The sequence below is a fragment of the Mesorhizobium calcicola genome, assembly GCF_042682105.1.
Classification (GTDB): Bacteria; Pseudomonadota; Alphaproteobacteria; order Rhizobiales; family Rhizobiaceae; genus Mesorhizobium; species Mesorhizobium calcicola.
On the sequence record NZ_JBHUGY010000014.1, the window covers coordinates 108117 to 165355 of the forward strand.

At 64.0% G+C, this 57239-nt stretch carries 48 protein-coding genes and 2 pseudogenes (1 of these 50 only partly in view); 26 read left to right on the forward strand and 24 right to left on the reverse strand.

Translation table 11 applies throughout. From position 1 onward, the window contains the following. Positions 1–828: the 3' portion of an adenylate/guanylate cyclase domain-containing protein gene (locus tag ACFSQT_RS07270; protein ID WP_379017848.1), read on the forward strand. The gene continues 243 nt to the left of window position 1, outside the view; the window shows 828 of its 1071 coding nt (coding positions 244–1071); its start codon lies beyond the left edge, outside the window; its stop codon occupies positions 826–828. 227 nt (positions 829–1055) lie between these two features. Here the strand turns inward: ACFSQT_RS07270 and ACFSQT_RS07275 are convergent, their stop codons facing one another. Beyond that, positions 1056–2558: a helicase HerA domain-containing protein gene (locus ACFSQT_RS07275; protein ID WP_379017849.1), complete on the reverse strand. Its 1503-nt coding sequence runs from the start codon at positions 2556–2558 to the stop codon at positions 1056–1058. 477 nt (positions 2559–3035) lie between these two features. Between ACFSQT_RS07275 and ACFSQT_RS07280 the strand changes: the two genes are divergently transcribed. Next, positions 3036–3341 carry a hypothetical protein gene (locus ACFSQT_RS07280; protein ID WP_056591812.1) on the forward strand — a complete coding sequence of 102 codons (306 nt, stop codon included), beginning with the start codon at positions 3036–3038 and terminating at the stop codon, positions 3339–3341. An 89-nt stretch (positions 3342–3430) separates the two neighbouring features. On the opposite strand, the gene ACFSQT_RS07285 is transcribed toward ACFSQT_RS07280, so the two are convergent. The 3 genes from ACFSQT_RS07285 to ACFSQT_RS07295 all read right to left on the reverse strand — a co-directional run bounded on the left by ACFSQT_RS07285 (position 3431) and on the right by ACFSQT_RS07295 (position 6376). Then, the gene (locus tag ACFSQT_RS07285) at positions 3431–4261 is read right to left on the reverse strand and encodes an aldo/keto reductase (RefSeq protein WP_379017850.1); all 831 of its coding nucleotides are present in this window, start codon (positions 4259–4261) and stop codon (positions 3431–3433) included. A gap of 169 nt (positions 4262–4430) precedes the next feature. Further along, positions 4431–5063 (reverse strand): Vgb family protein, encoded by a 633-nt coding sequence (locus ACFSQT_RS07290; RefSeq protein WP_379017851.1) that lies wholly within the window; start codon positions 5061–5063, stop codon positions 4431–4433. 92 nt (positions 5064–5155) lie between these two features. After that, positions 5156–6376: a helix-turn-helix domain-containing protein gene (locus ACFSQT_RS07295; RefSeq protein WP_379017852.1), complete on the reverse strand. Its 1221-nt coding sequence runs from the start codon at positions 6374–6376 to the stop codon at positions 5156–5158. Positions 6377–6831: 455 nt separating this feature from the next. Here ACFSQT_RS07295 and ACFSQT_RS07300 point away from each other — a divergent pair, with 455 nt between their 5' ends. From ACFSQT_RS07300 to ACFSQT_RS07315, 4 genes and pseudogenes are all read left to right on the forward strand, one after another. Then, entirely contained in the window at positions 6832–7581 is a 750-nt protein-coding gene (locus tag ACFSQT_RS07300; RefSeq protein WP_379017853.1) for a DUF899 domain-containing protein, read from the forward strand. A 147-nt stretch (positions 7582–7728) separates the two neighbouring features. Then, positions 7729–7997, forward strand: a pseudogene (locus ACFSQT_RS07305) (hypothetical protein). Beyond that, the gene (locus tag ACFSQT_RS07310) at positions 7994–8998 is read left to right on the forward strand and encodes a zinc-dependent alcohol dehydrogenase family protein (protein ID WP_379017854.1); all 1005 of its coding nucleotides are present in this window, start codon (positions 7994–7996) and stop codon (positions 8996–8998) included. The pseudogene ACFSQT_RS07305 and the gene ACFSQT_RS07310 overlap by 4 nt, the downstream one beginning before the upstream one ends. 183 nt (positions 8999–9181) lie before the next feature. After that, complete coding sequence (locus ACFSQT_RS07315; protein ID WP_379017855.1) at positions 9182–9454, forward strand: hypothetical protein; 273 nt, start codon at positions 9182–9184, stop codon at positions 9452–9454. Between the two features lie 185 nt (positions 9455–9639). Here ACFSQT_RS07315 and ACFSQT_RS07320 read toward each other — a convergent pair whose 3' ends face one another. Next, the gene (locus ACFSQT_RS07320; RefSeq protein ID WP_379017856.1) at positions 9640–10497 is read right to left on the reverse strand and encodes a sigma-70 family RNA polymerase sigma factor; all 858 of its coding nucleotides are present in this window, start codon (positions 10495–10497) and stop codon (positions 9640–9642) included. After that, positions 10497–10970: a carboxymuconolactone decarboxylase family protein gene (locus ACFSQT_RS07325; RefSeq protein ID WP_379017857.1), complete on the reverse strand. Its 474-nt coding sequence runs from the start codon at positions 10968–10970 to the stop codon at positions 10497–10499. Before ACFSQT_RS07325 ends, ACFSQT_RS07320 begins: the two co-directional genes overlap by 1 nt. A gap of 345 nt (positions 10971–11315) precedes the next feature. Between ACFSQT_RS07325 and ACFSQT_RS07330 the strand changes: the two genes are divergently transcribed. Further along, entirely contained in the window at positions 11316–11699 is a 384-nt protein-coding gene (locus ACFSQT_RS07330) for a VOC family protein (protein WP_379017858.1), read from the forward strand. A gap of 60 nt (positions 11700–11759) precedes the next feature. Here ACFSQT_RS07330 and ACFSQT_RS07335 read toward each other — a convergent pair whose 3' ends face one another. The 6 genes from ACFSQT_RS07335 to ACFSQT_RS07360 form a co-directional block, all read right to left on the reverse strand. After that, positions 11760–12692 carry a bestrophin family protein gene (locus ACFSQT_RS07335; RefSeq protein ID WP_379017859.1) on the reverse strand — a complete coding sequence of 311 codons (933 nt, stop codon included), beginning with the start codon at positions 12690–12692 and terminating at the stop codon, positions 11760–11762. A gap of 254 nt (positions 12693–12946) precedes the next feature. Then, positions 12947–14098 carry a substrate-binding domain-containing protein gene (locus tag ACFSQT_RS07340; RefSeq protein ID WP_379017860.1) on the reverse strand — a complete coding sequence of 384 codons (1152 nt, stop codon included), beginning with the start codon at positions 14096–14098 and terminating at the stop codon, positions 12947–12949. 79 nt (positions 14099–14177) lie between these two features. Further along, entirely contained in the window at positions 14178–15182 is a 1005-nt protein-coding gene (locus ACFSQT_RS07345; RefSeq protein ID WP_379017861.1) for an ABC transporter permease, read from the reverse strand. Further along, positions 15179–16756 (reverse strand): sugar ABC transporter ATP-binding protein, encoded by a 1578-nt coding sequence (locus tag ACFSQT_RS07350; RefSeq protein ID WP_379017862.1) that lies wholly within the window; start codon positions 16754–16756, stop codon positions 15179–15181. Before ACFSQT_RS07350 ends, ACFSQT_RS07345 begins: the two co-directional genes overlap by 4 nt. Before the next feature lie 116 nt (positions 16757–16872). After that, a complete protein-coding gene (locus tag ACFSQT_RS07355) occupies positions 16873–17616 on the reverse strand; it encodes a DeoR family transcriptional regulator (RefSeq protein WP_379017863.1) in 744 nt (247 codons plus the stop codon). A gap of 151 nt (positions 17617–17767) precedes the next feature. Next, positions 17768–18388 (reverse strand): TetR/AcrR family transcriptional regulator, encoded by a 621-nt coding sequence (locus ACFSQT_RS07360; protein ID WP_379017864.1) that lies wholly within the window; start codon positions 18386–18388, stop codon positions 17768–17770. A 290-nt stretch (positions 18389–18678) separates the two neighbouring features. Here ACFSQT_RS07360 and ACFSQT_RS07365 point away from each other — a divergent pair, with 290 nt between their 5' ends. From ACFSQT_RS07365 to ACFSQT_RS07390, 6 genes are all read left to right on the forward strand, one after another. Next, a complete protein-coding gene (locus tag ACFSQT_RS07365) occupies positions 18679–19176 on the forward strand; it encodes a (2Fe-2S)-binding protein (protein ID WP_379017865.1) in 498 nt (165 codons plus the stop codon). Further along, positions 19173–20231 carry an FAD binding domain-containing protein gene (locus tag ACFSQT_RS07370; RefSeq protein WP_379017866.1) on the forward strand — a complete coding sequence of 353 codons (1059 nt, stop codon included), beginning with the start codon at positions 19173–19175 and terminating at the stop codon, positions 20229–20231. The genes ACFSQT_RS07365 and ACFSQT_RS07370 overlap by 4 nt, the downstream gene beginning before the upstream one ends. Then, on the forward strand, positions 20221–22479 hold the full coding sequence (locus ACFSQT_RS07375) for a xanthine dehydrogenase family protein molybdopterin-binding subunit (protein WP_379017867.1): 2259 nt from the start codon (positions 20221–20223) through the stop codon (positions 22477–22479). Before ACFSQT_RS07370 ends, ACFSQT_RS07375 begins: the two co-directional genes overlap by 11 nt. Before the next feature lie 175 nt (positions 22480–22654). Beyond that, positions 22655–23134, forward strand: coding sequence for a (2Fe-2S)-binding protein (locus ACFSQT_RS07380; protein ID WP_379017868.1), 480 nt, complete (start codon positions 22655–22657; stop codon positions 23132–23134). After that, on the forward strand, positions 23131–24114 hold the full coding sequence (locus tag ACFSQT_RS07385; protein WP_379017869.1) for an FAD binding domain-containing protein: 984 nt from the start codon (positions 23131–23133) through the stop codon (positions 24112–24114). Before ACFSQT_RS07380 ends, ACFSQT_RS07385 begins: the two co-directional genes overlap by 4 nt. Further along, positions 24111–26405, forward strand: coding sequence for a xanthine dehydrogenase family protein molybdopterin-binding subunit (locus tag ACFSQT_RS07390; RefSeq protein ID WP_379017870.1), 2295 nt, complete (start codon positions 24111–24113; stop codon positions 26403–26405). The genes ACFSQT_RS07385 and ACFSQT_RS07390 overlap by 4 nt, the downstream gene beginning before the upstream one ends. Before the next feature lie 60 nt (positions 26406–26465). On the opposite strand, the gene ACFSQT_RS07395 is transcribed toward ACFSQT_RS07390, so the two are convergent. Beyond that, a complete protein-coding gene (locus tag ACFSQT_RS07395) occupies positions 26466–27476 on the reverse strand; it encodes a zinc-dependent alcohol dehydrogenase family protein (RefSeq protein WP_379017871.1) in 1011 nt (336 codons plus the stop codon). A 97-nt stretch (positions 27477–27573) separates the two neighbouring features. Between ACFSQT_RS07395 and ACFSQT_RS07400 the strand changes: the two genes are divergently transcribed. After that, a complete protein-coding gene (locus tag ACFSQT_RS07400; protein WP_379017872.1) occupies positions 27574–28503 on the forward strand; it encodes a LysR family transcriptional regulator in 930 nt (309 codons plus the stop codon). Positions 28504–28549: 46 nt separating this feature from the next. Here the strand turns inward: ACFSQT_RS07400 and ACFSQT_RS07405 are convergent, their stop codons facing one another. From ACFSQT_RS07405 to ACFSQT_RS07415, 3 genes are all read right to left on the reverse strand, one after another. Continuing rightward, on the reverse strand, positions 28550–29308 hold the full coding sequence (locus ACFSQT_RS07405; protein WP_379017873.1) for a slipin family protein: 759 nt from the start codon (positions 29306–29308) through the stop codon (positions 28550–28552). Then, complete coding sequence (locus ACFSQT_RS07410) at positions 29305–30675, reverse strand: NfeD family protein (protein ID WP_379017874.1); 1371 nt, start codon at positions 30673–30675, stop codon at positions 29305–29307. Before ACFSQT_RS07410 ends, ACFSQT_RS07405 begins: the two co-directional genes overlap by 4 nt. Before the next feature lie 113 nt (positions 30676–30788). Beyond that, complete coding sequence (locus tag ACFSQT_RS07415) at positions 30789–31670, reverse strand: EamA family transporter (RefSeq protein ID WP_379017875.1); 882 nt, start codon at positions 31668–31670, stop codon at positions 30789–30791. A 776-nt stretch (positions 31671–32446) separates the two neighbouring features. On the opposite strand from ACFSQT_RS07415, the gene ACFSQT_RS07420 reads away from it, so the two are divergent. From ACFSQT_RS07420 to ACFSQT_RS07435, 4 genes and pseudogenes are all read left to right on the forward strand, one after another. Beyond that, a complete protein-coding gene (locus ACFSQT_RS07420; protein ID WP_379017876.1) occupies positions 32447–33622 on the forward strand; it encodes an acyltransferase family protein in 1176 nt (391 codons plus the stop codon). Continuing rightward, positions 33619–34726: pseudogene (locus ACFSQT_RS07425) on the forward strand (glycosyltransferase family 2 protein). Before ACFSQT_RS07420 ends, ACFSQT_RS07425 begins: the two are co-directional and overlap by 4 nt. 3 nt (positions 34727–34729) lie before the next feature. Continuing rightward, positions 34730–35770 carry a glycosyltransferase family 2 protein gene (locus tag ACFSQT_RS07430; protein ID WP_379017877.1) on the forward strand — a complete coding sequence of 347 codons (1041 nt, stop codon included), beginning with the start codon at positions 34730–34732 and terminating at the stop codon, positions 35768–35770. 9 nt (positions 35771–35779) lie between these two features. Further along, the gene (locus ACFSQT_RS07435; protein ID WP_379017878.1) at positions 35780–37594 is read left to right on the forward strand and encodes an ABC transporter ATP-binding protein; all 1815 of its coding nucleotides are present in this window, start codon (positions 35780–35782) and stop codon (positions 37592–37594) included. Between the two features lie 64 nt (positions 37595–37658). Here ACFSQT_RS07435 and ACFSQT_RS07440 read toward each other — a convergent pair whose 3' ends face one another. The 5 genes from ACFSQT_RS07440 to minC form a co-directional block, all read right to left on the reverse strand. Beyond that, a complete protein-coding gene (locus tag ACFSQT_RS07440; RefSeq protein WP_379017879.1) occupies positions 37659–39110 on the reverse strand; it encodes a coiled-coil domain-containing protein in 1452 nt (483 codons plus the stop codon). A 184-nt stretch (positions 39111–39294) separates the two neighbouring features. Next, positions 39295–41499: a sensor domain-containing diguanylate cyclase gene (locus ACFSQT_RS07445; RefSeq protein ID WP_379017880.1), complete on the reverse strand. Its 2205-nt coding sequence runs from the start codon at positions 41497–41499 to the stop codon at positions 39295–39297. A gap of 399 nt (positions 41500–41898) precedes the next feature. Further along, a complete protein-coding gene (gene minE / locus ACFSQT_RS07450) occupies positions 41899–42168 on the reverse strand; it encodes a cell division topological specificity factor MinE (protein WP_379017881.1) in 270 nt (89 codons plus the stop codon). Beyond that, positions 42165–42980, reverse strand: a complete 816-nt coding sequence (minD, locus tag ACFSQT_RS07455) for a septum site-determining protein MinD (RefSeq protein WP_379017882.1) — start codon at positions 42978–42980, stop codon at positions 42165–42167. Before minD ends, minE begins: the two co-directional genes overlap by 4 nt. Positions 42981–43049: 69 nt before the next feature. After that, positions 43050–43847: a septum site-determining protein MinC gene (gene minC / locus ACFSQT_RS07460; protein ID WP_379017883.1), complete on the reverse strand. Its 798-nt coding sequence runs from the start codon at positions 43845–43847 to the stop codon at positions 43050–43052. Positions 43848–45686: 1839 nt separating this feature from the next. On the opposite strand from minC, the gene ACFSQT_RS07465 reads away from it, so the two are divergent. The 3 genes from ACFSQT_RS07465 (at position 45687) to ACFSQT_RS07475 (ending at position 48892) form a co-directional block, all read left to right on the forward strand. Next, on the forward strand, positions 45687–46217 hold the full coding sequence (locus tag ACFSQT_RS07465) for a FecR domain-containing protein (protein ID WP_379017884.1): 531 nt from the start codon (positions 45687–45689) through the stop codon (positions 46215–46217). A gap of 6 nt (positions 46218–46223) precedes the next feature. Further along, a complete protein-coding gene (locus ACFSQT_RS07470) occupies positions 46224–48092 on the forward strand; it encodes a CHASE2 domain-containing protein (protein WP_379017885.1) in 1869 nt (622 codons plus the stop codon). 83 nt (positions 48093–48175) lie between these two features. Beyond that, the gene (locus ACFSQT_RS07475; protein ID WP_379017886.1) at positions 48176–48892 is read left to right on the forward strand and encodes an SOS response-associated peptidase; all 717 of its coding nucleotides are present in this window, start codon (positions 48176–48178) and stop codon (positions 48890–48892) included. Positions 48893–48958: 66 nt separating this feature from the next. Here the strand turns inward: ACFSQT_RS07475 and ACFSQT_RS07480 are convergent, their stop codons facing one another. Beyond that, entirely contained in the window at positions 48959–49384 is a 426-nt protein-coding gene (locus ACFSQT_RS07480) for a globin family protein (RefSeq protein ID WP_379017887.1), read from the reverse strand. Between the two features lie 55 nt (positions 49385–49439). Between ACFSQT_RS07480 and ACFSQT_RS07485 the strand changes: the two genes are divergently transcribed. From ACFSQT_RS07485 to ACFSQT_RS07495, 3 genes are all read left to right on the forward strand, one after another. Continuing rightward, positions 49440–49919, forward strand: a complete 480-nt coding sequence (locus ACFSQT_RS07485; protein ID WP_379017888.1) for a hypothetical protein — start codon at positions 49440–49442, stop codon at positions 49917–49919. A gap of 89 nt (positions 49920–50008) precedes the next feature. Then, on the forward strand, positions 50009–50188 hold the full coding sequence (locus tag ACFSQT_RS07490) for a hypothetical protein (RefSeq protein WP_379017889.1): 180 nt from the start codon (positions 50009–50011) through the stop codon (positions 50186–50188). 11 nt (positions 50189–50199) lie between these two features. After that, entirely contained in the window at positions 50200–50409 is a 210-nt protein-coding gene (locus tag ACFSQT_RS07495) for a hypothetical protein (protein ID WP_379017890.1), read from the forward strand. Positions 50410–50550: 141 nt separating this feature from the next. Here ACFSQT_RS07495 and ACFSQT_RS07500 read toward each other — a convergent pair whose 3' ends face one another. Together ACFSQT_RS07500 and ACFSQT_RS07505 are read right to left on the reverse strand one after the other, a co-directional pair. Then, a complete protein-coding gene (locus ACFSQT_RS07500) occupies positions 50551–50700 on the reverse strand; it encodes a hypothetical protein (RefSeq protein WP_023677295.1) in 150 nt (49 codons plus the stop codon). A gap of 31 nt (positions 50701–50731) precedes the next feature. Further along, a complete protein-coding gene (locus tag ACFSQT_RS07505) occupies positions 50732–51049 on the reverse strand; it encodes a DUF2934 domain-containing protein (protein WP_379017891.1) in 318 nt (105 codons plus the stop codon). A gap of 559 nt (positions 51050–51608) precedes the next feature. On the opposite strand from ACFSQT_RS07505, the gene ACFSQT_RS07510 reads away from it, so the two are divergent. Next, entirely contained in the window at positions 51609–55721 is a 4113-nt protein-coding gene (locus tag ACFSQT_RS07510) for a Pls/PosA family non-ribosomal peptide synthetase (RefSeq protein ID WP_379017892.1), read from the forward strand. After that, positions 55718–55954: a hypothetical protein gene (locus ACFSQT_RS07515; RefSeq protein ID WP_379017893.1), complete on the forward strand. Its 237-nt coding sequence runs from the start codon at positions 55718–55720 to the stop codon at positions 55952–55954. The genes ACFSQT_RS07510 and ACFSQT_RS07515 overlap by 4 nt, the downstream gene beginning before the upstream one ends. Positions 55955–57239 lie beyond the last annotated feature (1285 nt).

Genomic DNA, 57239 nt, shown 5'->3' on the forward strand with positions numbered 1-57239 from the left:
GGGCGTGTCGCGGACCTTCATCTTTTTGCTGACAATGACTGCGTGTGGCTGCTCTTTCTTGACGCCACCGCCGAACGCGACAACAGGCAGCGGCTGCAACAGAAGGCTTATGAAATGACGCTCCTGCAAGAGAGGGAGCGTCAACTCAACGAGAAATTACGATCGACGAACGAGGCGTTGAGGGAGAGCCAGGAGGGATTGTCGCGTGAATACCAGCGCGCCGAAACCCTGCTCCTCAACATTCTTCCGGCATCGATCGCGGAGCGGCTAAAAGCGCACGAACAGATTGCGGACAACCACGCAGAGGTGAGTGTGCTTTTTGCCGACATCGTCGGTTTTACGGAAAGAGCGCGGAGCGTCGGAGCCGTGACGACGCTCGCTATCTTGAATTACTTCTTCAAGGCGGCGGATCAGCTCTCGGAACGATACGGCTGCGAAAAGATCAAGACAATCGGCGACTGTGTGATGGTGGTAGCCGGCCTGCCCGCCGCGCGATCCGATCATGCGGAAGCCCTTGCGCACTACGCACTTGGACTGCGCAAGGCAGGGAGGCGCGAACGCTTCGCGGGAGAGCCGCTGAGACTGAGAATTGGAATTCACTCAGGACCAATCGTCGCCGGCGTCATAGGCAAAAGGCGGTTTGCCTATGACCTGTGGGGCGACACCGTCAATCTCGCCGCACGGATTCAAACGTCCGCGGAGCCCGATGAAATCCGTATTTCGGATGCAACTCACAAACTGCTTGGACCGAATTTCGCTTGCGACCCACTCGCGGAAACGGAATTGCGCGGTACAGGTCGTGTGCGAATGTGGCGGCTCCGGGCCTGATTTTGCCGCTTGGTTGTGCCGACCCTGAAGCGCAAACATCATGGTTTCGAATGTCCGCCGTCAATTCAGGAAATCGGATCCTGAGATTTAACGTCCGCAACCGTTCTTCCCCGCACCACAAGCGGACCCACTGCGTTCAGCCCATTGCAGTCATCGCACAAGTCGCTCGATTGGCCGCTTCTGGCGCAAAAATTCGCGACAGAGCCGGAAACCTGACGCCGTCCCCCTCACACCGCCAAACGCCCCTGCTCCGCCTCCCCGGCGTTGGGGTCGCCCGGCGCCGTGGCCCAGGCGAGTTCCACTAGCGTCACGGTGCGCCGGCCTGTCCCGTCGAGCTGGCAGACGATCAGGCCCTGCTCCTCGATATAGGTCAAGAGGCGCCGGGCGCGGCGCAGCGAGTGCGAGCCATAGGCGCGGGCGATCGCCGCGTCGCTCGGGCAAGGCCAGCCCTCCTTTGCCGCACGCGCGATCATCATGAACACGCCCTGCATATCGTCGGGCAGCAGCGACGCGCGGACGGAAACGTCCCGCCACGCGTCGTCCTGCGTCGTCTCAGAGCCCAGCCCGGCGCGGGCGCGCGTCAGCATGCGGCGGAACTCCGGCAGGTCCGGCACGACCGAGGCGAGGCCCTCGATCCGGCAGCGCACCACGAACTCCTGATAGAGCACGCCGATGACGCGGAAGCCCGCGTCGGGCTGCGCCAGGATGGCGCGCAGCACACGGTCCACCCGCTCGCGGCGCTCGGCCAAATCCTCGGCGCTGATTTGCGGCTCCGCCGGCTCGGGGCGGATTTCGAGCGCCGCCGATTTCGCCGCCATCAATTGGTCGAGCAGGTCCGGCGACGCCGTCCGGCGCGGCGCACGCACCGTCTCGGGCGGTGGTGCCGCCAGGATGATGGCGCGGGCGTCCTCAAGGGCTGCTTCCGGCAGTGGCATCAGCCGCGGCGTGCCGTTGCGCGGGCTTGTGTCGGTCGGGCCGATGCGCAGGCCGAGCGGACGGCGCGACAGCGCCGGGCCGAGCGCCATGAACTGCCCGCGCTCCAGGTCGCGAAACGCCTCCGCCTGCCGCCGCTCCATGCCCAGAAGGTCGGCGGCGCGCGCCATGTCGATGTCGAGGAAGGTGCGGCCCATGAGGAAATTGGAAGCCTCGGCGGCGACGTTCTTGGCGAGCTTGGCCAGCCGCTGGGTGGCGATGATGCCGGCGAGCCCGCGCTTGCGGCCACGGCACATCAGATTGGTCATGGCGCCGAGCGAGAGTTTGCGCGCCTCGTCGGAAACCTCGCCCGCGACCGCCGGCGCGAACAGCTGCGCCTCGTCCACCACCACCAGCATCGGGTACCAGTGATCGCGGGCAACCTCGAACAGCCCGCCGAGGAAGGCGGCGGCCCGCCGCATCTGGTTTTCGGCGTCGAGCCCTTCGAGATTGAGCACGGTGGAGACGCGATGGATGCGCGCCCGCTCGCCCGCGCTCTGCAGGCCGCGCTCGGTATGCTCCTCGGCATCGATCACGAGATGGCCGAAACGGTCGCCCAGCGACACGAAGTCGCCTTCGGGGTCGATGATGGTCTGCTGCACCCAGGGAGCGCTCTGTTCCAGCAGCCGGCGCAAAAGATGCGACTTGCCGGAGCCCGAATTGCCCTGCACCAAAAGACGGGTCGCCAGCAGCTCCTCGAGATCCAGCGTCGCCGGGGCGCCTGCGGTCGTGTGTCCCATTTCGATCGCAACAGTCATCTCGACTCAGGCGCTCCTTTCGCAGACGGGCTTATCAACCCGATCACAGCCCGTCGAGCGCACATGGCCGGGCGGCCCGTGTTGCGCACAGCTGTCCGAACGTCTCCAGACCATCGAGGACAGGTGAACCCTGTGGATAGTAACCAGCCGTTCACCATGAGCCAGCGTTCCGATTGAAGACGTCCGGCATCCGCGTAGCGTGACCTCGCATCACGTCCCCAACGTGATGCGTCCCAACCCCGCCCCTGGCGACCGACATTTTCAAGTTCCCTCTCCAGAGCATGATCCCGAAAAATGAGAACCGGTTTTCGGAAAAGATCATGCTCAAATAAGTATATGTCGGTCGCCAACTTCGCCTGATCCCGCCAGGTTCTGACATCGTCCAGACTGGCTCACTGCCGCAAACTTTGGGTTGACCGCCTCGAACCGTGAGGCGACACTTCACCTCGACGCCACAGGTGCGAGGAGGAAAAATCGATGGACGAGCCCGAACGATGGCGCCACATGTCGACGGCGCCGAGGGATGGCAGCCGTATCCTTGTCACGGTCCGGCCGTCCGAACAGGGGCCGGCGGAAGTCGACCTTGCCTATTGGTCGCGCGCCGACCAGTTCGCCAGCGAGGGCTGGCGCGCATCGGACTCCTCGCCGGGGCGTGTCGTCGAATACGCCGAACCGGAACTGAAATGCTGGATGCCGCTGCCGACAGCCAATCTCAGCCGCGCCTCCATGCCGGCCCCCTGGGAAGGCGAGGACGCACAGCAACTCGACGGCTCGGGGATTTGAGGGGGCGGAAATTGGCCCCTCTCCCCCCAAGTGCGGGAGATCGGCAGGTTCGCCGGCAGCGCCCTCATCAATCTGAGCGGCAGGCCCCCTCAGAACAAAAACGACGCCGTGGCGGGATTCGGGCCGGTGCGGCCGTCGGGCGAATCCATGCCCCGGATGGTCTCGAGGTCCTGCGCATCCAGCTCGAAATCGAAGACATCGAAATTGGCGGCGATGCGATCCTGGCGGATCGACTTTGGAATGACGATCAGCCCTTCCTGAAGGTGCCAGCGTATGATCGTCTGCGCCGTGGATTTGCCATGCTTCCTGGCGATGCCTGATAGGGTCGGGTCGCTCAGCAGCCGGCCGCTGCCCAGCGGGCTCCAGCTTTCGATGCGGATGTCGTGCCTGGCATGAAAGTCCCTGATGCCGCGTTGCTGGAAATGGGGATGCAGCTCGATCTGGTTGACGACAGGCGTCACGCCGGTCTCGGCGATGATCCGCTCCAGATGGTCCTGGTTGAAATTCGAAACGCCGATCGACTTGATGCGGCCGGCCTGCCTGAGTTCGACCAGCGCCTTCCAGGCCTCGACATATTTGTCCCGGCTGGGCACCGGCCAGTGGATCAGGAACAGGTCGATCTGCTCGATGCCGAGCTTCTCCATCGTGTCGTCGAAGGCCTTGAGGGCCGCATCGCGCTGGTGGGCTCCGTTGCGCAGCTTGGAGGTGATGAACAGCTCGCCTCGCGGCACGCCGGCGCCGCGGATCGCTCGGCCCACGCCCTCCTCGTTCTGGTAGCCTTCGGCCGTGTCGATCAGGCGATAACCGGCCTCGATCCCCCAACCCACCACCTGGGCGGTGATGCCCTTGTCGACCTGCCACACGCCAAGGCCGAGCTGGGGAATGGTGGCGCCGTCGTTCAATGGTATCTGTTCAGTCATGGCAGGTCCTTTGCAAAGTGGTCCAGGCGGTCCGCCCGGCGTGCCTGCCCTATCTAGGTTCGACAGGGGGAAACGACCAGTCGACGGCGGCAGATTGCCGGGTGCGACCTGAAATCGCGATCTTTGCGTAAGGATTTTCGGACGGCCTCGCCGTCAATGGATCGAGGGTTTACCGGGGTCGCCGCACCGCCCGCACCACTCCGGTGGATGTGCTGCCGCAGAAGAGGCGGTCGCCGCCATCGGATTCCAGCCCCGAGACGCCTATGCCGGCCGGCATGTCGAGCTTCTCCAGAACCTTGCCGGTCTGCGGGTCGACGCGGCGCAGGTCGCTCTGCTCGCCTTCCCAGGTGGCGTGCCACAACTCGCCGTCGACCCAGGTCACCCCGGTGACGAAGCGGTTGGATTCGATGGTGCGCAGGATTGCCCCGGTCTCGGGGTCGATCTGGTGGATCTTGCGCTCGCGGTACTGCCCTACCCAGAGCGTGCCTTCGGCCCAGGTCAGCCCTGAGTCGCGGCCGCCGCCGGGTGCCGGAATGGTGGCCAGCACCTGACCGGTGTCGGGATCGATCTTCTGGATACGGTCGTTGGCGAGCTGGAAGAAATGCCGGCCGTCATAGGCCGTGCCGGCGTGTGCCGCGACATCGATCGAGCGCAGCGTCTGGCCGCTTTCCGGATCGAAGGCGTTCAGCTTCTCGCCCGAGGCAAACCAGACATTGTTGCCGTCAAAGCTCACCCCGTGCACGGTGTTCACGCCGGGAAAGGGTCCGTATTCGTGCAGGATTTCGGCCGCTGAATGTTTCATGTCTCATCCTCAACCGTGTTGGCCATGCCTCTATCTGTCTGCTTGAGCATGATCTGGTCCGAAAGCCGGATTCCACTTTTCGGGATCATGTTCTAACCATTCGGCAGCGGTGCCGGGAGTAACAAGGTGGTCGTGAATCCCGCCACCGGCGGCGTCATCCAGCGGCGCGCCCGTCCGTGCCCGAACGACTGCACCTTGCCGGTGTCGCCAAGCTGCTCCAGCGCCCGCTGCACGCTGCGCTGGCCGGTGCCAAGCGCCAGCGCCAGCGCCGAACTCGCCCAGGATTCACCATCGGCAAGCAAGGCCAGCACCGCCGCGTGCCGCTCCTCGATCGGCCGCGCCAGCACCACCACCTCGCCCGCCTGGCGCGGCGCCAGCGCAAAGCCTTGGCTAGTCGCGCCGATGTCGACCAGCGTCCGCAGTTCAGCGCGCAGCCGGCCGATCTCGACCCGCAGCCGCGCCCGATGCGATTCATCGGCGTGCCTGCCGCCAAAAGCCTGTGCGATAAGCGTCGCCCGCGACACATCCGCCGGCCACGCTTCGGCCAGCGTGCGCGCCAGTGCAAACAGCACCGGGCGCGTTGCCAGCGAGACCATGGTTTCTTCCTGGCGCACGACATAGCGCAAGGCATCGACGACCAACGCCGGCGACGCCTGCAGCGCCTCGACCTCCTCGAGCAGCAAGGGGCGCTGCCGACCCTGCGCGATCAGCCGCACCGCCGGCGTGTCCAGCGCCAGGAATGCGCTGTCGACCTCGGCCATCAGCCCCGGAATGCCGGCCCGGCGGGCGGCGTGGCGTGCCCACTCCAGCGCCGTGCGCGCGGCCCTCGTCTTGAGGCGCCGCATCGCGATGCCGGCGACGGCCAGTTCGTGCGCGGCTCGCGAGGCGGGTGGAAGCGGCGCCGGGTCGAGCCCGGCCAGCACGTCTTCAGCCTCGTCGAGGCGCCCTATCAACAGCAGGCGCCGCACCTTGAGGTGGCCGGCATGCGCGGCGTTCAGCCGGTCGCCATGCTTTTCCAGTGTCGCCCGCGCCGCATCCAGCGCCTTGGACGGCCAGCCGAGGTCACGCGAGACCAGCGCGATCTCGGCCTCGGCGACGACACATCTGGCACGCGCCACCGCCTCTTTCGGGCCGAAGGCGCGCGCCGCCCGCCGCAACAGCGCCTTGGCGCGATCGAGATCGCCGAGCTGCGCCATGGCAATGCCGCGCAGCGCCAGCGCCGGCGCATCGTCGCGCAGGGCGACGCGGTCCAGCGCGCCGAGCGGATCGCCCGCCGCCAGCGCCAGCCCTGCCGCGGTGATCAGCGAGTCCATTCAAATCCCGTCACACTTGTAACTCCCACCCTCGGCACTGCACGCCCTAACTTAAGTCATGACCACCGGCCAGCAAGCGTATCGGCTCAGCAAGCGGCACGCCAAGGGAGAACAGCGATAACAATGACGACCTAGCCATAAAGACTGGGGAGAGGCCCGAGACTGCCGTTGACGCCAATATCGCCATTCATTAGCCTGAGCATCTCAGGTATCGATATTAAGCATCTTACAAGGATAACTGACAATGTCTGACTTCGATGACCTGCCTCTCCACGTGACGAACGACACGGTCGAGCGCGCCGGGCGCCACCCCTGCTGCGGCGGGCCAGCCCAATCAAATCCCGTCACACTTGTAACTCCCACCCCCTGCGTTTCACCGCCCTACCCTGCCTCACGATCCGCAGGCACCAATGGGCCGCAACAGCGCAACCACAGACTGACAAAGGAGACGAGCAATGACCAAGCACACCGCAATGAAGACCCCACCAATCGTTTCGCAGCAGGCGTGGAATGCCGCGCGTGAAGAACTGCTGGTGAAGGAGAAGGCGACACTGCGCGCCAAGGACGCTTTGGCCGCCGAGCGCCGGCGCATGCCGTGGATGGAAGTGGACAAGGCCTATGTGTTCGATGGGCCGAATGGCAAGGCGAGCCTGCTCGATCTGTTCGAAGGCCGCCGCCAGCTGATCGTCTACCGTGCCTTCTTCGAGCCCGGTGTTTATGGCTGGCCCGAGCACGCCTGCCGCGGCTGTTCGCTCGGCGCCGACCAGGTCGGTCATCTCGCTCATCTCAACGCCCGCAATACCACGCTTGCCTACGCCTCGCGCGCACCGCAGCCCGACATTGCGCGGCTGAAGAAGAGGATGGGCTGGGAGATGCCCTGGTACACCATCACCGACAGCTTCGACAAAGACTTCGGTGTCGACGAATGGCACGGCCACAACGTCTTCATCCACGATGGCGATCGCATCTTCCGCACCTATTTCATCAACAGCCGCGGTGACGAGGCGATGGGTACCGTCTGGAGCTACCTCGACGCGACGCCACTCGGCCGCCAGGAGATCTGGGAGGACTCGCCCGAAGGCTATCCGCAGACGCCGCTCTACAGCTGGTGGAACTGGCATGACAATTACGACGCCGCGCCCGACCAGAAATGGGCCGAGGTGTCGGCTGCCGGCGAGGCGGCGTTCCGGGACAAGGACCAGTAAGGACCTGGCGGGAACGTCCGGCCCCTATCCAGCCTGGGTCCTCTCCCCCGCTTCTCGGGGGCGAGGAACCCAAGTCCTGGAACGTCGCGCAACCCTTGCCGCACGTATGGCCCTCGGCACCGACCTAACCATCAAGGGATAAACACCATGAGCGATATCCATTCAGGCGCCAGCCAGGCGATCCCTGAAAACACCAATGCCGCCCCACTCGGCATTGCCGACTGGCTGTGTCTCGCCGCGGCGCCGACCTTTGCATTGATGGCACTGTTCACCTGCATTCAGGGCGAGTCCTCCGCGCTGTGCATGGGCGCCAGCGCCTCGCCCCTCACCGGCATGCCGGCGATGTATCTGATGATGAGCGCCTTCCATCTCACACCTGGCTGAGAGTGATGTCCGGCCGGCAGGTCCGGCAATGAGGCTGGTCAGGCTGAGAACGCCGGGTGGCTTGGACAACCTCAAACTGGTCGAGGAAGATCATCGCCAGCCAGGGCCGGGCGAGGTGCTGGTCAGGGTCCGGGCCAGCTCGTTGAACCTGCGCGACGATTTCGTGGTGCAAGGCAAGATGCCGTTCGCCGACGGTCGCGTTCCGCTGTCCGATGGCGCTGGCGAGGTGATTGCCGTCGGCGACGATGTCGATGCGTTCAAGGCCGGCGATGGCGTCGTCAGCACCTTCTACCCCTGGTGGCTGGGCGGCGACATGACGCCCTCCACCAGGCGCGACATACCGGGAGAAAGTTTTGACGGTTTTGCCAGCGAGTATGTGTGCATGCCGGCGCACGCCTTCACCAGGGCCCCGGCGGGCTACACACATATCGAGGCGGCAACGCTCACCTGCACGGGCGTCACCGCCTGGCGGGGACTGGTGGTGTGCGGCAAGGTGAAGCCGGGCGACACGGTGCTGGTCCTCGGCACGGGCAGCGTATCGCTGTTCGCACTGCAATTCGCCAAGGCTGCCGGCGCCCGGGTCATCGCCACGTCTTCCGACGACCAGAAGCTGGAGAAGCTCCGGCTGGTCGGGGCCGACACCGTCATCAACTACAAGGCCGTCCCGGACTGGGGCCGCAACGCCAGGGATTTGACGGACGGACGCGGCGTCGATCACGTGATCGAGGTCGGCGGCCCGGCCACGCTGGCGCAGTCGATTATCGCCTGCCGGACGGGCGGCCACATCGCCCTGATCGGCGTCCTCACCGGCTTTGCGGCGGAAGTGTCGATCCCGGCCCTGTTTTCGAACCAGATCCGCATCAGCGGGATTTCCATCGGCAGCAGGGCGGACCAGGAGGATATGATCCGGGCGATAGAGGTCAACCGTCTGAAGCCCGTCATCGACCGCCGTTTTCCGCTTGAGGACATTGTCGCCGCCTTCACGCACTACGAATCCCAAAAGCATTTCGGCAAGGTCTGCCTTGAGCTTTGAGCGGGCTCGGACGCCAGGACCGGGAGGGCAACCCGCCCTGCCCTACCCACAGCCTTACGCGTCGACCATCCATCAGCAACAGCTAATTGACAGCCCGAAGGAAACGGCGCTCACTGGCTCTAAAGGTGACCGCAGCATCAGGCGGGCGATGTCGACCGCCAGCGTCACCTTGGGGAGGATGCCATGCCGACGGTCATTGGCCATCACAACATCACGAAAGACAGCAAGCACTGGCTCAATTCGCCCAAGCGCAAGGAGCTTTTCGGCCCCCTTGGGATCACCAACATCCGCACTTTCGTCGATCCGCAGAATCCGAAACAAGTGGCTGTGATGATGGACGTTCCGGACATGGATGCCCTGTCGGCGATGATGCAGAGCCAGAAAGCCGCCGACGCGATGGCCTTTGATGGCGTGGTGCCGGAGTCGCTGGTGATCCTGGTCGAAGCGACGGGTTAATGCATTCCAGGAAAAGTGTGAAACGGTTTTCTGGAATGCTCTAAGGTGTGTTGAGATTCAGGTTAGGCCGAGCCGAAAATGATGGATTTCGAGAACCGGAGCGGAGCGGACATTTGCGTCCGTGAGCACCGGAAGCACAGAAAGCTGTCGTTTGCAGGCCGGCATCACCTGAATATCAATACAGCCTAATGCAGGTGCCTGAGCTTGTCGGGGTTGCGCATCACATAGATGGCCGCGATCTTTCCGTCCTCGATGTCGAGTGCGGTCGTCTGCAGTTCGCCATCGGCTTCCAGCGTGACGAAGCCGGGCAATCCGTTGACGAAGCCAACGCGAACAAGTGTCGAGCGGTTCTTCTGAAGCCAGGCCGCCACACGCTCATATTGCTGCATGACGGCATCGAACCCCAGCACCACTTCCGTGGCTGCCGGACGCTTCCCGCCGCCATCGGCATGGGCGCTGACATCGGCTGTCAGCATCGCGCCAAGCGCCTTCATGTCGCCGCTGCGCGAGGCCGCGAAAAAGGCCTCGGCAAGTTCGAGGCCGTGTTGCTTTTCCACCTTGAAACGCGGCCGCGCCTGGCGAACATGGGCGCGCGCGCGGGCGGCGAGCTGACGGCAGGCAGCGGGTTCGCGCTGGATGGCGGCGGCGACCTCCTCGAATCCCAGCCCGAACACATCGTGCAGCAGAAACGCTGCCCGCTCGAGCGGAGAAAGCCGTTCCAGCACGAGCATCATCGGCAAGGTGACGTCTTCCACTTCGTCCTCTTCCACGACGGGATCGGGAAGCCAGGGACCGACATAGGTCTCGCGCTGCCGGCGCGCGGATTTGAGCTGGTCGAGACAAAGCCGCGTGACCGTGCGGCGCAGGAATGCCGCGGGCTCACGCACCTCGCCGCGGTCGGCCCTCATCCAGCGGATGAAGGCCTCTTGAACGACATCCTCGGCGTCCGCCACGGAGCCAAGCATGCGGTAGGCGACGCGCATCAGCGTCGGACGCAGCGGGTCGAAGGCCGCCGCCGCATGCTCGGACCCTGCACCCGTCATCAGGCGGCCGCCGCCTTGGCCGCGGACCTTATCGCCGCCGGATCGGCCCAGCCACCGAACCCGACCGCAAGACGGTTGTAGCCGTTGATGACATTGATCATCAAGGTGAGCTTGACCTGCTCCTCCGGCGTGAACTCGGCCTCCAGGGCCTCATAGGCACTTTCGTGCGTATGGCCTTCGCAAATCCGCGTCAGCGCCTCGGTCCAGCCGAGCGCGGCGCGTTCGCGCTCGGTATAGCAAGGCGCCTCGCGCCAGGCCGACAACAGGTAGATGCGCTGCTCGGTTTCGCCGTCCTCGCGCGCAAACACCGTATGCATGTTGAGGCAGTTGGCGCAGCCGTTGATCTGGGACGCACGGATCTTCACCAGCTCGGCCAGGCTGGGCTCGAGGCTGGAGGAAATAGCAAAGGACGCGCGCTGCCATTCCTTCATCAGCGAAGGGGCGGCGGCGAAGAGATCGAGTTTGGCAGTCATGATTGGCTTCCTTCTGTTGGTGCCGACATCATGACGAGGCAGGATCCGCCAATGTGACATGCGCGCCAAATTTTTCATACCCGTCGCCAGGCGCCATCATACCTGGCGGAATCGTCGAGCCGCTCTAGCTACGAGCGTGACACCCATGGAAAACGCCGGAGTTCAAGCTAAGGTGTGTTGAGATTCAGGTCAGGCTGAGCCGAAAATGATGGCTTTCGAGAACCGGAGCGGAGCGGACATTCGGGTCCGTGAGCACCGGAAGCGCAGAGAGCCGTCGTTTGCAGGCCGGCCTCACCTGAATATCAACACACCTTAGTCCAGCGGCTCCAACGTCGGGAGACAGGAATGTCGGAAGCCACCGTCAATGTGCGTTACATGGTCGATGATGTCGAAGCCGCCATCGAATGGTATGGCGATCACCTGGGCTTTTCGCTTCTCTCCAACCATGCGCCCGCTTTCGCGGACGTCAAGCGCGGATCGTTGCGGCTCCTGCTCAGCGGGCCGTCCAGCTCCGCGGGGCGACCGATGCCCGACGGCGAACAACCGCGGCCCGGTGGCTGGAATCGCATTCACCTTATCGTCGACGACATATCAGGCGAGGTTTCTCGCCTGCGTGCCGCCGGAGTGTCATTCCGCAACGATATCGTGACCGGCCCAGGCGGATCGCAAATCCTGTTGGTCGATCCTTCCGGAAATCTCGTCGAGCTGTTCCAGCCGGCTGGCCGTTGAGAGTCCGGTTCAGTCGGCATGCGCGGTTCCGGATCCAGCCCGGACCTTCGTGGGGCTGCTCTATGTCGCGATATCATTGACCGGCAGCAATGGCTTGGGGAGGTCGACTTCCCCAAGCCCGGTGCGCAGCTCGATCTCGATGTCGCGGCAGATTTGTGAGATCGGAACATCGTTGGCGTTGCCTTCGAAAGGGTTGGCACTGCTCTCGCCGACCTGGTCGAGAGACATGTATGCCCACCCCAGAAGCGTGCTGAACGGGATCGTGAGCCAGATCGCGATCGGGCCGAGCGCGCCGCCCAATTTGCCCATGTCCGCGAAAACTGGAACCACGCCAAATGGCAGCAAGGTGCAAAAGACCATGACGAACATGGAGCTGACGATGGCGTATTGCCGCGGATATGGATTGTTCTTGATGCGATCGCAGCGCGCCTGCTGATCATGGAAATCGCGGATCAGCTTGACGAGTTCGCTATAGACCTGCGGAGGGATTTTGGCGTCCTTGAACAACGCATTGACCTGCACCGATTGCATTTCGAGCAGGGTTATCGCCGGATGAGGCGATTTCAGGACGTCGTCGGCCCGTTCGGCCAACAGCGGACGCAGTTCGTCGGCGATTGAGCTCGCATACTCCTGGATGTGGTAGCGCCGCCGGAATTCGACATTGGCCGCCCGCCCCATCGATTCCCATGGCATCGGCCGCCGCAGCGCGAACCGCAGTGCCGTCAACCAAGCGAGATGGCGGTAAATGAGTTGCCTGGCTGTAGGCACATCGTTGAAGTCCCTGCAGAAATTGGACCACAAGCGGCTGCTGGCTGTAATTTGCGCAAAGGCTTGCAGCGCTTCGCTGCTGCGGGTCAACACCTGCGAATTCTTGAACCCGGCAACGAGTGACACGGTGGTGCCGAGCACGAGCACCACCGACCATGGCACCGAGAACCCGGTGACGCCCGGAAGACGGTGGGCCGCCACAGCCAGTCCGCTCACCACCACCATGTAGATGACACTGCGCCGCGACCAAAGTGCGAAATCTATCACCTTGTAGGAACGGCCTACATACATCGGATGCCCTCGAAAGCGTGGATGACAAGCAAATCAAGCCATCACGCCTAGCATACCGTTTGCTCACCATGAATGGCCGTCCTGGCATGAAGCCGAAGGTTGCCGGCCGATTTCTTGAAGCGCCGCGTCCACATCCAAAAAAACCATGGGCACAGGGTCGCCCCCGTGCCCATGGTTGTCTCATGCCCTCAGTTGCACTTCGGCTTGGCACCGTTGCAGGCGTCGACCAGTTCGGCTGGCGGATCCTTGTGGAAGACGGTCTTGAAGGATTCCAGCACGTTGGACTGCACCACCGGCAGGGATTGCACGCCGACCCAAGCCGGCGGCGTCTGGCCGATCAGCGCCTTCATCATCGCCAGCGCTTCGGCGACGCCCTGATCGTAGGGGCGCTGCGAACCGGTTGCCTTGAGTGGCCCGCCCTTGGCGATCTCGATCGCCGACTGCAGGCCGAGATCCACGGTGGTGATCGGAATGGCGATGCCTTGCGCGCGCATCGATGACAGTGTGTCGAGCGCCGGCTGGTCCCACACCGCATAGAGGCCCTTCACATCCGGATTGCCGGTGAGGAAATCGCCGGCGATCTGCGACACCTTGGAGGGATCGGTGAAATCGACCTGCTTCATGACGATGTCGGGCCGGTTCTTCTTCATCCACTCGCTGACGCCCTTGGTGCGCTCGTTGGTGCTGAAATAGTCGACGCCGAAATTCACCAGGCCGATCGTGCCGCCCTTCGGCATGCAGGACGACAGGATCTGCGCCGCGATCTGGCCGTTGCCCTGGCTGTCGGCCGAAATCATCGAGGCAAAATCCTTCGGATGCTCAAGGCCGACCGGAATGCTGTCCATGAACACCAGCTTGATGCCGGCCTCCGACACCTTCTTGTAGGTCGGCGCCGTCGCGGTGAAATCGACGGGGATGGAAATGATGCCGTCGGGATGCTGCTGGATGGTGTTCTCGATATCGGCGATCTGCTTGTCGACCTGATATTCGGCCGACGCGACGCCGGTGACAGTCACGCCATATTTGGCCAACGTTTCGCTGATGCCTTGCACCTGCAACTGCGACCAGTCGAGGTTCACCGTCTGCATGGAAATGCCGACCTTGAACTTGCCGGCCTTGACCTTGGCGGCTTCGTCATCGCTCAATTTCAGTTCGTCGGGCGAGGCTGCTTTTTCACCGTGCGGGCCCTGGCCGACAATGCCCTTGGGGCCGAGCGTGGCCATATCGACGCCGGTAACGCATGTCTCCGGCGTCTGCGCCAGGCTGATCGACGTCGACAGGGCGAATGCGCTGGTGGCGATGCTCAATGTGCAGAAAAGGATTCGTGCCGAGTGCTTCATGACTTTCCTCCGTTGATCGTTGATGGTTCCGTTGCCGTTTGGAGCCGGCAATTTCTGCTGATAACCGCGGATGCGCGCCTTACCTCCTCGTGAAGGCGACCGCGGCGACGATGATTGCTCCCTTGATGACGAGTTGCAGCGACGAGCTGACGCCGAGCAGCACCAGCCCATTGTTGAGCGTGCCGATGATCAGGCTGCCGAGCAGCGTGCCCAGCACGAAGCCACGGCCGCCGAACAGGCTGCAGCCGCCGAGGATCACCGAGGCGATGACATCGAGCTCCATGCCTTGCACCACATCGGGCCGCGCCGCGTGCGAACGCGCCGACAGGATCAGTGATGCCAGCCCGGCCAGCGTGCCGGTCAGCACGAAGGCCAGCGTGGTGACCTGCTTGATATGGACGCCGGAATAGAGCGCCGCGGTCGGGTTGCCGCCCGCCGCATAAACGCGCCGCCCGTAGACGCTGTAGTGCAGCAGCAGGATGCCGGCGATGGTGACGCCAAGCGTCCACAGGATCGGCGCCGGGATGCCAAGCACGGCGCCCTCGCCGAAGATCGCGAAATAATACTCGTTGGTGATGATCACCGGCTTGGTGTTGGTGACCATCAGCGCCAGGCCGCGCGCGCCGCTCAACGTGCCCAGCGTCACCAGGAAGGACGGGATTTCGAGGCGGGTGGTCAGCACGCCGTTGATCAGCCCGATCAGCGCCCCGGTGCCCAGTCCCGCCAGCGCGCCGACGAACCAGTTGTTGGCCAAGAAAGCCATGGCCAGCGACGCGCTCATGCCCGAAAGCGCCAGCGTCGAGGCGACGGACAGGTCGATCTGCCTGGAGATGATGACGAACGTCATGCCGACGGCAATGATCGAGACCAGCGTCGTCTGACGGCCGATGTTGAGAAAATTATCGATCGACAGGAACCAGGGCGACGCCAGGCTGAAGACGATCAGCATGACGGCGAAGGCGACGTAAAGCATATAGGGGCGCTCGCCCTGAAGCAGATGCTGCAGCGCCGAGCGACCGCCTGGCTGGTTGACGGCAGCCCCGCTTGCCATTGGTGGATTTGCCGGGCTTTGGCTGTCGGTCATGCCGCGTGCTCTTCCGATGGCTGCGAAAGTTGAATGAGGTGATGGAGATCCTCGGCGCTGCCGAAGTCCTGTCTCGAAATCGCCTTCGTGATGTGGCCATCGACGACGATCGAGATGCGGTCGCAGAGCTGAAGCAGTTCGGAAAGATCCGAAGACACCAGCAGCACACCGCTTCCGGCCGCCGCCGCCGCACGAATGACGCCGTAAATCTCCTCGCGCGCACCGACATCGACACCAACCGTCGGCTCGTCGAGCAACAGCACACGTGGCCGCGGCTCGTTCCATTTGCCGAACACGACCTTCTGCTGGTTGCCGCCGGACAGGTTCTTCACCGTGGTCGATGCGCCCGGCGCCTTGACCGCCAGCCTGCGCATCGCGGCATCGGCGTGCCCGCTCGCCGAGCGGCGCTGCAGCCAGCCGAGGCGCGAGAAATAAGGCAACCGTGGCAGGGTCAGGTTGCGCTCGATCGAATGTTCGAGGACCAGGCCCTGGACGTGCCGGTCCTCCGGCACCAGCGCGATGCCTTGCCGTATCGCCGCGGCCGGATCGGTTCTGTTCAGCGAAACGCCGTCGAGGCTGGCGTGGCCGGACTGGACGGGCCGCAGGCCGAAGATCGTCTGCAGGATTTCGGTGCGCCCGCTGCCGATCAGGCCGGCAAGTCCGTGGATTTCGCCGCTGCGCAGCTCGAGACTGGTCCGGTCCAGCCTGTCATTGCTGACGCCCCTCAATTCGAGCACCGGCTTTTCAAGCGAACCGGGGGGAGCCGATGACGGCACGCCTTGCCCGGCTGCCGCGCTGTCCGCCTTCAGAACAGCGTGATCCGGCCCGACGATGGCGCCGACCAATTGCCTCATATTGGTTTGCGACGTGACAAATGTTCCGGCGTTCTGCCCGTCGCGGAACACGGTCACCCGGTTCGAAATCCGGAACACCTCATTGAGGCGATGCGTGACGTAGATCACCCCGACGCCCCGCACCGCGACCGCCCGGATCGCCTCGAACAGGATCTTCTCTTCATCGTCGGTCAGCGCCGAGGTCGGCTCGTCGAGGATGAGAAGGCGAACGTCGCCCATCAGCGCCTTGGCGATCTCGGTCATCTGGCGGTAGGCAAAGGGCAGCGATCCGACCAGAGCGCGGGCATCGAGCGGGATGTTCTGTGACTTGAGGAACGCTTCGGCCTGCATCACCAGCTGGCGTTTTTTCAGGAAGCCGAAGCGGGTCTTCGGCTCTCGCCCCAGCATCAGATTGTCGGCGACCGAGAGCGATTCGACCAGGCTCAGATCCTGGTAGACGACCGCCACGCCGGCATCACGCGACTGGGCGGGCGAAGCGAACGAGACAGGCCTGCCGTCGATCTCGATCGAGCCGCCATCATGCACATGCACGCCGCTCAGAATCTTGATGAGCGTCGATTTGCCGGCACCGTTTTCACCAAGCAAGGCATGCACTTCACCGGACTGGATTTCGAGACTGACGCCGCGCAGCGCATTGACGCCGCCGAACCGCTTCCTGACGCCCTCGACGCGCAGCAAGGGGGCCTCGGACGATGGCGAAATCGAACCCTGTTCGACCATGACGCCTGCATTTCCTTCCCTTGACGCGTCCCCTACCCCGGTCCAGATCGTCTCTTTGAGACTTCTCTCACTTTTTTTGTGACTTTTCCATCAGGTCGGCGAAATGTCAAACGGAGTCAGGCCGGCGGCTGGAATGATTCCGGTCCAACCTCGCCATGTTCGGTGATGACGGCGTCGAAACCGTCCATGGCTGAGAAGAAGGCGCGCTTGAGCTTGCCGATCTTGCTGCTGTCGACGACGAGGTAGTTTTCGCGCGCCAGGCCCATCACCTTTTGTTTCACCACCGCCTCGTGGAAATGCTCGCAGGTGGCGCCGCGTTTGGCATCGACGCCGGCGGCCGACAGGAAGGCGGCATTGATGCCGACGCTCTTCAAAATGTCGAAGTCATGCGTGCCCGAGAAAGACGCCGAAGCGGGATGATAGACCCCCCCCAGCATGATGATCGTTACATTGGCCTTGCGGGTCAGGCGTTCCGCGACATTCATGGCGTAACATATTGCCGTTATTCGATAATCGTCTGGAATGAGGTCGATCAGATGGATCAGCGTCGTGCCGCAATCGATGAAGATCGTCTCGTCGGGCCGGATCTTCCGCACCGCGTGCAGGCAGGCCTCGCGCTTCGCCGCCGCATGGCTGTCGGCCGCGGTCGCCAGTTCGTAGGGAGCGTCGGTATCGATCTCGGCCGCCGCCAGGATGTGCCCACCAAGGAAGGCGATCTGTCCCTGATTGGTGGCGATATCACGCCGCACCGTCATCTCCGAGACGCCGAGCAGCATTGCCGCCTCGCTCAGATGGATAACCCGCCGTTCCGACAGCAGATGGATCAGCCGGGCTGTCCTTTGCGCTTTACGAGCAGTCATACGTTGGGCCTGTCGGTCATCTGAAATGTGAGGAATTTAACAACCGCTCTCGTTCAGTTGCAAGCGCGGTGTGCGGATTCGCCCCGCCATGACCAACGGACTTGCCTGTCCACAAGGCTCTCGCCTTGCCCAGGACCGATCGCGCGGACCATCAGGCCTTCGCGGCCTTCCCCGTCCCGAACCGCAACCCGTCCATCAGCAGCGACACCAGCCGGCGCGAGCGGTCGCGCCATTGCGGGGTGTCGGGTGCCGAGTAGATGCCCGACAGTGCGTGCAGCACATCGGAAGCGTCGACGTCGCCGCGGATGGTGCCTTCGGCCACCGCCGCCTCGACCAGTTGCCGCAAGGCTTGCGACACCCGGCCCGACGTGTCGGAAAACAGCGTCGAATTGGTGGTAAGCAGGATGCGCAGGCTGGTTGCCAGGCCCCGCTTGGTGGCGATGTAGTCGACGAAACGCTGCATCCACTGCTCCAGCGCGACATCGGACGGATGTTTTGCGGCGAGCTCGCCGGCAGCCGCGCACAGTGCCTCCGCCTCGCGCCGGTAGACCACCTCGACCAAATGCTCGCGGGTCGGGAAATGCCGGTAGAGCGTGCCGATGCCGACGCCGGCACGCCGCGCGATCTCTTCCAGCGAGGCGTCGATGCCGCGCTCGGCAAAGACCGCGGCCGCCACCTCCACCAGCCTATCACGGTTGCGCTGCGCATCGGCGCGCAAAGGCTTGGCCTCTGCGGCCTTCTCTTCAGCGATGGCGGACGGCTCGGCGGCCAATTTTTTTCTCCACGGTGTGGCGGGGGCTTGAACCCGGCCGGGTCAGCCCCCACGTAATAAACGGAGGCGCCTCCGTTTTAGTGGAGCACCTTTATCATATAATAAGGGGAACCGGTATGTCACGTGCTGAAAATAGCTTCCCCTGCCCGCTGGGGATCGGTGGAGACCGATGAGTGCTATCTCCCCCATACGGAGAGATCAGCCAACCTGACCACAAGGTCACCTTGCTCTTGCCCAGCAAGGCACCAAATCATTCCCATCCGCGTCAAGCAAACTGGAGCCAGACGCCCATGACCAGCCTTCCCATCACTCTCACCATCAACGGACACCGACACGAACTGGAGGTCGATCCACGCGTCACGCTGCTCGACCTGCTGCGCGAGCGGCTTGAGCTCACCGGCACCAAGAAGGGCTGCGACCGCGGCCAGTGCGGCGCTTGCACGGTGCTGGTCGACGGCAAGCGCATCAATTCCTGCCTGGCGCTTGCTGTCAGCCATGACGGCGCCAGCGTCTTGACCATCGAAGGTGTCTCCCACGGTGACGACCTGCATCCGGTGCAGGCCGCCTTCATCGCCCATGACGGCTTCCAGTGCGGTTTCTGCACGCCGGGTCAGATCATGAGCACGCTCGGCCTGATCGCCGAGGCGCAGGCCGGCGACGATCCCGAGCGCATCCGCGAGGGCATGAGCGGCAATCTCTGCCGTTGCGCTGCCTATGGCGGCATCGTCGAGGCCATCCTGGACGCGCAGGAACAGCTTGCCAAATCCGATCGGAGGACCGCGGCGTGAAGAACTTCGATTATATCAGGCCCACCACCATTCCCGATGCCATTGCGGCGGCGGCCGAGCCGGGTTCGGCCTATCTGGCCGGCGGCACCAACCTGCTCGACCTGATGAAGGGCGGCGTCACCAGCCCCGAGCGTATCGTCGACATCTCGCGCCTGCCGGAGCTCAACCGCATTGAGCGGCTGGCCGATGGCGGCCTGCGCCTCGGCGCGCTGGTGCGCAATGCCGACCTCGCTCATGATCCCGAGTTCGCGAGATCCTATCCGGCGGTGGCGGAGGCGTTGCTGTCGGGCGCCTCGGCTCAGCTTCGCAACGCCGCAACCGTCGGCGGCAATCTGTTGCAGCGCACGCGCTGCAGCTATTTCTACGACACCGCCAGCGCCTGCAACAAGCGCGAGCCCGGCGCAGGCTGCGACGCGCTGGGTGGCGAGAACCGGCTGCACGCCGTGCTCGGCTGGAGCGACGCCTGCATCGCCACTCATCCGTCGGACTTCTGCGTGCCGCTGGTGGCGCTCGACGCCGTGGTCGAGATCGAGGGCAAAAAAGGCCGGCGCCATGTGACGCTGGAGGAATTCCACCGGTTGCCCGGCGAGACGCCGCAGCGGGAGAATGCGCTGGAGCCCGGCGACCTGATCGTTGCGGTGCGCCTGCCGGTGGAGGCTGCCTCCTTCTCCGCCAATGCCCGCTATCTCAAGGTGCGCGAGCGCACCTCCTATGCCTTCGCTGTCGTCTCCGCCGCTGCTGCCCTTGTCGTCGAAGGCGGCAAGATCCGCCAGGCGCGGCTGGCGCTGGGTGGGGTAGCGGCCAAGCCATGGCGGGCGCGTTCGGCGGAAGCGGTCCTGCTTGGCGCTGATGCCGACGAGACGAGCTTCGTCCGTGCGGCGAACGCCGCATTGGCCGATGCCAGTCCCTCCGGCGACAATGCGTTCAAGATCGAGCTCGCCCGCCGCATCGTGGTCAGGGCGCTGATGTCTGCCCTGGCGGGAACGCCCGGACGGGTGCCAGCCCTTCCTGCCTCCCCCTTTTCCTCCATTCCCGGAGTGCGCCATGACGCTTGAACTCAGCCTCAATCAGCAACCCGCCCATGTCCGGCAGGGCTCCAGCATCGGCCAACCGCTGATTCGGCGCGATGGTTTTCTCAAGGTCACCGGTGCCGCCCGCTACGCGGCCGACAATCATCCGCCCGGCATGCTCTACGCCGTACTGGCCGTCAGCAGCATCGCGCGCGGCCGCGTTGCTTGGCTGGATGTCGAGGCGGCCAAGGCGCACGGGGGCGTGGTCGAGGTGATGACGCCCGAGAACCGGCCGCCGCTCGCCACCGATCCGGATGCCAAGAACAATCCCTTCATGTTCCGGCTCGACCTGCTGCAGAACGACCGTATCCGCTACCCGAACCAGACCATCGCCGTGGTGATCGCCGAGACGCTGGAGGCGGCGACCGAGGGGGCGGCGCTGCTGTCGCCGCGCTATGAAGCACAGTCGCCGCGCGTTGGTCTCGACGGCGCCGAGAGCTTTGTGCCGGGTGGTGTCGGCATCGGCAGTCCTGCGGTGCACCACAAAGGCGATGTCGAGGCCGGTCTCAAGTCGGCGGCGACCCGGATCGAGGCGACCTACCAGACGCCGGCCCAATACCACAACGCCATGGAGCCGCATGCGATCGTCGCCGCCTGGAATGGCGACAGCCTGTCGATCGACACGCCGAGCCAGGGTCTAGCCATGGCACAGGGCCGCATCGCTGGCCTGTTCGGCATCGCGCCGCAAGACATCCACATCCGCAGCCCTTTCCTGGGTGGCGGCTTCGGTTCCAAAGGCATGATTTCCGGGCCGCAGGTGCTCGGCATTCTGGCGGCGCGTCTTGTCGGTCGTCCGGTCAAGCTGGTGCTGCGGCGCGAGCAGATGTTTGGACCCGTCGGCCATCGCGCGCCAACGCGCCAGACCTTGCGCATTGGCATGGATGGCGAAGGGCAACTGACGGCGATCGACCACCACGCCAAGACCGCAACGAGCACGTTCGACGATTTCTTCGAACCGGCCGCCGATGCCTCGCACACGCTCTACGCCAGCCCGGCCATCGCCACCTCGCACGAGGCGGTGCGGCTGGACACCGGCACGCCGCTGTTCATGCGCGCGCCGGGCGAAGCCACCGGCTCGATCGCGCTGGAGAGCGCCATCGATGAGGCAGCCACGGCCTGCGGCATGGACCCGTTGGAGTTCCGGCTGCGCAACTATGCCGAGGTCGAGCCGATGACCGGCAAGCCGTTTTCGTCCAAGGCGCTGCGCGAATGCTACGCGCAGGCGTCGGAGCGCTTCGGCTGGCAGCGCCGTCCGCTCAAGCCGCGCCAGATGCGGGATAAGGACGGCTTCCTGACCGGCTGGGGCATCGGCACGGCGACCTTTCCGGCGATCATGTTCCAGGCCGAGGCGCGTGCCGTGCTGAGGGCCGACGGCAGCGGCCTGATGGAGACCGGCGCGCAGGACATGGGGCAAGGCGCCTGGACCGCCTTCGCCCAGATCGCCGCCGACGGGCTGGGGCTCGACATCGACCAGGTCGATTTCAGGGCCGGCAGCTCAGATCTTCCCAACGCAGGCATTGCCGGTGGCTCCGGTCATACGGCGACAGCCGGCATGGCGATCCACAATGCCGGAGCCGCCGTCATCACCAGGCTCGCCGCTCTCGCCACCAGCCATGAAGCCTCGCAGCTGTTCGGCGCCGACAACGAGGGCGTGCTGGCACGCGGCGGCCGCCTCCACCGGCGAGACGATGAAAGCCGCAGCGAAAGCTACGGCGAGATCCTGGCCCGCGCCGGGCTCGCCGAGATCGATGGCCGTGGCACGGGAACCCCGGACCCGGCGTCGCGGGAGGCCTATGCCATGCACGCGCATGGCGCCGTGTTTGCCGAGGTGAAGGTCGATCCCGATTTCGGCCAGATCCGCGTCACCCGCCTGGTCGGTGCCTTTGCCGCCGGGCGGGTCATCAATCCACGGCTAGTGCGCAGCCAGTATTATGGCGGCATGATCTGGGGCGTCTCCTTCGCGCTGCATGAGGAAGCCGTCACCGACCGGCGCTCGGGCCGTATCCAGAATGCCAACCTCGCGGAATACCATATCCCGGTGAATGCCGACGTGCCGTCGGTCGAGGCGCTGCTGGTCCACGAGGACGACCCGTACGTCAACGCGCTCGGCATCAAGGGCGTCGGCGAAATCGGCATCACCGGCACGGCCGGTGCCGTCGCCAATGCGGTCTGGCATGCAACCGGCGTGCGGCCCCGGCGCTTTCCGATCCGGATCGAGGACCTGCTGGGGTGAGAAGTGGTCCGCGAAGCGAACGGAAAGCCAATTGCTTGGCTTTCCGAACGACGAACGCCCGAAGCGACACATACGGGCCGGAGCGAGCATGCGGCACGTTAAGTCTGCCGGCTGTCCCGGCCTGCCCAACATCAGCTCAATCGACCTCGCGTCAAGCAACTGGAGCCAGACGCCCATGACCAAAACGACAATTCCCGTCCATCTCGACATCAATGGCCATCGCCACACCCTGCAACTCGAGCCGCGTGTCATGCTGCTCGATGCCTTGCGCGACCGGCTCGGCCTGACCGGCACCAAGAAAGGCTGCGACCACGGCCAGTGCGGCGCCTGCACCGTTCATGTCGATGGTGAGCGCGTGCTGGCTTGTCTCACGCTGGCAGCGCAAGTCGAGGGCCGCACCGTCACCACCATCGAGGGACTTGCACGGGAGGGCGAACTGCATCCCGTGCAGGCTGCCTTCCTAGAGCAGGATGCCTTCCAATGCGGCTATTGTACGCCCGGTCAGATCATGTCGGCGGTCGCCTGCATCCGCGAAGGCCACGCCGGCTCCGACGACGAAATCCGCGAATACATGGCCGGCAATCTCTGCCGCTGCGGCGCCTATCCGCACATTGTCGCCGCTGTCCGCCAGGCCGCCCTGGAGGTCCAGTCATGAGAGATTTTTCTTACCTGCGCGCCACGTCGCTCGATGCGGCACGCCAGGCCGCCGCCCTGCCCGGCGCCATGCTGCTCGCCGGCGGCACCACGCTGATCGATCTCGCCAAATGCGGCGTCGCCGAACCCGACAGCCTGGTCGACATCACACATCTGAAGGGGCTGGACAAGATCGACGTGAGCGAGCGCGGCGCCACCATCGGCGCACTGGCCAAAATGGGCCATGTCGCCGACCACACCGATATCAAGCGCCGCTTTCCCGCTGTCTCCGAAGCGTTGTGGCAGGCGGCTTCGGCTCAGATCCGCAACATGGCGACCATCGGCGGCAATCTGATGCAGCGCACGCGCTGCCCCTACTTCCGCGATCCCTCGAATTTCCCCGCCTGCAACAAGCGTGAACCCGGCAGCGGCTGTTCGGCCATCGGCGGCGTCACCCGCGGACACGCCGTGCTCGGCACCAGCGACACCTGCATCGCCATGTATCCGGGTGACCTCGCCGTGGCCCTGGTCGCCTTCGACGCGATCGTCCATCTCGGCGAGCGCCGGGTTTTGGTGGACGACTTTTTCCTGCTGCCCGGCACCTCGCCCGACAAGGAACACCCGATCGAACCGGGTGAGATGATCACCGCCATCGAGATCCCCGGTTCCGCCGCTGCGCGGCGTTCGACCTATCTGAAGATCCGCGACCGGCAATCCTATGAATTCGCCGCCGCAAGTGCTGCTGTCGGCATCGAATTCGAGGCTGACGGCCGCACCATCCGGGATTTGCGCGTGGCGCTTGGCGGCGTCGCGACCAAACCGTGGCGGGCGCGGGCCGTGGAAGAGGCGCTGAAAGGCAAGGTGCTGGAGCCGGACGCCGTCCGCGCCGCCAGCCTGCTTGCCGTCGAAGGCGCCGTCGACCATGGCGCCAACCACTACAAGATCGAACTGGCGCCGCGTGTCGTCGCCCGTGCCATCCTCAAAATGGGAGAAACGGCATGACCGTTCACAACATCAGACATGGTGACGCGTCCGACGGCGGCGCCGACTCCGTTGGCGGTCGGCTGTCGCGCGTGGACGGCCCGGCCAAGATAACCGGCGCCGCGAAATACGCCGTCGAGCAGCAGCTCGAAGGGCTCGCCTACGCCGTGCTGGTCGAAAGCACGATTGCATCGGGCAAGGTGCGTTCGATCGACACCGCGGAGGCGCAGGCAGCGCCCGGCGTGCTCAAGGTGTTGACCCCGGACACCATCATCAGCCTCAGGACCGCGGCGGACTGGTTCGGCACGCCGCCGCCCGATCTGCCCTATTGCCCGCTGGCGCGCGACATCACCTTTTCGGGCCAGCATGTCGCGGCGATCGTCGCCGAGACCTTCGAGCAGGCGGTGGCGGCCGCGGCACTGGTCAAGGTCAGCTATGACGAGACCCCTTCCATCGTCGACCTCAACGACGCCAAGGCCGGCGACGGCATTCCGATCGACGCCATGACCAAGGAATGGGGCGACGCCCATGCGGCTTTCGCCTCGGCCCCGGTCAGGATCTGCGCCGCCTACAACACGCCGCGCGAATACCAGGCGCCGATGGAGCCGCATGGCCTGATCGCCCACTGGGAAGGCGACAAGCTCACCGTATGGGAGCCGAGCCAGTGGCTGGACGGCATGGCCCGCACCTATGCCGAATGGTTCGGCGTGCCGTTCGAGAATGTTCGGTTGGTCTCGCCCTATATTGGCGGCGGCTTCGGTTCCAAGGCGCTGGCGCTCACCCATGGCGCGGTGGCGGCAAGTGCCGCCAAAATGCTCGGCCGGCCGGTGAGACTGGTGATGACGCGGCCGCAGACCTTCACCGGCTACGGCGGGCGCGCAGCGACACGCCAGACGGTGACGATCGGCGCCGATGCGGACGGAATAATCCAGTCGATCGTGCATCGCGGCATCAACGAGACGTCGATGGGCGGCATGTGGGTCGAGCCGCTCGGATCGGTCACCTCGATCATGTACGCGACGCCGAATTTCTCCTCGAAGCAGAATGTCGTGCGGGTGAATTCGGTGGTGCCGGGCGCCATGCGCGCGCCGGGCGAAAACCCCTCGGCCTTCGGCATCGAAAGCGCCATCGACGAGCTCGCTTACGAAGTCGGCGTCGATCCGTTGGAAATTCGGCTCAGGAACTATGCCGAGCAGGATCCGGAGGCGAAAAAAGCCTGGTCTACCAGGCAGTTGCGCGAGGCCTTTGCTGCGGGTGCAGAACGCTTCGGCTGGGCCAGGCGCACGCCCGAACCGCGCGCGATGCGCGACGGCAACCAGCTGATCGGCTGGGGTGTCGCCGCCGGCACCTATCCGGTGCGGCGCGCCTATGGCGAGGCGATCGTGCGCATCCTCGCCGACGGCTCGGTCGAGGTCGAAAGCTCATCGATTGACATGGGCCAGGGCACCTACACCATCCTGGCGCAGACCGCCGCCGAGACGGTCGGCGTGCCGGCCGACAATGTCGTGGTGAAGCTCGGCGACTCCCGCTTCCCTCGCGCTGGCGTCGCCGGCGGATCGCGGCTGGCCGGCGTCATGACCGGCGCCGTCCACAAGGCGGCGACCTCGGCGCTCGATCAGCTCGTCGGGCTGGCGATCAGCGATCCGCGCTCGCCCTTCCACACGCTGCAGGCCAACACGCTGGTCGTCGCCAATGGCCGTATTTCATCGCCGCGCGGCGACGGTCCCGATCTCTCGATCGCCGAACTGCTCAGCAGCGTCGGCCGCGACCGCATCGAGGCGACCGGCGACACCATGCCGGCCAATTCGACCGCCGAGGATCGCTACAAGAACTACACCACCATCGCCATGGCGCTGCCGCACACCGAGGGCGACTATTCCCGCCACAGCTGGTGCGCGCATTTCATCGAGGTGCGCGTCGACGAGGATTTCGGCACGGTGCGCGTGTCGCGCGTGGTGTCGGCGCTGGATTCGGGCCGGCTCTACAACCCCAAACTCGCCGAAAGCCAGTGGAAGGGCGGCATCATCATGGGCATCGGCCAGGCGCTGCTGGAGGAAGGCATCGTCGACCGCCGCCACGGCCGCATCGTCAACAACAACCTTGCCGACTATCTGGTGCCGACCAATGCCGACATTCCCGACATCGAGGTGATCTCGGTCGGCATTCCCGATCTGCACGCCTCGGTGCTCGGCGGCAAGGGCGTTGGCGAACTCGGCATTGTCGGCGTCGCGCCGGCAATCGCCAACGCGGTGTTCCACGCGACAGGCAAGCGGATACGGGATTTGCCGATCACGCTGGAGAAGCTGATTTAGGGGGCGACGGCGGGGAGATCGCCGTCCCCCCGCCTCGCCAATCTCCGGCGTCAGCCTTCGCTACCACTCCAACCCGAACACCAGCTTGCCGAAGTGCAGGCCGCCGGCGGCCATGTGGGTGTAGGCTTCGGCCGCTTCGTTCTGTGAAAACACCTTGTCCACGACCGGCTCGATCCCAGCTGCGCCGATGGCGCGGGCGGCGTCGCGAAGGTCGGACACCGATCCGGTGTTGTTGCCGACCACCTTCAGCGCCTTGATGATGATCGGCAGCAGATTGACCGTGGCCTCGGCGCCGGTGACGAAGCCGATGGTGAACAGCGTGCCGCCGGGCGCGGTGGCGTTGACGGCGCGGGCGAAGGTGGCGGTGCCGCCGGTCTCGACGACGAGGTCGGCGCCGAGGCCGCCGGTCAGTTCCAGCACCTTGCCGTCCCAATCGGGCGTCGCGCGGTAGTTGATGAGATGATCGGCGCCGAGTGCCTTCGCCCGTTCCAGCTTCTCGTCCGACGACGAGGTAATGATGACGGTGGCGCCGGCGGCCTTCGCAAGCTGCAGGGTGAAGATCGAGACGCCGCCGGTTCCGAGCAGCACGACGACCGAGCCCGGCCCGACATCGGCGGCGCGGATGGCGTTCCAGGCGGTGGTGCCGGCGATCGGCAGCGTCGACGCCGCCTCGAAGGAGAGATGCGCCGGCACCGGCACGACCGAATTGGCCGGCAGCGCGACATATTCGGCAAGCGAACCCGGCAGCGAGATGCCGCGCATCTGCGTCATCTCGTAAGGCCGCGGCCGGCCACCGATCCAGCGCGGCTTGGCATGGGCGACGACGCGATCGCCGACCACGAATCTCGTAACCCCCTCGCCCAGCGCGACGATCTCGCCGGCGCCGTCGGCGACGGGGATGAGCGGAAAGCTCGGTCCGGGATAATTGCCGCTCGCCACCGCGACATCGACGAAATTGAGGCTCGCCGCACGCTGGCGGATCAGCACCTCACCACGCTGCGGTTCGGGAGTGGCAATGGTGGCGGCACGGAAGGCGTTTAGCCTGGGTTGGCTCAGTTCGATGGCTTTCATGGTTTCACTCCGTTGGGACGATTGATGGGTTGAGTGAATCTAGCTGCTGCGCTATTTCTGGATAATCATTGCCTTTTGCATTTGAGTCCTGCGAATCATGCAGCAATCCAACGAACCAGTGACCCTTGCCGAAATGGCGGCCTTCGCGGCCGTCGCCGAGGCGCGCTCCTTCACCAGGGCGGCGACGCGTGTCGGGCGCGACGCCACCATCCTGTCACGGCGCCTGCAATCGCTGGAGGAGCGGCTGGGCGTCAGGCTGCTCTCCCGCACGACACGCAGCGTGTCGCTGACCGAAGCCGGTGCCGAATTCCTGGTGCGTGTGCGCGCCATCCTCGCCTCCGTCGAAGAGGCCGAGGCCGCCGCGTCGGCACATGCCGGCGGCGGCCCGCGCGGCTTGCTCAGGCTGGCACTGCCCGGCACGTTCGGGCGCATGTGGATCGGCCCGCTGCTGCCTCAATTCCTTGCCGAATTTCCCGATGTCCGCATCGAGGCCGAATTCTCCAACCGCTTCGCCGACCTGGTCGCCGAGAACTTCGACGTCGCCGTGCGGCTCGGCGCGCTGGAGGATTCGCGCCTGGTGGCGCGCAAGGTGGCGACGCGGCGCCGGCTGCTCTGCGCCGCCCCCTCCTATCTCGCCCGAAGCGGCAGGCCGGAGACACCGCAGGCGCTGCTCGAACATTGCTGCCTGGGCTTCAGCGGCTTCCAGACCTTTCCGGCCTGGGAGATGACCGACCGCGAGGGCCGGAGCGTGCGTGTCGAGGTTTCGGGACCGTTGGTCACCGACGATGCCGAGGTGTTGGTCGAGGCCGCCGTGCAAGGCGTCGGCCTTATGATGAGCACCGACTGGCTGGTCGGCCGGGAACTCGCCGACGGACGGCTGGTGCCAATCCTGGAGGACTGGACGCTGGCCGACGAAGGCGCGATCTATGTCGTCACGCCCTCAGCCAAGGGACAAGCCGCCAAGACCCGCGCCTTCGCCGACTGGATCGGCAAGCGCTTCGCGCCGGAGCCGCCCTGGCGGCGGTGAGATTGGCTGTCGCCGCTGCCTTCACCAATCTGCAACGCCTCGAAACTCACTTCCCCTGCTGTTTCAGGAACTGGCTGAGCAGATCCACGGGCAGCGGGAACACCACCGTGGACGAGCGCTCGCCGGCGATGTCGTGCAAAGCCTCGAAATAGCGCAGTTGCATGGCCTGCGGCTCGGCGGCCAGCATCTTGCCGGCCTCAACCAGCTTGGCCGCCGCCTGCTGCTCGCCATCGGCGTTGATCACCTTGGCGCGGCGCAGCCGCTCGGCCTCCGCCTGCTTGGCGATGGCGCGGATCATGCTCTCGTTCAGGTCGACATGCTTGATCTCGACATTGGAGACCTTGATGCCCCAGGCATCGGTGCGCTGGTCGAGGATCTCCTGGATGTCGCTGTTGAGCTTGTCGCGCTCGGCCAGCATCTCGTCCAGCTCGTGCTTGCCGAGCACCGAGCGCAGCGTGGTCTGCGCCAGCTGGTTGGTGGCGGCCATGAAGTCCTCGACCTGGATGATCGCCCGCTCGGCATCGACGATGCGGAAATAGAGCACCGCGTTGACCTTCACCGAGACGTTGTCGCGCGAAATCACGTCCTGGGGCGGCACGTCCTGCACCACCACCCGCAGATCGACCTTCACCATCTGCTGGATGAAGGGGACGAGGATGATGAGACCGGGACCCTTGACCCCGGTGAAGCGGCCGAGCGTGAAGACCACGCCGCGCTGATATTCCCTGAGGATGCGAATGGCCGCGGACAGGAACATGACCACGACCAGCGCAAGCAACAGATAGGCCACGTAACCGATGCTCATTGTCTTGCTCCATTCCTTCCGGCGTCGCGCCGCCGCACGGTCAGTACGAGGTCGCTGACATCGGTGACCTCGACGCTGTCGCCGGGTGCGATGGGTTCGTCGGCCTTCGCTCGCCAGCGCTCGCCCTGGGCCAGCACATGGCCCTCGCCGCCCTGCCAGTCGAGGATCTCGGCCGACAGTCCGCGCATGGCCTCACCGCCGACACGCGGCAGGCTCTTGCGCGCCGTCCACAGGTAGGTGCCGGTCAGCAGCGCCAGCCCAAGCGTCAGCGCGGCGGCGGGACCGATGACGGCCCATGACACGGCGAAGCCCGGACCTTGGGTCTTGAGCAGCACGGTGGCGCCGAGCAGGAAGGCGGCCACGCCGCCGAGTCCAAGCACCACGGTGGGGTTGAAGGTCTCGACGACGAGGAAGGCGACGCCGAGCAGCATCAGGGCGAGGCCGGCATAATTGATCGGCAGGAGATTGAGTGCATAGAGCCCGAGCACGAGGCAGATGGTCCCGATCACGCCGGGCGCCACCGCGCCGGGGCTGGTGAACTCGAAGATGATGGCGTAGACGCCGATCAGCATCAGGATGATGGCGACGTTCGGATCGGTGATGACCGAGAGAAGCCGGATGAACCAGCCGGGCTCCAGCGTCTCGACCGGCAGCCCTTTGGTCGCCAGCACTTGCTTTTTGCCGCCGACATCGACGGTGCGCCCATCGGCCAGCTGCAACAGCTCGGTGGTGTCGTGGGCGACGAAGTCGATCACATGTTCCCGCAGCGCCGCATTGGCTGAAAGGCTCGCCGCTTCGCGCACGGCCTTCTCGCCCCAGTCGCCGTTGCGCCCGCGCAGTTCGGCGAGCGAGCGGATCAGGGCGACGGCGTCATTGGTCACCTTGGTCATCATCGCGTCGCCCTCCGGCCGCCCGGTGGCGTCCTTCTCGTCCTTGTCCTTGTCGCCGCCCGGAAGCGACGGCAGCCCACCCATCTCAACCGGCGTCGCCGCACCCAGATTGGTGCCGGGCGCCATTGCCGCGACATGGGTGGCGTAGAGGATATAGGTGCCGGCGCTGGCCGCATGGCCACCGGCCGGCGCGACATAGCCGATGACGGGCACCGGCGAAGCCAGGATATCGGCGATCATCTCGCGCATCGAGGTGACCAGCCCACCGGGCGTATCGAGCTGAAGGATGAGGACCGCAGCGTCCCGCCGGGCGGCGACATCAAGCGCTTCCTCGAGCTGCCTGGTGCTTGCCGGCCCGATGGCGCCGTCAATGGCGACGCTCAGCGCGACCCTCTCGCTCCCGGCCGAAGAGAAGGGAGAAAAGACAGCAGCGGCGACGAAAGCCGCGGCAAGAAGGGCCACCCGCGCGAAGGTCACGCTCAAAGCTCCATGGATTCAATATGGGTTGTATTTTGGCGAAGTCCATGAGGGGAGCTCGCGCTGGCGATTGGCCGGCCGGGCTCGCCCGGCAACCGTGGTCTCTGGAAAATCTATTCCGGCGACGGCACCGGCGGCCGCGATGTCAATGCGGTGCCGAAGGCGGCGGCAATGACGGCGGCGATCCCGGCGCATTGCGTGGTGGTCAGGCTTTCGTGCAGGAACACGAAGCCGGCCAGCGCGCCCAGCGCCGGCTCCAGACAGGTCAGCGTGCCGTAGATGCGGGCCGGCATCCTGGTCAGCGCCACCATCTCCAGCCAGAACGGCAACGCGCTGGAGAACAGACCGACCAGCAGCGCGCTGGCCAGGATCGACGGCGCGAGCAGCGCGGTTCCCGCCTGCGCCACACCGAAGGGCAGCACCAGGACGGCGGCGATCGCCATGCCGTAGGCGGTGGTGCGCGAGCCGAGTTCGGCGCCCGCCTTCTGGGCGAGCACGATATAGAGCGCCCAGAAACCGCCGGCCGCCAGCGCCAGCATCACTCCGGCCGGATCGAGTGGCTGCAGCGAATGGACGAATGGCGACAACAGCACGATGCCGGCCACGGCAAGCGCGATCCAGGCAAAGTCGCTTGCCCGCCGCGAGGTCAAGGTCGCCACCAGCAGCGGACCGGAAAACTCGAGCGCCACCGCGATGCCAAGCGGGATCCTAGCGAGCGCGGCATAGAACAGCAGGTTCAGCGCACATAACGTCACGCCATAGGCGATCAGCCACGGCAAGGTGGCGCGCGACGGCCGCATTTGCCACGGCCGCAGCACCGCGATCAGCATCAACGCACCGACGACGAGCCTGAGCGTCGTCGTGCCTTGCGCGCCGATCAGCGGGAACAGCCCCTTGGCGAAGGTGGCGCCGATCTGGATCGACACCATGGCGCCCATCAGTGCTGCGATCGGCAAGGGCGCCGCTTCGCGACGGGCAACCGGCATCGATGTCACTTTGGCTCATCCTCCCTGCCGCCGGGCCAAACCCGCCGGGCGGGATAGGAATAGGCCGAACCGGCCGGCCTGTCGTGAGACAGCGGCGGCGGCCTGATGGGGCAAGACCCAGAAGGGATGGCGGGCTTGTACAGAAGGTCGTCTTCGGTGCGACGGACAAGTCGCGGCCAACGCCAGCCGCCGCCAGCTTCACCAGGCCAGCGCGGCGTCGTCGCTGAAATAGCCGGCGACCATGCTGCATTGCGCAAAACCCAATGATTCCATTCCATTCACTGCGGAACCGGGACCGTATCCATACAGTCGAAATATAGATTTCCGAGTTTTGCGCATGATTTAAGAAAAATTCGAGACTTTCTTATTCTCCAAGCCGGCTGCTTTTCCAATCAACCGACGCGGGTAGGTCCATACAGCTTAACGATAGGGTTGAAGTGCTAGGCGAAATCGCCAAAAATGGTGACAATCGGGCGGGTTTTGTCAATCTTTATCGCTCCTTCACACAAGTATTTCGGCTTGGTAAATTTTTTGTGTTGCGCTGCACAATGCGGTAGCCGAACCATCTCCTGGGGGATTTCGTTTTGCGACTGGACATACGCCGTGAAGGATTCCGCCAGCCTGACCAACTTGAGCTGCCCGTCCGTCGATTTCGAGCCCGGCCTGAGCGGACTCGCAAAGCGCGGGTTTGATGGCGCCGTGGCGGGTCTCGTCCGCCTTGGCCTGCCATTCGAAATGGCTGCCTGGCAGCTTCACCGCGGACGTCACACAGGTGGACGCCGCTGATGGGAAACACCCGCGACATCCAGCTGGATGCATTGAGGGCCGTCGCCGTGACGATGGTGCTGTACTCCCATTTCTTCGCGGCGGGAGGATCTTCATTCTGGGGCCATATCGGCGTGCGGCTGTTCTTCGTGCTGAGTGGCTTCCTGATCACGCGCCTGCTGCTGGACGCGCGTTCGGCCGCCGAGTTTGAAACCGGCACCGCGTTGCGATCCTTCTATATCAGGCGGGCGCTGCGGATATTCCCTCCCTATTTTACCGTCTTGGGTTTCGTCTGGCTGTTTGACCTGGAACAGTCCAGGGGATCGCTGGTCTGGCATGCGCTTTATCTGTCGAATTTCTGGTATGCGCTGCGCAACGACTGGACGCCCTGGGTGCTGTGCCATTTCTGGAGCCTGAGCATCGAGGAGCAGTTCTATGTCGCCTGGCCACTGATCGTCCTGCTGGTTCCGCGCCGGCGCTTTGAGTCTGTCTGCATCGGCGTCATCCTGCTCTCGCTGGCTTATCGCTTCTACTGGCCGGTCACCGCCACCCCGGCGCTGGCACGCGACCTGCTGCCGCCGGCATCCATGGATGCGCTGGCGGCGGGCGCGCTGCTTGCCTGCTGGCGGTCCAGAGGCGCCGGCCTGCCGCAATGGATGCGGCTAATCTGGCCTGCCTTCGCGGCCGCGTTCCTGATGATCGAATGGTTTGTCCCGGCGCCTCCCGATCCGATGCTGGAATGGGCCCGCTGGCTGCTGCTGCAAGTGCTGCCCCTGGTGCCGCTGATGATCATCGTCACCGCCTGTTCGAACGGCTTTGGCGGCACCCTTGGCAAGCTTGCCGAACTGCCGCCGCTGCTTGCTTTCGGCCGTATCAGCTACGGCGTATATCTCTATCATCCGATATTGCTGTCGCTCGCCGTCAAGTCGCAGCCCTGGATTCCGCTCAATGTCTCGGAGCAGGGACCAGGGCGGTTCCTGGTTGCGAGCGCCGCGACGATTGTCGCGGCCTCGATTTCCTGGCTGGTTTTCGAAAGGCCGCTCAACAGCCTGAAGCGCCACTTCCCCTATGTCGTGCGCGCCCATGCCGCGCAGGCCGGCCATGCCGGCTGGTTCACGAGGCCGGCGGAAGCCTATCCCGGCGGATCGCCCGACGGCCGCGGACCATCGCTCCAGCGAACGGACGCCAGACGATGACCGCCGCGCCGCTCGTCTCCGTCCTACTGCCGGTCTACAATGCCGGGCCCTATCTCGCCGCCGCGCTGGGAAGCATCCTGCGGCAGGACTACGGCCGCCTGGAGGTCATCGCGATCGATGACGGGTCGACCGACAATTCGCTCGAGATCCTCGAGCGATACCGGAAGGCCGACAGCCGCATCTCGATCATCTCGCGCGAAAACCGTGGCCTCGTCGCGACGCTCAACGAAGGGCTGCGAAAAGCCCAGGGCGAGTTGGTCGCGCGGATGGACGCGGACGACGTCGCCTACCCCTGGCGATTGTCGCGCCAGGTGGCGCTGTTCGAGCGGCGGCCCGAGCTCGGCTTTTGCGGCGCCGGCGTCGACATGCTGATCCGCGGCCGCATCGCCAGGGGCAAGCCCGATCCGGTGTTCCAGTTCGGCCGCATTCCCATATTGGCGATGTTCTTCACGATCTTCATGCACCCGACGGTCGTCTACAACAGGAAGGTCATCGAAGACGACGTTCTCCGCTACGACCAGACCTACAGGCACGCCGAGGATTTCGATCTTTTCAGGCGGCTGGCCGGCCGTTACCCGGCAGCCATGATGCCCGAAACCCTGCTCGTCTACCGAGTCCATCAGGCAAGCGTGACCAGCCGGCACATCAAGGAGATGCGCAGGACCCATTTGCGGATCGTGGCCGAGAACCTCGAGCGCGAGGGCCTGGCGCAAACCACGCGCGACCTGCGCGACATCGGCGATGCGGTCAGCCTCGACACGGTTACCCGTGCAGCCAACTTCATCGCCGCGCTGGAGGAGCGGATTCGCTCGCTGCCGGCCGAGACGCGACCGAGCTTCGAGGCCGGCGCGCTGAACCTGTTCTATTTCCTTTACCAGCTCGTCGCCGACGAAAGGCAGCCCCCCCCTGACGCATGAATTGCTGACGCGAACCGCGAAGTGGAACGTCATCCGGCGCCGCGAGAAATATGCGCTGCGGCCCGGCACCTGGGCGCCCTGGCTGAGCCTCGCCTCGCTGTCGGCCGGCAGGCAAGCGGACGCCATGGCATACTTCTTCAAATCCGCGCCCGCTGCGGCGGTTTTGGCATCTTATCAGTTGAGTTAGCGGATGATCGTCAAAGCCCACCAACCTCTGCAGCGCGATCGTTCGACGGCGCTTGGCGCCGTCCCGGCCGGTCCCCGCCCGGAACGATCGACACCGGAAGTCAGCTTCATCATCTGTACGCGCAACCGCGTCGCCGTGCTCGAGGCTTGCATCAAGTCGGTGCAGGCCGCGTGCCGCGCCCATGCCGGCTTCGCCGCCGAACTCGTGGTCGTCGACAACGGCTCGACCGACCGCACGGCGGAACGCCTGGCCAGCATCGCCGATATGTCGGACATTCCATTCACGCCCGTTTGCGAACCTCGCCCCGGATTGGCGGCTGCCCGCAACGCCGGGTTGAGGCGCGCGCGAGGCCGTGTGCTGGTCTTCGTCGATGATGATTGCGCCGTCCATTGCGACTACCTGCGCGATCTGGAGCGACACTATGCGTCCGGGGAACGATGGCTCATCCGGGGAGGCCGTGTCGAACTTGGCGATTCCAGGGATTTGCCGTTCACGATCAAGCGGTCGAAGGTGCGCGAGCGACTGACGCCAGATGTTCATCCCGGCGGTTTTGTGCTGGGCTGCAACATGACGATGCACCGCGATGTCGCGGCGCGTATCGGCTATTTCGACGAACGCTTCGGCGCGGGCGGGCCCATGCGGTCAGCGGAGGATACCGACTACCTCGTGCGAGCGATGTTGCTCGGCATCGCGGTCGAGTATGTGCCCGACATGACGATATTCCATCATCACGGCCGGCGGGATCGCGGATCCATCGAAAAGCTCCACCGCGACTACAGCCTGGGCAATGGCGGGCTCTGCCTGAAGCATGTCCGCCATGCGCCATGGCTGCTTCGCCATTTCTACTGGGCCGTGCGAGGAGCTTTCCGGGAATTGGCGGGCGGGCCTGCGTTCGATCGTGAACTCAACCTGTCGCACTGGCCGATCGTCGCCATGAATTTGCTCGGCGCGGCTCGATTTGCGGCTCTCCTGCTTGCGAGACGGCCGCGAGCCGCGCCGGCGCGGCAAGATCAAGATCAAGAAGCAAATGCCCAGGCGAGGTGAACCACTATAATGCCATTGCTGCCGCCAAGCCTGCCAATGCTGTTCCGGGCGTTCGGAAAGGGGCAACTGCGCCTGCTTCCGGCCGTGGTGGTTCTCGGCCTGGTCGGCGCCGTCCTCGAAGGGTTCGGCATCGGCCTGATCATCCCGTTGCTGGGCATTATCATGGGACACGGGGATGCAGCGGGAATGGCCGGCTTCTCCGCTGTCCTCCAGCATGTCGGATCGAGCCTGAGCGAGCGCGACCGGCTTGTCGCCATTTCGGTCGCCATCCTCGGCTCGATCGTCCTGAAGAACGTTTTCGCCTTCGCCAACACGCTGCTGACGACCTTCATCTCTGGCAAGGCAAGCCATTCGATCCGCAGCGCATTGTCGGAGCAGCTCTTGCGGGTCGGCTACCCATTCTTCCTGCGGCAGAGTCCGGGACGGCTGCTCAACATCATCTCCAACGAATCCTGGCGGGCATCGGATGCGATCCAGATCATGCTGTCGGCCATCGTCAGCGCATCGGCCGCCGTCATCCTGCTGGCTTTTCTGCTCCTGCTTTCGTGGCGCATGACGCTGTTGGTCACGCTGGGGCTGGCCGTCGTCCAGATCGCGCATGCCATGCTCTCGGCCAAGCTGAAAGGGCCCAGCCGCAGCGTCGCCTCGCGCAACAGCCACCTCGCATCACAGATGCTCCACCTTGTGCATGCCGGACGCCTGATCCGCATCTTCGGACAGGAGAGCCGGGAGAAGGCGATATTCGACACGGCGTCCGATGCGGTTCGCCGCGCCTCCTTCGTCCTGTTGGTGCGCCAGGGAGCCCTGCCGCCGCTGACGGAGGTCCTCCACGCCATGCTGTTTCTGGCGGTGGTGATCGGCGCCTGGTTCGCGCAACTGGGTTTCCCGCTGATCATCGCGTTTGTCATTCTGCTCTACAGGCTGCAGCCGCATATGCGGGCCTTGCAAGGGTCGTGGAGCCAGCTGCAAGGCCTGAGCGGATCGCTCGAAGAGGTGACATGGATGCTCGATCCGTCCGGCAAGCCTCAACCGCCGCAAGGCGACGGACCGTTCCACGGCTTGCGCCAAGGCATCAAGTTCGATGACGTGACGTTCACCTATTCCGGCACGGACCGGCGTGAGGTGGTGCTGCATTCGGCGGCTTTCGAAATCCGCGGCGGCCGCTCGACGGCGCTGATCGGCCGCTCGGGCGCCGGCAAGACGACGATCGTCAATCTTCTGTGCCGCTTCGTGGAACCGGACACCGGCGTGATTCTGGTCGATGGATCGCCACTCGATCGGATCGACGCCAGCCAGTGGCGGCGGCACATCGCACTGGCCAGCCAGGAGCTGGAACTGGTCGATGGCAGCATTTTTGAAAACATAACCTACGGGCAGGACGCGGCCACGGCCGGCGACGCCGAGCGTGCCGCAAGACTGGCCGAAGCGCACGAATTCATCGAACGGCTTCCGCTGGGTTACGACACCGTCGTTGGCTACAGGGGTGTCAACCTCTCGGCGGGACAGAGGCAGCGGATCGCACTGGCCAGGGCGCTGGTGCGCGATCCCGATCTGCTCATCCTGGACGAAGCCACCAATGCCGTGGACGGGCTGTCGGAGGCGGCCATCGTCGAGACCCTGAAGTCGAGAGCCGGTCGCCGCACGACCATCGTCATCAGTCACCATCACAGCACCATCTCGTTCTGCGACGACGTGGTGATCCTCAGCGGCGGCCGGGTGCAAAAGCAGGCACCTTTCGGCGCCCTGGCATCGCTCACCATGGACGAGCTTTACCAGCACGAGCCGCTCGACACCCCCGGCGAAGCGGCGGTGCGGAGATCCTGACCGACGAACCCAGCTGGAGCATGATGCCGAAAAGCGTGAAGCGGTTTTCGGAAATCGTCCGGCTCTAAGGCGTCGCGCGGAGGTTCCTGCGAATACGCCGCCTGCCCGTTGCACGTGCTTTCTCCGCCACCCCGCCGGCGATCTCGACCACGCCAGCCTCGCGCGATCTGCCGCTGGTGGCCTTGTGGAGCCGCTCGTAGGGCAGCAATTCCTTGATCCGGGCATTGAGTGACGCGATTTCGGCCCTGAGGTCTTCGCATTCCTGCCTCTGGACATCGAACTGTATCTGTTCCGATGCCTGTTTCAGCGCAAGCTCTGAAAGATTGGCGTTCACTTTCGAAAGGCTCATCTTGTCGCTCTCGTTCTCACTGGTGAGCGCGGACAATCTTTCATCGGCGATTTTCTTTTCGGCCAGGATGTCGTTCGATTCGGTCTTGAGCCTGGCGATCTCGCTGGCGGCCTCGCTGTTCTCCTTCGAAGCCTGCTCAAGCCGCGACTGCAGGTCCTGGATCTCGGAACGCAACCCGCGCATTTCCGTCTGGCTGCGAGCCAGTTCGGCTTGCCTGTCGCCTTCCATCATGCTGGCCGCTTCGGCCATCTCCGACAGCTTCGCTTGTGCGGCCTCAAGCGACTTGTGCAGCCGCATCTCCTCCATCTCGCTCTTGCCGAGCGAGGCCAGCAGTTCGGCAAGCCGCGCTGCTTCACTGGCATGGATCGTCGAGAGCTCGTCGAGCCTGTGGCGCACCTGGGATTCCCGCTTCAGCGCCTTGTCGAGATCGATCGACAGGCTGACATGTCTTTCCCGCAGCATCTTGCTCTCGCGCAAGCGCCTGTTGGCCTCGACCGTCCTGGCGGTCAGCCGCTTGGCGATATCGCCGAACTCCGCGTCGCGTTTTGCGCTCGCATTGGCTGTCTCCGCGAGCTCCAGCCTTAACGCGGCAACCGCTGCGCGAAGCGTCTCCCTGTCCTGAACCAGGCTTGCCTCGCGCCGTTGCAGCACTTCGCAAGCGCTTTCACGCTCACGCAGCTTTGCCTGCGCGTCGTGCAGCTTTTCCGACAGCGTTCTCTGTTCCGCGATCAGGCCGGCATTTGCCAGCTCCAGCTCGTTGGCGCGAAGAATGTCGCCGTGGAGGATGTGGAGGAATTCGCGTGTCAGGTGGTGTGAGGTCGCGATCTCCGACAGCCTGCCGTTGATCTCCTCCAGATAATCCCTGGCGTCATGGAACAGCCCTTCAAAGGCACCCAATGCAGCCAGTCGGGTCTGGGTATGGGACGTCAGTCGTGGCGCGGCTTCTTCGGGACTGTCCGTATTGCCAGCACTGTCTGCATTCGCCGCATCGGCCTCGGGTGGCGAATCGTCAGGTTCTGCTGCGGCATCCGGGACATCGTCGCTCTTTGGCGGCGCCTCGTCCTCGGCGTTGAAACTTGCATCCAGCGCGTCCGCCAGATCGGTCTGCAGTTCCTGAATTGCTTTATCTACGTCATCAGCACGCTTGATCAGGCCCTTGAAGTTCATGACCGAACTCCCCTTACACACACCCAAACCTGGTACTTAACAAATTGCTAATGTATCCTTACATCCGCTGATTGCGCAGGGGAAGCCCTCTTTGGCGGGAAGGTAAATTCGGGCGGCATCTGGAGGCTTGGACGCCGCGGGCAAGACCCGCGGCGCGCCCAGGCAGGAAGCCCGCGCCGCAGCCTCAGCTGCTTTTCGGGGCTGGCACCAACTGGATCGGGGGTCGCTCACTGGACGCGTTGCCCAGCGCGACGGCGACCCGGTCGCGCCCGTTGCCCTTGGCATCGTAGAGCGCGTGATCCGCGGCATTTGTCAACTCGGCCCAGCCCACGCCATGCTCTGGGTAGGCGGCGACCCCGAACGAGGCCGTAACGGTGCCCAGCGTCCGGCCGCGATGCGTCAAATGAAGCTTCCGGATTGCCTGGCGCAGCGCTTCTGCCCGCTCGGCGCCTTCTTCGACCGAGCTTCCCGGCATGACAAGGGCAAACTCCTCACCGCCGTAGCGCGACACGACATCGCTATCCCTGGCATGCTCGATCAATGTGGCGGCGACCTGCTTCAGGACAAGGTCGCCGGCTTCGTGGCCGAACGTATCGTTGAACCGTTTGAAATGATCGACATCGAGCATGATGATCACCAGCGGCTGGGCCGAGCGCTCCATCCGGCGCAGTTCGCGGCTGCTCGTCTCCTCAAGATATCGCCGGTTGAAGAGACCGGTGTTCGGATCGCGGATCGACTGTTGCCGCAGCGTCTCGCGCAGACGCAGATTTGCCAGCGCCAGCGCCAGCGTGTCGACGACGCCGCGCAGGATCTGCTGTCTTTCAGCCAGCCATTGCGGCTTCTCGGCCGCGTTCGGCTCGCACAAATGAAGGATGCCCAGCGTTTCGCCTTGCGCCGCCAGAGGCATGCAGACATAGCCCCTCTTGCCGTTCTCGGTGATATGGGCGCAGCGCGGCGTCAGCATGCCGGGGCCGGCGACATGTTCCTGGCCGCGTCTGAGCGCCCAGCAGTCTTCCGGCGCGAATTGCGTGGCGCTCGAGCGGACGTCGCCCCAATGCGCCATCTCCTCCACTAGGTTGCGCGAGGCGCTGGTCAAGTGGACGGTTCCGCTCAAGCCACCCAGGAACTCGGCCATGGCGGTGCCGACCACCGAGAACGCTTCCGGGAAGGTGACGCAGGCCTGCAGCAGTTCGCCAAGCTTCACCAGGCGGGTCGTGGTTTCGGACTTCTCGTGTAGCTCGCGGTTGAGGAGCGCCAGCTGATCGGCACGCTCGTTCACAACCCCTTCGGCGCGGCGCAGCTCGCTGATGTCGCTGAGCGTCAGCACGAGGCCGCCTTCGGACCGGCTAAGCGGGCTGCAACTGGCGATGACAGGCACGTGCGAGCCATCCGGTTTGGTCAGGCGCACTTCGCTCTGGTGCTGGCGGCCCGTGGTCATGGCCTGCTCGACGGGAGACGTTCCCGCGGCGAACTCGGCTCCCCGGGGATTCCGCATTGCCATCACCGAGGCCCAACCCTGCCCGACGATCTTGTCGGCGCGCCGCCCGATCATCGCCGCCGCCGCGGGGTTGACGCTCGCAACCTTGCCGTCGCCGTCCAGCACGGCGATGCCTTCGGCCGCCGTCTGGACGATATCCTCGATGTGGGCCCGCGCGGATGCAAGCTCGTCCGCCATGGTGTTGAAACCCTGCGCCAACTGCCCGAACTCATCCTTGCGGCTATGGCCGATGCGCGTCATGACGTCGCCTTTTGCCAGCGATTCCATGCCCCTCATCATGTCCGAAAGGCCGGCGCCGAAACGGCTGAGCAGCCCCCAGGCGAATGCCGCCGCAACCAGTACAGCAGCTGCCGCACCGAGGCCAACCAGCCAAAGCATGTTGCTGGTGCGCTGTTCGGCGGCGCGCAGCAAGGGATCGTATTCCAACAGCACGGCGCCGACGATCGTATCCTTGGGATATTCGATCGCAACGGCCAGTATCTCATTGGCTTCATGCGCATCGGTGAACTTGCGCGGGAGGCCATCCACCAAAGTCTGGCCGACTTCGTTGCCGGGGTCGTGATCGAACGTCTCGCCGATCTTGTGTTCTTCGTCGGCGGCATGGGCCAGCAGGATCTTGTTGCGGTCGACGACCAGGAAATCCCTGAGCGAGCGATGGTGCTGCTGCTCCAGGAATTCGTGCAGCGCGTCGGGCCGCTCGAACAGCGAAGGTGAGCCGTCGGATGATTTGAAGACGATCGTGTCGGCCAATTCCTGGGCGACGTTGGTCGCTTCGGTCAAACCCAGCGACTTGGTCGCCGCCATCTGTGTAAAGATCGCGAGGCCGCCAACCAGCCCGATCAGGGCCGCGGCGCTCGTCACGCTGAGGATGATCAGGCTCCTGATGCGCACGTCATGGCCCCGCCGAGAACCACGGCATCCTGCATGTCAAATCGTGCCCGCATCTCATCCCTGGCTTGTATTACCAAATGCTTATCAACGTCCTAACGATGCCGGGCCACAGCTCGGTCGGACCGGCCCGACGATCGGCGCCTCTCTTTGCGTTCAAAAATGGCGAAAGCCTGGGTGAAGCGCAATCTCCCCCCTTGCGGGGGAGATGTCCGGCAGGACAGAGGGGGGTGCTGTCCCTCCAACCTGTCAACCAATCATCGACTGTTGCAATGTTGAACGTCGGTGATCCTTCCCACCCCCCTCTGCCCTGCCGGGCATCTCCCCCGCAAGGGGGGAGATCGGACGTCACGCCGGCTTTCGCCAATGGCCAACGTCAGGGGCGCGAAGGATCTTGCTACCTTATGCCATCGCCAGCGGCCGGGCGCTCTTGTTGGGGATCTGGATGTCGATTTCCAGCGTCGACATGGTCTCGCCGCGGTCCATCGAGACCTGCAGATAGTCCTGGTCGATCTGCACATGCTTGGCGATGACGGCCATGATCTCCTCGCGCAGGATGGAGACGAGGTCGGGCTGGCTGCGGTTGCGGCGCTCATAGGCGAGCAGCACTTGCAGCCGCTCGCGCGCCACCGGCGCGCTGGAGCGCCGCTTGAAGATGTCGAGCAGGTTCATGCCGCCCTCCTTCCCAAAAGACGATCGAGGAAGCCCTTGCGCTCGAACGGCACGATGACAGGCAATTCCTCGCCTTCCAGCCGCCTGGCGGCGTCGATGTAGGCGCGTGCCGCGGCGTTCAGCGGTTCCGACAGCGTCACCGGCGAACCGAGGTTGGAGGCCCTGAGCACATCCTGGCTCTCGGGAATGATGCCGAGCAGCGGCGTCGACAGGATTTCCAGCACATCGTCGATGGACAGCATTTCGCCGCGCGCGGCGCGCGCCGCGTCGTAGCGCGTGACCAGCACATGCTTGGCGATCTGCTCGCCCTGCTCGGCCTTCATGGTGCGGGCATCGAGCAGGCCGATGATGCGGTCGGAATCGCGCACCGAGCTCACTTCCGGGTTGGTGACGATGACCGCCTCGTCTGCAAAGCGCATGGCGAGCTGCGCGCCGCGCTCGATGCCGGCCGGGCTGTCGCAGAACACATAGTCGAACACCGAGCGCAGCTTGTCGATGACTTCGCCGACACCGTCCTCGGTCAGCGCGTCCTTGTCGCGCGTCTGCGAGGCCGGCAGCAGGAACAGCGTTTCCACCCGCTTATCGCGGATCAGCGCCTGCGAGAGCTTGGCCGAGCCCTGGATGACGTTGACGAGGTCGAACACCACGCGCCGCTCGGCGCCCATGATCAGGTCGAGGTTGCGCAGGCCGACGTCGAAATCGACGAGCGCCACCTTCTTGCCGGTCTTGGCGACCGCGGCACCAAGGGCTGCCGTCGAGGTCGTCTTGCCGACGCCCCCCTTGCCCGAGGTGACCACCACTACCTTGCCCATGAAAATGCCTCCGTTGTTGTTTGTTGGTCGAGCGGCCCTGTCAGCCGCAAAGTATCGGTCGCAAGAATGTCAGCTGAGCGTCTCGACCCGCAGCCCGTCGCCATCGAGAAACGCCTGGATTGGCTTGCCGCGCGAAACCCCTTCCATCTCCTCGGCGGTCACATACCAGCCGTCGACCGCCAGAAGCTCGGCCTCGTTGCGGCGGCAGAAGATGCGCGCGCCTTTGTTGCCGAGCGCGCCCGCCGAAGCGCGCCCGCGCAGCGTGCCGTAGACATGGATCGACCCCGCCGCGATGATCTCCGACCCGGACGCGACCGAACCCAGCACGATGACATCGCCATGCGGATGCACGATCGCCTGGCCGGAACGGATCGGCGACTTGATCATCAGCGTGCCCGAAGCTTCGTGCCCCGACTCGCTTTCGCCCGCCTTGCTTGCGCCAGCCTTACCCGCGCGGCCCTCTGGCGCGCTGCGTTCCCTGCCCTCGGCGTTGCCCTCTGATGTGCCCTCCGCCCTCGCCTTGCGGCCAGGCAGCAGCCCGTCCGTCGTCGCCTCCTTGGCGCCAACCAGCACCGGCGGCAGGTTGGGCTCGAGTGCGGTGTGGCCGTCGAGCTCGATGGCGTAGATGCGGATGCCGCGATGGCCAAGCACGCCGACCAGCGATTCGATCGCGGCGACATCGGGCTTCAAGGTGTTGAGATCAAGCACCACCGGGCGGCCAGCAAAATAGCCGGGCGAGTTGCCGATCCAGTGGTCGAGCCCCTCAAGCCAGTCCGCCAAAGGCGCCTCCGGCGTCAGCGTGAAAGCGACGAACGAGCGGGCGCGAAAACGAATGGATTTGGCCTCGAGGGGAGCGGCAAAAGTCACTGGCGGCGAATCCTTACTGATAGGTAAACGCTAGCGAGTGAATGGTTAACGAATGGTTAATAAGAGGGGTGGGAAGAGGGTGGAATGAAGGTCCCCGACAGCCTCCACCGGGCGTGCGCAGCGAGCAAGGCGGCGAGCACACTCGCCGGCTTCGCAATGGCTGGGAAGCCTCGCAAGACACAAATTGATGCGAGTATTCTCCTACCGCCAGCAACGCTATTTACAATCGTAACGCCCGGCGAATGCGACGGATATCAGCGCAGATTGTCAAAAATAATCGTGTGTGACACTCCGCCGAATACTTGTGCAACGTTGAACGCCGCGCAATGTTGTCGGCGGATGGGTTTATTGAAGAGTGGGGAATGGTGAAACGTACTGTTTTGACAATATCGGTGCCGGCCAGTCTCGCGGGAGTGCCACACCACGAGACAGGATATCGGGGGTTCCAAATTCTGGCCCCTGCACCCAGGCCGACAGACAGCGCCTTGCAGTCATAACAGACCAGCAGAACAAGGCAGCGACCGGAGATGCGTTGGGGGTGTTCCTGATTGGCGTGCCGGTGGCATCGATGTCGGGAGGCGACCACGAGGCTGAGATCGCAATTCTTAAAGGGCGCTGCGGGCCGCCGAAGATCTAAGGGGCTGCATAGATAATGTGAGCCTTTAAAAATGAAATCTCGCCACGTCTATTGGGCGCTTTGCTCGATATAACAAGCACTTAGGTCATTGTTACCGAATAATGAGCTAATACAATAAAGATGCTGTTTGGGTACGCATCTAGGATGCGCGGGGGAGTTCTCAGTTGAGCGTAGAAGAAATCCGCCAATCGGCATCTGCCGGTCGACTGGCAGTAATTTTAGGCGCAGGCTCTAGCATGGCACTGACGCCAAAATCGAGAAAAGCCCTTTCTTGGATTGGGCTTGTGCGCTCTGGACTAGAGTACGGCCACGCTCGCGGCTTGATCACTGATGCCCAACATGTCCGCAATCTGAGCGCACTTGATTCCGATGACATTGACGACTTGTTGGGGCAGCCGAGTTTGTCGGACGAAAGATGGAGGCGCCTAACGGCGTAGACTATGCGCGCTGGATGCGTAGTGTCTTTGATGGATGGAAGCCTGAATCTGTTGGAATGCAGAATGCGCTGCGCGCAATTGACGCGCAGAAGATCCCAATCGCTAGTTTGAACTATGACACCTTAGCGGAAAACTGCACCGGCCTAGGTCCACCCTAGCTCGATTATGATCGAAAAGTCGCACGGGCCATAGTCTGAAAGATTTTGCCATCCTGCGGGCTTGCGCGAGTGCCGGCGACCGCAGCAGCGCGGCCTCCCTGTCGATCTTGGCCGCGGCCTGCTGCCAGTGCCGAGGTGGACACTCTGTCCGCCAGTCAACCCCTGAAAGGCTTGTATTTGCTGAATTTCCGAAAAGACCTCGCCAATTGCCCTTACCAAAAAAGGCGCCCTGCCGCGCGGCCCAGCCTGTCGATGAGATCCCTGCACCTCGTCGCCCGATGTGCCGGTGCCGCGGCGCTTGGCCTTCGGCAGGGTGCGGCATGCCGCGCGAGGTCGCCATGTCCGGGTTCTTACGCTGAGGCGCTCCGTCATTGCCGGCCCCTCCAGGCCCTCGCCTCGCGTCATCGGCGGCAAACGTCGCCGCCTGATCGACATTCGCATCGCGGCCGGGGCCTTGCTTGGTGTCGGAGCAGGTTTGTCGTGCTAGGATCGCCGGTCGGCATCCCTCAGCGCAACGCGGCTGCAAGTGCCGGTTCGTACGCGTGCCGCCAAGCTGGCGGCGGAAGATTTTCTTGCCGCGGATTTTCGCAAGAGCAAGGAGACGTCGATGAGCGCAAAAGGTCGATTTTTCCGTAGCCTGGTGGCTGGCCTGTTTGCCGGTGTTTTCTGGGTGGATGCCGCCCTGGCGCAGGGTGCAGGGTGTGCGTTCGAGCCGGTGGCCGGTACGTCCCGACAGATTGTGAGATGTCGGGAAGGCCTTACCATCATTGTGGAAGGTGGCGCTCGTTTTACGCTGGTGGACCGCGATCGAAACGGCAATGTCGATGCGGTCAGGCTGCGGCGCAAGGCGCTGCTGCTCGATGCTCCAGCCGGCTCGGTCCCGGGTGGCTTCGCGGTTGTCACCCCGCAGGCGATCGCCGCGGCGCGAGGCACCAAATGGGCAGTCGACGTCGGCCAGGGCAAGACGTCTGTCTTCGTCCTCAGGGGTCGCGTCGCCGTGAACCGGCCGGCGTCCAGTGCCGGCGTGGTGCTGGCGCCGGGCGACGGCGTCGACGTCGCGGCCGGAACAGGACCACTGACCGTCAAGCGCTGGCCCGCCAAGCGCGTTTCCGCATTGCTGGCCCGTTTCGGCCAGTGAATTGCAGTGAGCAGGCGAGCGCTTCCGACGCTGATCGCGCTCATCCTGGCGGGTCTTTGGGGCGCCGGCCTGGGCTTCGCGCACTGGCGTGGTCATCTGTGGTTTCTCGATCGCGTCGAAGCAACGATGACCGATCTTCGAACGCTCGTTCGAGGAACGGCAAAGCCACCGGAGCTGATGACTATTGTCGCGATAGACGATGAAGCGGTGCGGCACGAGGGTGCATATCCCCTCAGCCGCGCCACGCTGGCCCGGCTCGTCGATACGATCGCGCGGCTTGGACCGAAAGCCATTGCGCTCGACCTGCTGCTGGTCGATCCCGGGGCAAAAGACAACGATGAGGCGCTGGCGCGTTCGCTGAGCGGGAGTGCGAGCGTGATCGCTGCCGCGGCGGTCTACCCCGGAGGTGAACAATGGACCGTGGCCGAGGGCGACGGACCCATCGCCGGCGTACCGAATGCCGAGCGGTTTCTGTGGCCCCTGAAAGCGTTCTCGGATGCCGCAGCTGTCGGCGTCGTGAACGTGGCCACCGACAAGACGGGAACGCCCCGCTTCGTGCCGTTGCTGTTTCGGGCCGGAGATCGGCTGGAAACGTCTTTCCCCTTGCGTGTTGCCGCCATGGCGGCAGGAGGGGATCCAGAAATCGCAGCCGATCATCTATCGCTGGGCGGACGGTCTATCCGGACGGACATTGGTCACATCCTGCCTCTGACATTCTATGGCCCCCGCGGCACGATCCGCACGATCAGCGCGGCGACCGTGCTGGAGGGCCAACTCGATCCCGGCACTATCCGGGACCGAATTGTGGTGATCGGAGCCACCGCAGCCGGCACCGGCGATGTTTACCCGACACCGTTCGATCCCATACTCCCGGGCGTCGAAGTCATGTCGACGGCGATTGCCCATCTGATGACCGGCGACGCAATTGTGCGAGACCAGTATGTCCGGCTTGCGGATGCCGGCTTTGCAGTGGTGCTGCCAATGGTCCTTGTCGGGCTGTTGGCATGGCGGCGAAATGCCGGCGGCCTGGCGGCGATCGCCGGCGTGGTCCTGATCTGGCTGGTGGTCAATATGACCGCTTTCCTGCACCACATCTGGCTGAGCGCCGCGTTGCCGATGACCGCCGCGGTTCCGCCGGCTATCCTGTTCGGGGCCGCGCAGCTTTGGCTGGGCAGGAGCCGGGCCCAATTTTTCGCAACGCAGAGCCAATTGCTTCAACGCGTTGAAGCCCCAGGCATGGGGGAGTGGCTGGCCAAGCATGGCGACTTCCTCTCGGAGCCCGTTCGGGCAGACGCCGCCATCCTGTTCATCGACCTGTCCGGCTTCACTGGACTGAGTGAAACATTGGGACCGATCGCCACCCGCGAACTCCTGAACAATTTTCATGCGTTGGTCGGCGAAGAAGTGACGCGTTGCGGCGGCGTCGTCACGAGCTTCATGGGTGACGGAGCCATGATCCTGTTCGGGTTGCCGGAACCAGCGACAAATGACGCCTTCAATGCCGCCCGCTGTTGTGTGGGGCTCTCCAGCCGCACCAACGATTGGCTCGCCTCGCTGCCGGCATCGACCGCATCCCAGCTCGGCTTCAAGATTGGAGCCCACCACGGAACGATCGTGGCCTCTCGGCTCGGCGGCGAAGGCCGTCAGCACATCGCGGCCATAGGTGACACAGTCAACGTTGCCAGCCGCTTGATGGAGATCGCAGCCGACCAGAATGCCGAAGTCGCGGTGAGTGACAAAATGCTTGATGCCGCCGGCGGCGACTGCGCGTTGTTCAAATCCGGCACCCTGAAAGGACCTGTGGAAACACAGATCCGTGGGCGATCCGGCTCGCTCGCTATCTGGCTTTGGCAGAGTGCAGGGATGCTGCAGTAGAGCGTTGCCGCCAGGCCTGCAAGGCACTACCCGGCTCAATATTTCGACTAGCCGGTGGAGCGCTCTCGCGGCAGAGTGCGGCGATGTGCAATCTCTACAACATCACCACGTCGCAAGAGGCCATCCGCCAGTGGACCCGTACTTTGCGGGACATTTTGGGCAACCTTGAGCCATCCATCGACATCTACCCCAACCAATTCGGCCCGGTGGTCCGCAATGCAACGGATGGCGAGCGTGAGCTTGCCAATCTCCGCTGGGGAATGCCGACGCCACTGGAGCGCGTCAGGGGCAACGCGGACTCCGGCACGACCAATATTCGCAATCCTCAATACGGCCACTGGCAGCAGTATGTGGGCGTCGAGCACCGTTGCGTGGTCCCGGTGACAAGCTTCGCGGGGCCCAGCCCGACGCCGAACGACAAGGATCCCGAGACTGGCGGCATTCAGCGGAACGTCTGGTTCGCCCTCAACGAGGATCGACCCCTGTTCTTCTTCGCGGGGCTCTGGACGCGGTGGAGTGGGGTGCGCAAGGTCAAGGAAGGCCCCGGCGAGCACGAGGTCTACGGCTTCATGACCACCAGGCCCAACGCACTCATTGCGCCGATCCACGAGAAGGCCATGCCGGTGATCCTGACGACGCAAGAGGAGACGGAGACGTGGCTGACAGCGCCGTGGTCGGAGGCCAAGCGGCTACAGCGCACCGCACCGGATGATGCCCTCGTGATTGTCGAGAAGCCGGCCACCCAGATCAAGTTTCCACAAGGGACCAAGGATGCAGGCGGCCAGTTGTCTCTGCTGTAGGGCCGGCGGCAACATAAAGGATTCCGCGGTAGAGGCGGAACTTGCCATCGCGCGAATGGCCGCAAGTCACGCGGCGAGCTGCACCTCGCGCGCGGCCGCGATCATCACACTCGCGAGCAGGCCGTAGGCTGCCTCCCAGGCCTCGCGCACCGGCGGCGTGAAGGCTTCGCCGAGGCCGGCCGCCAGCGTCTCGATCAGCGCTTGCCCGACGATCGGGTAATGATGCTCTTCGACACCGTAGCCGACGTGACGCTTGGCGAGTTCGCGCACGGTGGGCAGGATGGTCTCGGCACGATCCAGTCCATGCACGACGAAGCCCAGGCTCGCCATCAGCTTGGCGCCCTGCTTGGTCATGTCTCTCACCGGAAACAGCGCTCGAAGGCTTTCGTCGATCGCGAACAGGCGTTCATAGAACAGGCCGGCGGCGGCCACGCGTATCGGCACGACTGCGCGAAAGCTATCCTGGACAAGTCGAATCTGGTCGGGTGTCATCGGTGGCGCTCCTGGGTTTGTGGTGAGGCTGGACCCTCGCCCCCAAGCGTTTCGCGTGGATGTCGCCCGCCGCATCGATGTGTTTCAATTCGGTTTCAGTTCGCGCCAGTTATTTTCGGGCTCTTTCCGTGGCACGGTCCGGCCTATTGCACAGATTGAATTTGCAGCGATCGGAGCAAGCTCCGCAACGGTAGAAGCTTCCTCAGTCGTCATCCCGCCAGATGACCCGCCGCACCACCCTTATCTCGGCAAGCCGCCTGACGCGTATGCCGACCCGCTCTCGTGCCGTGAGGCTTTGGGTCTCGGCGGAGATGAACTCTTTGGAGCCGCACTTCAAGCAAAGCATCGCACCGTGGAGGCGGTCGGTATCCACGTCGCCGAACAGCCTGATCAGGTCACTCGGCTCGTACCACCGTTTGAGGTTGCAGTGACCGCAGCGGACAAGGACAAGCTGCCCGATCTCGTGGGCATTGCTGAGCTTCCACGCGCGGCCGCGGCTGCGTCTTCCATCGGTATCAGGCATGGCCAAAAATAGGAACTAATTCCTGACAGAGTCAATTCGCTCTTGACATTTTTGTTCCTCTTTTGTTCACTGTTTCCATGAAGCATTTGGGAGCGATCGCCATGGACCACATCGTGACGCTGGATAGCCGCCAGGAAGCCGCGCTCCAGGCAATCGCCGACCAGTTCATTGCCCAGCACAAGGGCGATCCGGTGAAGGCGTTGAAGGAAATGATCGTGCTCAACGGCCATCTTCATGATCGCCTTGAAGCAATGGCCGCCCCGCGCAGGGCAACCCGTTAGGAGGATTGGCAATGGCCACGATGCACCTGGATGCCGAAGCCAAAGCCGAACTGCATTCCGAAGCGGAGAAGCTCATCGCCCGCTACGAAAGCCCACTTGAGACCGTGAAGGCGCTTATGGCCTATAATTGCGAGCTTGAGACCCAAATCCTCGCCCTCGCCCATCGGTACCCGGGACTCGTGGCGATCAGCTACGATCCTACGCCGCCTATGCTGGGGTGAGTTCAAATGAGCCGCCGGGCGCGCGATTCCAGTCGAGGTGGTGAGTAGCCTCACGGCGCGTTTCGGCGGCACTTAAGCCGGTGTATGGCGGAGAACTGCTCCGTTTGTCTCGCGGATTAACAGTGGACAGCCCCTCACCCCTCAGTGCCGCTTGAAATACTGCACCTCCCGCTCGTGCTTCTCCGCCGCCTCGCGCGTATCAAACGTGCCCAGGTTGCGCCGCTTGCCGGTCTTTTCGTCCTTCTTGCGCGAATAGAGGCGGTATTTTCCGTCCTTGAGTTTCCGGATCATCTCACGCTCCCTGGTTAGGATTTGGCCCTGATCAGGATTTCCGCTTCCTCTTGAGGGTGCGCGCGGCTTGCTCGACCGGCGCGCGGTCGTGGCCCAGCCTGTCGAGCAGCTCCTGCGCCTCGTCGCCCGATATGCCGGTGCGCATCGCCAGTTCCTCGACCGCCAGAATGTCGGTGCTGGCGATCTCGCTTGTTTGCGGCAGCGCATCGCCCGCCGTCAGCGGCAGCGTCGCCTCCCTGTCGATCTCGGCTTCCGCCTGCTGCCAGTGCCGCTCGGGATCGCCGCCGCCTTCGCGTTGCCAAATCTGGTATGCGCGCTGGCGGATCTTTTCGTGCCGTTCGTCGCTCATATCCATTCCTCCATTGCGTCAGGGATAAACGCCGCGCCGATCCGAACGATCCAAAAAATCTGCGTGATCACGCGCGAAGGTCCGCACGAAGGTTGGGCCCTACGGCGCGACGGCGCAGGCTTCCCCAAGGGCCAACAAGGGGCCAACAAGGAGAAAGCAGCGCAACGAATCCAAGTTAACGGGTTCCCCTTGGGCGCCGGCGCGTTGGTTGACGAAGCCTCAAACGCAAAGACCCGCCTGCGCGGCGGGGTCATTGGCGCAAATCAACACCATGGACGAATAGATAGCATAGCTGCCCTCACCGTTTCAAGAATAAATTCCTATCGAATGCCCATTGGAACAAAGCTGCCGACACCCCCGGACTGGCCGGGTCAGGCCTTGCGTTGACCTGAGTTCGCAGCCCTCAGGCGCAGCGCAGGAACAGCGCTCAGACACAGTCCAGAAACAATATTCAACAGTTCGGAAAAACTGGCGAAAAGATCGGATGGCATAAGCATCCCGCGGCGGCCGGGAAATGGCCGCGCCCGGCGTTGCCCGGCCATGACGGGAAAGTGTGGAAATGGATCACGGTGTCGATATCGCGGAACTGGACGAGGCAAGACCGGGGCCGGAAACTGGCCCGGCAAGCATTGATGCGCTGTTAAAGATCGCTCACGGACACGCAACGGGCGCGCGCGGCCAGATCCTGACGGGCGCCGACTTTGCCCGGCAAGGCCAGCCCGGTGAGCGGCTCGATACGGTCTTCGAAGAGCTCGCCGAGACATTCGCCGCGTTGCCGGCGGTGATCTCCGACGGGCGTGTCTGGACGTATCAGGAGCTGGACAAGCGTGCCAACCAGTTCGCGCGCCTGCTGGTCAAGCGTGGCGTGCGGCCAGGTGACCGGATCGGCCTCATCCTCGACCGCTCGGCCGAGACCTATGTCGCGCTGCTCGCCGTGATGAAGGCGGGTGCTGCCTTCGTGCCGCTGGCCACCGCGTTTCCCGAGGAGCGGATGGCGCTGATCATCGAAGACGCCAGCGTCAGCCTGATCGTCACCATCGCCGCCTATGCGTCGCGCGCCGACCGACTGCCGGTTCCGCACCTGTTGATCGACAGCGCCGCCACCGAGATCTCCAAACAGTCCAGCGCGCCGCTGAAGCCGCATGCCAAGACCGCTGTATCGGACGACACCTGCTACATCCTCTACACCTCGGGCACCACCGGCAAGCCCAAGGGCGTGGTCATCAAGCACCAGAGTTTCGTCAATTTCATCCGGGTCGCCGCGGCGTCCTACGGATACCGGCCGGGCGACCGTGTCTATCAGGGCATGACCATCGCCTTCGACTTTTCCTCCGAAGAGATCTGGGTGCCGTTTGTCGCCGGCGCGACGGTGGTGCCGGCACCCGGCCAGCTGCCGCTCGTCGGCGAGGAACTGGCGGATTTCCTGCGCCACCATGACATCACCTGCATGGCCTGCAGCCCGACCCTGCTGTCGTCGATGACATCAGACGTGCCCAGCCTGCGCACGCTTTTGGTGGGCGGCGAGGCCTGCCCGCACAATCTGGTGGTGCGCTGGTCGAAGCCGGGGCGGCAAATCCTCAACACCTATGGCCCGACCGAAGCGACCGTCACCGCAACGATGGGCGCGCTGACGCCTGACAGTGCGGTGACCATCGGCGCGCCGCTGCCGACCTACTCGATCGTCATCCTCGACGCTTCGCTGCCGCAACTCGCCGAGCCTGGTGAACTGGGCGAGATCGGCATCGCCGGCATCGGGCTCGCGGTCGGCTACCTCAACCGGCCGGACCTGACGGACCAGAAATTCATTGCCGATTTCGTCGGCCTGCCCAACAACCCGTCGAAGCGCATTTACCGGACGGGCGACCTTGGCCGCATCAACGACAAGGGCGAGATCGAGTATAACGGGCGCATCGACACCCAGGTGAAGATCCGCGGCTATCGCATCGAACTCGGCGAGATCGAGGCGGTGCTGCTCGACCAGCCCGAGATCGCGCAGGCTGCCGTCACCACCTGGGAGATCGAGCCCGGCCGCGTCGAACTCGTCGCCTACTACGCAGCCAAGACCGGCATGCCGGCGATCGCGCGCGGCGACATCGCCCAGGTGATGAAGCGGCGCCTGCCGGATTACATGGTGCCCTCCTACCTGGAGGAACTGCCTGTCATCCCGATGACGGTCTCCAACAAGGTCGACCTTCGCCAGCTGCCGAAACCGACAAGCCTGCGGCTTTCAGCCGATCGCGCGATGGTGCCGCCCGGCAATGACGACGAGCGTTTCCTGGCCGACGCATTGGCCGCGGTGCTGAAATTCGACGAAGTGTCCGTCGAGGACAATTTCTTCGACGATCTCGGCGCCAACTCGCTGCTCATGGCCCATTTCTGCGCGCGCGTGCGCACCAGGAAGGAATGGGCGACGACGTCGATGCGCGACATCTACCTCTATCCGACCGTGGCGCGGCTGGCCAAACATTTGCGCGTGGCGGAAGAGATGACCACGGCCACCAATGAGCCTGTCCTCACCCGCCAGGCATCGAATTTCGCCTACTGGACCTGCGGCGCGGCGCAGCTCCTGTTTTACGGCCTCTACAGCTTTGTGTCGCTGTGGGCGATCAATGACGGCCTCAACTGGATGTATGACGCGCTCGACGATCCGCTGCAGCTCTATCTGCGCTGCGTGGCGCTTTCGGCCGCCGTGTTCTTCGGCATGTCGGGCTTTGCCGTCATCGCGAAATGGGTCCTCATCGGCCGCTGGAAGGCCGAGGCGTTTCCCATCTGGGGCCTGCGCTACTTCCGCTTCTGGGTCGTCAAGACATTGATCCGCACGGCACCCGTCGTGCTGTTCCGCGGCAGCCCGCTCTACAGTTTCTATTTGAAGCTTCTCGGCACCAAACTCGGGAAGAACGCCGTCATCGAATCGAAATCGGTGCCCGTCTGCACGGATCTCATTTCAATCGGCGCCAACACCATCCTGCGCAAGGAATCCATGATCCTCGGCTTCAGGGCCCAGTCCGGCTACATCCACACCGGGCCGCTGACCATCGGCCGCGATGCCTTCGTCGGCGTCGGCTCCACGCTGGACATCGACACCAGGATCGGCGACGGCGCCCAGCTCGGCCATTCGTCCTCGCTGCACCGCGGGCAAAGCATCCCCGACGGCGAGCGCTGGCATGGATCGCCGGCCGTGCCAACCACGGCGGACTATTGCAAGGTGCGCAACGTCGATCCTTCCAACATCCGGCGCTTCCTCTTCGAAGCCGTTCAGCTGATTGGCCTGTTTGCCATCGTCACCCCGCTGCCGCTGCTGTTCCACAGCTATTGGGAGAATGTTGGCGACGACTATCAGGAGACCATCGGCATTGTCGCGATCGGCACCACGGTCACGCTTTTCGGATACATCGCCACGGCCTTTCTCGCGGCAACGCTGGTGCCGCGCCTGTTCAGCCTGATCCTGAAGCCCGGCCGTACCTATACGCTCTACGGCTTCCGTTACTGGCTGCAGACCGTTGCCGAATTCTCGAGCAACTCCCGCGTCCTGGGGCTGCTGTTCGGCGACAGTTCGGCAATCGTCCACTATATCAGGGCCATTGGCTGGAACCTCAACAAGGTGGTGCAGACCGGTTCCAACTTCGGCAGCAACCAGCAGCACGAAAACCCTCTCCTGTGCGAGATCGGCACCGAGACCATGGTGTCGGACGGGCTGTTCATGATCAACATGCACAAATCCGCCTCCGCATTCAGGCTCGAGCCGACGCGCATTGGCGAGCGCAACTATCTCGGCAACAACATCTACTATCCGCCGGATGGACGCACGGGCGACAACGTCCTGCTCGGCACCAAGGTGATGATCCCCATCGACGGGCCATTGCGCGAGAATGTCGGCCTGCTCGGTTCGCCTTCCTTTGAAATCCCGCGCATGGTGAACCGCGACAAGGAGCTCATCGCGGGTGTCGACGAGGACGACCGGCCCCGGCGCATCCCGCTCAAGAACCGCCACAACATGGTGACGATCCTGCTGTTCGTGGCAACGCAATGGGTCATGCTGTTCGCCACGCTGGCGATCTGGGACCGCGCGCTGAACTACTATACCGAATGGGCCGAGGTCGCGCTCTTCGTCGCCGTGCTTCTGACGTCCGCGATCACCATTCCGTTCTACATCTTCGTGGAGCGGGCAAGCCTTGGCTTCGGCAGGCTGAAGCCGCAAATGACGACGATCTACGACGTCGCCTTCTGGCGCCACGAACGCCACTGGAAGCTTGCCGATTCGCCGATCGTGCGCCTGTTTGCCGGCACGCCGTTCCGGCCGATGATCCTGCGCATGCTGGGTGTCAAGGTGGGCAAGCGGGTCTATGACGGCGGCAGCAACCTGACCGAGCGCTCGCTGGTCGAGATCGGTGACGACGTCACGCTCAATGAAGGCTGCGTCATCCAGGCTCACTCGCTGGAGGAAGGCGCGTTCAAGTCCGACTACATCCGCATCGGCAAGGGCTGCACGCTCGGACCGTCCGCCTTTGTCCACTACGGCGTCGTGATGGGCGAAGGATCGGTGGCCGACACCGATTCCTTCGTGATGAAGGGCGAGGAACTGGAGCCCTACTCCATCTGGCGCGGCAATCCGGCCAAGCTGCATCGCTTCGTGATCCCGGTCACGGACGACAGCGCCAAGGCGTCGGCTTGAAGGCCGGAGAAATCCGTCTCGCCCCGGTGACCGAGGCCAATCGGGCCTTGGTCGCGTCGCTGCAACTCGCCCCGGAGCAGATGGATTTCGTCGCCAGCAATGCGGACTCCCTGCGCGAAGCCGGATCCGATGACGACGCGCGCGCCGCGCGTCGTCATGCATGCCTGTGGGCCCCCCACTCGTTTTTTTTTTCTCTTCAGCTCTGTCTTCTATTGATTGTCACGACGAGCTGAGTCGACTAGGCCACGAGACGACCTGTCAGAGGCACGGACAACTGACCATGTTATCTGATATGTACGATCCGCACCGATCATGTGCAGTAGCAGCGAGCCCACTGGCATCACACGTGCCAACTGGCACTGATACAGCGTCAGCACGTTAGCGATTATTGCGTCGACGAAATGCTAGAAGCCGGAGTCACTGGCCACATCAGGCACTGAATCGTCTCAATCTGCTACGAACCGCACAAATGACAGCAGCACCCGGGCAGCTCTACCGCGCAGCCGCCGACGTTTACTGGACCAAAAGCCCAAGTGTACGACGACGACCGTGTATTTAATTTGTAGAGTATAGTATGCAGAGTAACACACACAAAAGCCGCTGCCGGCAGGCCGATGATCGTGACGGCCGGAAAGCCCTCTCCTGGAAGACCTATTAAGCGCCGCTTGTGCGAAAACATACGTACACATACGCAGGCGAATCGGCCGGCCAAGAGAGAACGAGAGGGAAGGGAAGGAGAGGAGGAAAGGAGGAGAAAGAGAGGGAGACAGGAGGGGCAAAAGCGGGAGGACAAAGGAGGAAGAAAGCGCAATAGAAGCGAAGAAGAGGGAGAATGAGAGCGCAAGGGAGGCGGACCGCGGGAGAGAAAACGGGCAAGGAAGGAGCTGGATGGCGGCGTCGACGATTGCGAACAGACTGCACGAGTCGCCATCAGGACTACCGCCCGGGTCTGGGCACGACGGGAAAACGAGGGCTAATGACCCGGTACCCTCGCCGGCTCATAGACGACGACAATGGCCGTGGCTTTTTTTTTTGTTGTGACCAGCATCTTTTGCTGCCTCTACCACGTGTGTCCGACATCGGGCCTTATGTTTACACGCTACGACGTCAGCCACTCGGCCACAACCGCTCACTGCCGATGCCATTTCTCTTCGCGCTCGTTGCAACGCTGTCGCGATCGAGCATAGTCAGATACCGCGCGGCTAGCGAGACGCTTGCCACTTGTACTCTGCTATGCCGCGTATCAGAGCATTTCTGTCTAAAAAACCTTTCATCGCAAGTACCCAACCTACGTATGCGCCGTGAGCTTCTTATAAATACCCGCGCGCACGCCAAGGGTACTCAGTCTACAAGGCTGTGCCTCAGTGTCCGGCTTCCGATCGCCCCCCGAGGTCACTGGGTGAGGATCTCAGCGGTTTCCGACCTCAACGAGGCCGTCCCCCTTTTTTTATGCGCACGCGAAACCGACCCCTCGCCGAACTTTTTAAAACCGGTTATGAAGCCGCGGCCTAAAGGCAC

What these genes read in the sequence shown, in the direction of transcription:
- ACFSQT_RS07275 (WP_379017849.1), bottom strand. Translation starts at nt 2,558, where the DNA reads ATGACTGTTGCGATCGAAATGGGACACACGACCGCAGGCGCCCCGGCG.
- ACFSQT_RS07280 (WP_056591812.1), top strand. Translation starts at nt 3,036, where the DNA reads ATGGACGAGCCCGAACGATGGCGCCACATGTCGACGGCGCCGAGGGAT.
- ACFSQT_RS07285 (WP_379017850.1), bottom strand. Translation starts at nt 4,261, where the DNA reads ATGACTGAACAGATACCATTGAACGACGGCGCCACCATTCCCCAGCTC.
- ACFSQT_RS07290 (WP_379017851.1), bottom strand. Translation starts at nt 5,063, where the DNA reads ATGAAACATTCAGCGGCCGAAATCCTGCACGAATACGGACCCTTTCCC.
- ACFSQT_RS07295 (WP_379017852.1), bottom strand. Translation starts at nt 6,376, where the DNA reads ATGGACTCGCTGATCACCGCGGCAGGGCTGGCGCTGGCGGCGGGCGAT.
- ACFSQT_RS07300 (WP_379017853.1), top strand. Translation starts at nt 6,832, where the DNA reads ATGACCAAGCACACCGCAATGAAGACCCCACCAATCGTTTCGCAGCAG.
- ACFSQT_RS07310 (WP_379017854.1), top strand. Translation starts at nt 7,994, where the DNA reads ATGAGGCTGGTCAGGCTGAGAACGCCGGGTGGCTTGGACAACCTCAAA.
- ACFSQT_RS07315 (WP_379017855.1), top strand. Translation starts at nt 9,182, where the DNA reads ATGCCGACGGTCATTGGCCATCACAACATCACGAAAGACAGCAAGCAC.
- ACFSQT_RS07320 (WP_379017856.1), bottom strand. Translation starts at nt 10,497, where the DNA reads ATGACGGGTGCAGGGTCCGAGCATGCGGCGGCGGCCTTCGACCCGCTG.
- ACFSQT_RS07325 (WP_379017857.1), bottom strand. Translation starts at nt 10,970, where the DNA reads ATGACTGCCAAACTCGATCTCTTCGCCGCCGCCCCTTCGCTGATGAAG.
- ACFSQT_RS07330 (WP_379017858.1), top strand. Translation starts at nt 11,316, where the DNA reads ATGTCGGAAGCCACCGTCAATGTGCGTTACATGGTCGATGATGTCGAA.
- ACFSQT_RS07335 (WP_379017859.1), bottom strand. Translation starts at nt 12,692, where the DNA reads ATGGTGGTGGTGAGCGGACTGGCTGTGGCGGCCCACCGTCTTCCGGGC.
- ACFSQT_RS07340 (WP_379017860.1), bottom strand. Translation starts at nt 14,098, where the DNA reads ATGAAGCACTCGGCACGAATCCTTTTCTGCACATTGAGCATCGCCACC.
- ACFSQT_RS07345 (WP_379017861.1), bottom strand. Translation starts at nt 15,182, where the DNA reads ATGACCGACAGCCAAAGCCCGGCAAATCCACCAATGGCAAGCGGGGCT.
- ACFSQT_RS07350 (WP_379017862.1), bottom strand. Translation starts at nt 16,756, where the DNA reads ATGGTCGAACAGGGTTCGATTTCGCCATCGTCCGAGGCCCCCTTGCTG.
- ACFSQT_RS07355 (WP_379017863.1), bottom strand. Translation starts at nt 17,616, where the DNA reads ATGACTGCTCGTAAAGCGCAAAGGACAGCCCGGCTGATCCATCTGCTG.
- ACFSQT_RS07365 (WP_379017865.1), top strand. Translation starts at nt 18,679, where the DNA reads ATGACCAGCCTTCCCATCACTCTCACCATCAACGGACACCGACACGAA.
- ACFSQT_RS07375 (WP_379017867.1), top strand. Translation starts at nt 20,221, where the DNA reads ATGACGCTTGAACTCAGCCTCAATCAGCAACCCGCCCATGTCCGGCAG.
- ACFSQT_RS07380 (WP_379017868.1), top strand. Translation starts at nt 22,655, where the DNA reads ATGACCAAAACGACAATTCCCGTCCATCTCGACATCAATGGCCATCGC.
- ACFSQT_RS07385 (WP_379017869.1), top strand. Translation starts at nt 23,131, where the DNA reads ATGAGAGATTTTTCTTACCTGCGCGCCACGTCGCTCGATGCGGCACGC.
- ACFSQT_RS07390 (WP_379017870.1), top strand. Translation starts at nt 24,111, where the DNA reads ATGACCGTTCACAACATCAGACATGGTGACGCGTCCGACGGCGGCGCC.
- ACFSQT_RS07395 (WP_379017871.1), bottom strand. Translation starts at nt 27,476, where the DNA reads ATGAAAGCCATCGAACTGAGCCAACCCAGGCTAAACGCCTTCCGTGCC.
- ACFSQT_RS07400 (WP_379017872.1), top strand. Translation starts at nt 27,574, where the DNA reads ATGCAGCAATCCAACGAACCAGTGACCCTTGCCGAAATGGCGGCCTTC.
- ACFSQT_RS07405 (WP_379017873.1), bottom strand. Translation starts at nt 29,308, where the DNA reads ATGAGCATCGGTTACGTGGCCTATCTGTTGCTTGCGCTGGTCGTGGTC.
- ACFSQT_RS07420 (WP_379017876.1), top strand. Translation starts at nt 32,447, where the DNA reads ATGGGAAACACCCGCGACATCCAGCTGGATGCATTGAGGGCCGTCGCC.
- ACFSQT_RS07430 (WP_379017877.1), top strand. Translation starts at nt 34,730, where the DNA reads ATGATCGTCAAAGCCCACCAACCTCTGCAGCGCGATCGTTCGACGGCG.
- ACFSQT_RS07435 (WP_379017878.1), top strand. Translation starts at nt 35,780, where the DNA reads ATGCCATTGCTGCCGCCAAGCCTGCCAATGCTGTTCCGGGCGTTCGGA.
- ACFSQT_RS07440 (WP_379017879.1), bottom strand. Translation starts at nt 39,110, where the DNA reads ATGAACTTCAAGGGCCTGATCAAGCGTGCTGATGACGTAGATAAAGCA.
- minE (WP_379017881.1), bottom strand. Translation starts at nt 42,168, where the DNA reads ATGAACCTGCTCGACATCTTCAAGCGGCGCTCCAGCGCGCCGGTGGCG.
- minD (WP_379017882.1), bottom strand. Translation starts at nt 42,980, where the DNA reads ATGGGCAAGGTAGTGGTGGTCACCTCGGGCAAGGGGGGCGTCGGCAAG.
- ACFSQT_RS07465 (WP_379017884.1), top strand. Translation starts at nt 45,687, where the DNA reads ATGAGCGCAAAAGGTCGATTTTTCCGTAGCCTGGTGGCTGGCCTGTTT.
- ACFSQT_RS07475 (WP_379017886.1), top strand. Translation starts at nt 48,176, where the DNA reads ATGTGCAATCTCTACAACATCACCACGTCGCAAGAGGCCATCCGCCAG.
- ACFSQT_RS07480 (WP_379017887.1), bottom strand. Translation starts at nt 49,384, where the DNA reads ATGACACCCGACCAGATTCGACTTGTCCAGGATAGCTTTCGCGCAGTC.
- ACFSQT_RS07490 (WP_379017889.1), top strand. Translation starts at nt 50,009, where the DNA reads ATGGACCACATCGTGACGCTGGATAGCCGCCAGGAAGCCGCGCTCCAG.
- ACFSQT_RS07495 (WP_379017890.1), top strand. Translation starts at nt 50,200, where the DNA reads ATGGCCACGATGCACCTGGATGCCGAAGCCAAAGCCGAACTGCATTCC.
- ACFSQT_RS07500 (WP_023677295.1), bottom strand. Translation starts at nt 50,700, where the DNA reads ATGATCCGGAAACTCAAGGACGGAAAATACCGCCTCTATTCGCGCAAG.
- ACFSQT_RS07505 (WP_379017891.1), bottom strand. Translation starts at nt 51,049, where the DNA reads ATGAGCGACGAACGGCACGAAAAGATCCGCCAGCGCGCATACCAGATT.
- ACFSQT_RS07510 (WP_379017892.1), top strand. Translation starts at nt 51,609, where the DNA reads ATGGATCACGGTGTCGATATCGCGGAACTGGACGAGGCAAGACCGGGG.